This window comes from Vibrio sp. 2132-1 (genome assembly GCF_033344315.1).
In genome coordinates this window covers 1-57,671 of sequence record NZ_JAWPON010000006.1, presented here as the reverse complement: position 1 = coordinate 57,671, position 57,671 = coordinate 1, and the positions used below count along the sequence as shown (strand labels likewise).

The 57,671-nt window shown below is 42.6% G+C and carries 48 protein-coding genes (1 of these 48 running past the window's edge); 30 read left to right on the top strand and 18 right to left on the bottom strand.

Annotated elements, in window-relative coordinates:
- From R8N47_RS08000 to R8N47_RS07985, 4 genes are all read right to left on the bottom strand, one after another.
- Positions 1-566, bottom strand: the 5' portion of a protein-coding gene (locus R8N47_RS08000; RefSeq protein WP_017634609.1) for an amino acid ABC transporter ATP-binding protein. Its footprint begins 184 nt before the window's first position; only the first 566 of its 750 coding nucleotides appear in the window; its start codon is at positions 564-566; its stop codon lies off the left edge, out of view.
- A gap of 23 nt (positions 567-589) precedes the next feature.
- The gene (locus R8N47_RS07995) at positions 590-1,687 is read right to left on the bottom strand and encodes an amino acid ABC transporter permease (protein ID WP_005389988.1); all 1,098 of its coding nucleotides are present in this window, start codon (positions 1,685-1,687) and stop codon (positions 590-592) included.
- A gap of 1 nt (position 1,688) precedes the next feature.
- Positions 1,689-2,894: an amino acid ABC transporter permease gene (locus R8N47_RS07990; protein ID WP_005377402.1), complete on the bottom strand. Its 1,206-nt coding sequence runs from the start codon at positions 2,892-2,894 to the stop codon at positions 1,689-1,691.
- 218 nt (positions 2,895-3,112) lie between these two features.
- The gene (locus R8N47_RS07985; protein ID WP_064353946.1) at positions 3,113-4,141 is read right to left on the bottom strand and encodes an amino acid ABC transporter substrate-binding protein; all 1,029 of its coding nucleotides are present in this window, start codon (positions 4,139-4,141) and stop codon (positions 3,113-3,115) included.
- Positions 4,142-4,601: 460 nt separating this feature from the next.
- Here R8N47_RS07985 and R8N47_RS07980 point away from each other — a divergent pair, with 460 nt between their 5' ends.
- Entirely contained in the window at positions 4,602-5,522 is a 921-nt protein-coding gene (locus R8N47_RS07980) for a bifunctional precorrin-2 dehydrogenase/sirohydrochlorin ferrochelatase (protein ID WP_064353945.1), read from the top strand.
- A gap of 101 nt (positions 5,523-5,623) precedes the next feature.
- Here R8N47_RS07980 and R8N47_RS07975 read toward each other — a convergent pair whose 3' ends face one another.
- Complete coding sequence (locus tag R8N47_RS07975; RefSeq protein WP_053307109.1) at positions 5,624-6,106, bottom strand: YajQ family cyclic di-GMP-binding protein; 483 nt, start codon at positions 6,104-6,106, stop codon at positions 5,624-5,626.
- Positions 6,107-6,127: 21 nt separating this feature from the next.
- Entirely contained in the window at positions 6,128-7,186 is a 1,059-nt protein-coding gene (locus tag R8N47_RS07970; protein WP_005377417.1) for a 3-deoxy-7-phosphoheptulonate synthase, read from the bottom strand.
- 372 nt (positions 7,187-7,558) lie between these two features.
- Between R8N47_RS07970 and R8N47_RS07965 the strand changes: the two genes are divergently transcribed.
- Positions 7,559-8,056, top strand: coding sequence for a DUF4442 domain-containing protein (locus R8N47_RS07965; protein WP_213913939.1), 498 nt, complete (start codon positions 7,559-7,561; stop codon positions 8,054-8,056).
- 33 nt (positions 8,057-8,089) lie between these two features.
- On the opposite strand, the gene R8N47_RS07960 is transcribed toward R8N47_RS07965, so the two are convergent.
- Positions 8,090-9,442 (bottom strand): hypothetical protein, encoded by a 1,353-nt coding sequence (locus tag R8N47_RS07960; RefSeq protein WP_005377421.1) that lies wholly within the window; start codon positions 9,440-9,442, stop codon positions 8,090-8,092.
- A 192-nt stretch (positions 9,443-9,634) separates the two neighbouring features.
- On the opposite strand from R8N47_RS07960, the gene R8N47_RS07955 reads away from it, so the two are divergent.
- The gene (locus R8N47_RS07955; protein ID WP_213913937.1) at positions 9,635-10,468 is read left to right on the top strand and encodes a S1 RNA-binding domain-containing protein; all 834 of its coding nucleotides are present in this window, start codon (positions 9,635-9,637) and stop codon (positions 10,466-10,468) included.
- A 283-nt stretch (positions 10,469-10,751) separates the two neighbouring features.
- On the opposite strand, the gene rsmF is transcribed toward R8N47_RS07955, so the two are convergent.
- The 4 genes from rsmF to R8N47_RS07935 form a co-directional block, all read right to left on the bottom strand.
- A complete protein-coding gene (gene rsmF, locus R8N47_RS07950; RefSeq protein WP_213913935.1) occupies positions 10,752-12,188 on the bottom strand; it encodes a 16S rRNA (cytosine(1407)-C(5))-methyltransferase RsmF in 1,437 nt (478 codons plus the stop codon).
- Between the two features lie 150 nt (positions 12,189-12,338).
- Positions 12,339-14,987 carry an MlaD family protein gene (locus R8N47_RS07945; RefSeq protein WP_213913934.1) on the bottom strand — a complete coding sequence of 883 codons (2,649 nt, stop codon included), beginning with the start codon at positions 14,985-14,987 and terminating at the stop codon, positions 12,339-12,341.
- Positions 14,980-16,230 (bottom strand): paraquat-inducible protein A, encoded by a 1,251-nt coding sequence (locus R8N47_RS07940; RefSeq protein ID WP_213913933.1) that lies wholly within the window; start codon positions 16,228-16,230, stop codon positions 14,980-14,982. The genes R8N47_RS07945 and R8N47_RS07940 overlap by 8 nt, the downstream gene beginning before the upstream one ends.
- 24 nt (positions 16,231-16,254) lie before the next feature.
- Positions 16,255-18,051, bottom strand: a complete 1,797-nt coding sequence (locus tag R8N47_RS07935) for an ABC transporter ATP-binding protein (protein WP_005377431.1) — start codon at positions 18,049-18,051, stop codon at positions 16,255-16,257.
- A gap of 92 nt (positions 18,052-18,143) precedes the next feature.
- Between R8N47_RS07935 and R8N47_RS07930 the strand changes: the two genes are divergently transcribed.
- The 14 genes from R8N47_RS07930 to rmf all read left to right on the top strand — a co-directional run bounded on the left by R8N47_RS07930 (position 18,144) and on the right by rmf (position 39,283).
- A complete protein-coding gene (locus R8N47_RS07930) occupies positions 18,144-18,617 on the top strand; it encodes a GAF domain-containing protein (protein WP_005377433.1) in 474 nt (157 codons plus the stop codon).
- A 97-nt stretch (positions 18,618-18,714) separates the two neighbouring features.
- Positions 18,715-19,341 (top strand): RNA chaperone ProQ, encoded by a 627-nt coding sequence (proQ, locus tag R8N47_RS07925; protein ID WP_005377435.1) that lies wholly within the window; start codon positions 18,715-18,717, stop codon positions 19,339-19,341.
- 17 nt (positions 19,342-19,358) lie between these two features.
- The gene (prc, locus tag R8N47_RS07920) at positions 19,359-21,365 is read left to right on the top strand and encodes a carboxy terminal-processing peptidase (RefSeq protein WP_017634279.1); all 2,007 of its coding nucleotides are present in this window, start codon (positions 19,359-19,361) and stop codon (positions 21,363-21,365) included.
- Between the two features lie 194 nt (positions 21,366-21,559).
- Positions 21,560-22,225 (top strand): hypothetical protein, encoded by a 666-nt coding sequence (locus R8N47_RS07915; RefSeq protein ID WP_005377438.1) that lies wholly within the window; start codon positions 21,560-21,562, stop codon positions 22,223-22,225.
- 226 nt (positions 22,226-22,451) lie between these two features.
- The gene (gene pepN, locus R8N47_RS07910) at positions 22,452-25,058 is read left to right on the top strand and encodes an aminopeptidase N (RefSeq protein ID WP_064353942.1); all 2,607 of its coding nucleotides are present in this window, start codon (positions 22,452-22,454) and stop codon (positions 25,056-25,058) included.
- Positions 25,059-25,124: 66 nt separating this feature from the next.
- Positions 25,125-25,343: a DUF2835 domain-containing protein gene (locus R8N47_RS07905; protein WP_005377440.1), complete on the top strand. Its 219-nt coding sequence runs from the start codon at positions 25,125-25,127 to the stop codon at positions 25,341-25,343.
- A 201-nt stretch (positions 25,344-25,544) separates the two neighbouring features.
- Complete coding sequence (locus R8N47_RS07900; RefSeq protein WP_064353941.1) at positions 25,545-30,386, top strand: NAD-glutamate dehydrogenase; 4,842 nt, start codon at positions 25,545-25,547, stop codon at positions 30,384-30,386.
- A 311-nt stretch (positions 30,387-30,697) separates the two neighbouring features.
- The gene (gene pyrD, locus R8N47_RS07895; RefSeq protein WP_017634281.1) at positions 30,698-31,708 is read left to right on the top strand and encodes a quinone-dependent dihydroorotate dehydrogenase; all 1,011 of its coding nucleotides are present in this window, start codon (positions 30,698-30,700) and stop codon (positions 31,706-31,708) included.
- A 168-nt stretch (positions 31,709-31,876) separates the two neighbouring features.
- Positions 31,877-32,419, top strand: a complete 543-nt coding sequence (locus R8N47_RS07890; protein ID WP_005377444.1) for a cell division protein ZapC — start codon at positions 31,877-31,879, stop codon at positions 32,417-32,419.
- 486 nt (positions 32,420-32,905) lie between these two features.
- Positions 32,906-35,026, top strand: coding sequence for a bifunctional 23S rRNA (guanine(2069)-N(7))-methyltransferase RlmK/23S rRNA (guanine(2445)-N(2))-methyltransferase RlmL (rlmKL, locus tag R8N47_RS07885; RefSeq protein ID WP_062730585.1), 2,121 nt, complete (start codon positions 32,906-32,908; stop codon positions 35,024-35,026).
- Between the two features lie 21 nt (positions 35,027-35,047).
- The gene (locus R8N47_RS07880; RefSeq protein WP_017821808.1) at positions 35,048-35,290 is read left to right on the top strand and encodes a glutaredoxin family protein; all 243 of its coding nucleotides are present in this window, start codon (positions 35,048-35,050) and stop codon (positions 35,288-35,290) included.
- Entirely contained in the window at positions 35,268-37,187 is a 1,920-nt protein-coding gene (locus tag R8N47_RS07875) for an ABC transporter ATP-binding protein (RefSeq protein WP_005377449.1), read from the top strand. The genes R8N47_RS07880 and R8N47_RS07875 overlap by 23 nt, the downstream gene beginning before the upstream one ends.
- Before the next feature lie 7 nt (positions 37,188-37,194).
- Positions 37,195-38,928 (top strand): DUF3466 family protein, encoded by a 1,734-nt coding sequence (locus tag R8N47_RS07870; RefSeq protein WP_064353940.1) that lies wholly within the window; start codon positions 37,195-37,197, stop codon positions 38,926-38,928.
- 181 nt (positions 38,929-39,109) lie between these two features.
- Complete coding sequence (gene rmf / locus R8N47_RS07865) at positions 39,110-39,283, top strand: ribosome modulation factor (protein WP_005377453.1); 174 nt, start codon at positions 39,110-39,112, stop codon at positions 39,281-39,283.
- Between the two features lie 140 nt (positions 39,284-39,423).
- Here rmf and fabA read toward each other — a convergent pair whose 3' ends face one another.
- Together fabA and R8N47_RS07855 are read right to left on the bottom strand one after the other, a co-directional pair.
- Positions 39,424-39,942: a bifunctional 3-hydroxydecanoyl-ACP dehydratase/trans-2-decenoyl-ACP isomerase gene (gene fabA / locus R8N47_RS07860; RefSeq protein ID WP_005390081.1), complete on the bottom strand. Its 519-nt coding sequence runs from the start codon at positions 39,940-39,942 to the stop codon at positions 39,424-39,426.
- A gap of 70 nt (positions 39,943-40,012) precedes the next feature.
- A complete protein-coding gene (locus R8N47_RS07855; RefSeq protein WP_064353939.1) occupies positions 40,013-41,653 on the bottom strand; it encodes an AAA family ATPase in 1,641 nt (546 codons plus the stop codon).
- A gap of 210 nt (positions 41,654-41,863) precedes the next feature.
- On the opposite strand from R8N47_RS07855, the gene matP reads away from it, so the two are divergent.
- The 3 genes from matP to R8N47_RS07840 all read left to right on the top strand — a co-directional run bounded on the left by matP (position 41,864) and on the right by R8N47_RS07840 (position 43,078).
- Entirely contained in the window at positions 41,864-42,313 is a 450-nt protein-coding gene (gene matP, locus R8N47_RS07850; RefSeq protein ID WP_005396497.1) for a macrodomain Ter protein MatP, read from the top strand.
- Positions 42,314-42,328: 15 nt separating this feature from the next.
- The gene (locus R8N47_RS07845) at positions 42,329-42,640 is read left to right on the top strand and encodes a DUF3634 family protein (RefSeq protein WP_005377468.1); all 312 of its coding nucleotides are present in this window, start codon (positions 42,329-42,331) and stop codon (positions 42,638-42,640) included.
- 114 nt (positions 42,641-42,754) lie between these two features.
- Positions 42,755-43,078 carry a hypothetical protein gene (locus tag R8N47_RS07840; protein WP_025766620.1) on the top strand — a complete coding sequence of 108 codons (324 nt, stop codon included), beginning with the start codon at positions 42,755-42,757 and terminating at the stop codon, positions 43,076-43,078.
- Positions 43,079-43,498: 420 nt separating this feature from the next.
- Here the strand turns inward: R8N47_RS07840 and R8N47_RS07835 are convergent, their stop codons facing one another.
- From R8N47_RS07835 to R8N47_RS07815, 5 genes are all read right to left on the bottom strand, one after another.
- On the bottom strand, positions 43,499-44,074 hold the full coding sequence (locus R8N47_RS07835; protein ID WP_064353938.1) for a hypothetical protein: 576 nt from the start codon (positions 44,072-44,074) through the stop codon (positions 43,499-43,501).
- Positions 44,075-44,154: 80 nt separating this feature from the next.
- On the bottom strand, positions 44,155-44,586 hold the full coding sequence (locus R8N47_RS07830; RefSeq protein WP_064353937.1) for an AHH domain-containing protein: 432 nt from the start codon (positions 44,584-44,586) through the stop codon (positions 44,155-44,157).
- A 288-nt stretch (positions 44,587-44,874) separates the two neighbouring features.
- Complete coding sequence (locus tag R8N47_RS07825) at positions 44,875-46,596, bottom strand: ATP-binding protein (RefSeq protein ID WP_025766635.1); 1,722 nt, start codon at positions 46,594-46,596, stop codon at positions 44,875-44,877.
- The gene (locus R8N47_RS07820) at positions 46,586-47,767 is read right to left on the bottom strand and encodes an FIST signal transduction protein (protein ID WP_025766636.1); all 1,182 of its coding nucleotides are present in this window, start codon (positions 47,765-47,767) and stop codon (positions 46,586-46,588) included. The genes R8N47_RS07825 and R8N47_RS07820 overlap by 11 nt, the downstream gene beginning before the upstream one ends.
- Before the next feature lie 113 nt (positions 47,768-47,880).
- The gene (locus R8N47_RS07815) at positions 47,881-48,237 is read right to left on the bottom strand and encodes a hypothetical protein (RefSeq protein WP_064353935.1); all 357 of its coding nucleotides are present in this window, start codon (positions 48,235-48,237) and stop codon (positions 47,881-47,883) included.
- Positions 48,238-48,494: 257 nt separating this feature from the next.
- Here R8N47_RS07815 and ccoN point away from each other — a divergent pair, with 257 nt between their 5' ends.
- The 10 genes from ccoN (at position 48,495) to uspE (ending at position 57,496) form a co-directional block, all read left to right on the top strand.
- Complete coding sequence (gene ccoN, locus R8N47_RS07810; protein WP_005396488.1) at positions 48,495-49,922, top strand: cytochrome-c oxidase, cbb3-type subunit I; 1,428 nt, start codon at positions 48,495-48,497, stop codon at positions 49,920-49,922.
- Between the two features lie 12 nt (positions 49,923-49,934).
- Positions 49,935-50,555 (top strand): cytochrome-c oxidase, cbb3-type subunit II, encoded by a 621-nt coding sequence (gene ccoO / locus R8N47_RS07805; protein WP_005377475.1) that lies wholly within the window; start codon positions 49,935-49,937, stop codon positions 50,553-50,555.
- Between the two features lie 9 nt (positions 50,556-50,564).
- On the top strand, positions 50,565-50,738 hold the full coding sequence (locus R8N47_RS07800; protein WP_005377485.1) for a cbb3-type cytochrome oxidase subunit 3: 174 nt from the start codon (positions 50,565-50,567) through the stop codon (positions 50,736-50,738).
- Positions 50,738-51,712, top strand: a complete 975-nt coding sequence (gene ccoP, locus R8N47_RS07795; RefSeq protein ID WP_005377487.1) for a cytochrome-c oxidase, cbb3-type subunit III — start codon at positions 50,738-50,740, stop codon at positions 51,710-51,712. Before R8N47_RS07800 ends, ccoP begins: the two co-directional genes overlap by 1 nt.
- 105 nt (positions 51,713-51,817) lie before the next feature.
- Positions 51,818-52,294, top strand: coding sequence for a FixH family protein (locus R8N47_RS07790; RefSeq protein ID WP_005377489.1), 477 nt, complete (start codon positions 51,818-51,820; stop codon positions 52,292-52,294).
- 4 nt (positions 52,295-52,298) lie between these two features.
- Positions 52,299-54,662 (top strand): heavy metal translocating P-type ATPase, encoded by a 2,364-nt coding sequence (locus tag R8N47_RS07785; RefSeq protein ID WP_064353934.1) that lies wholly within the window; start codon positions 52,299-52,301, stop codon positions 54,660-54,662.
- A gap of 15 nt (positions 54,663-54,677) precedes the next feature.
- Complete coding sequence (gene ccoS / locus R8N47_RS07780; RefSeq protein ID WP_005377493.1) at positions 54,678-54,842, top strand: cbb3-type cytochrome oxidase assembly protein CcoS; 165 nt, start codon at positions 54,678-54,680, stop codon at positions 54,840-54,842.
- An 8-nt stretch (positions 54,843-54,850) separates the two neighbouring features.
- Entirely contained in the window at positions 54,851-55,531 is a 681-nt protein-coding gene (locus R8N47_RS07775; protein WP_064353933.1) for a sulfite exporter TauE/SafE family protein, read from the top strand.
- Between the two features lie 90 nt (positions 55,532-55,621).
- Complete coding sequence (locus R8N47_RS07770; protein ID WP_005377497.1) at positions 55,622-56,368, top strand: FNR family transcription factor; 747 nt, start codon at positions 55,622-55,624, stop codon at positions 56,366-56,368.
- 180 nt (positions 56,369-56,548) lie between these two features.
- Entirely contained in the window at positions 56,549-57,496 is a 948-nt protein-coding gene (gene uspE, locus R8N47_RS07765; protein ID WP_064353932.1) for a universal stress protein UspE, read from the top strand.
- The last annotated feature ends 175 nt before the right edge of the window (positions 57,497-57,671 follow it).

Sequence of the window (57,671 nt, the reverse complement as noted above, 5' to 3'; positions counted from 1 at the left end):
AGTTCGACCATTACATCCAGTACTTCGCGAACCATTTCCGGGTCGAGTGCAGATGTTGGCTCATCAAAAAGCATGACTTTAGGGTTCATACACAAAGAGCGAGCAATCGCCACGCGTTGTTGCTGACCACCAGACAACTGACCGGGATACTTCTCCGCTTGGTCTGGAATTTTTACACGTTCCAGATATTTCATTGCAACTGCTTCTGCCTCATCTTTTGGCATCTTCTTCACCCAGATAGGCGCGAGCGTACAGTTTTCCAGTACGGTTAAATGAGGGAAGAGATTAAAGTGTTGAAAGCACATGCCCACTTCTCGGCGTACTGCTTCAATGTTCTTTAAGTCTTCAGTTAATTCCGTACCAGAGACGTAAATGCTGCCTGTTTGGTGCTCTTCAAGACGGTTAATACAGCGAATCATCGTTGATTTTCCCGACCCTGATGGACCACAGATAACGATTTTCTCGCCGCGCTTAACGTCGAGGTTAATATTTTTTAGTACGTGAAACTCACCATACCATTTATTCATGTCCTTCAATTGGATCATGTAGTCTTGTTGTTGCGTCATAATACGTCCTTGATCTTGATGAGTTATCGTTTGTGACCGGTATGAAGTTTGTTTTCAAGCCATATCGAATAGCGCGACATGCCAAAACAAAATACCCAAAACACTAACGCGACAAATACATAACTTTCTGTAGCAAAACCTAACCATTCAGGGTCGGTATTTGCTGCTTGTCCTATACCGAGTACGTCAAACATGCCAATGATGAGTACCAAACTGGTGTCTTTAAACAAACCGATGAAGGTGTTCACGATAGAAGGAATAGTAATCTTTAGCGCCTGTGGCAAGATAATCAGCCCAGTCTTTTTCCAGTAACTTAACCCAAGCGCATCAGCGGCTTCATATTGACCTTTCGGAATGGCTTGTAGACCACCGCGTACCACTTCTGCCATGTAAGCGGAGGCAAACATAACCACACCTATAAGGGCGCGAATCAGTTTATCTGTCTCTGAGCCTTCAGACATAAACAATGGAAGCATAACCGAAGCCATGAACAAAACCGTAATCAGAGGAACGCCACGCCAAACTTCAATGTAGACGGTACAAATGCTGCGAATGATCGGCATCTCTGAACGTCTACCAAGCGCAAGCACCACACCAATTGGCAATGAAACTACGATACCAACTAGCGCAATAATGAGTGTAACGAGTAGTCCACCCCACTTGTGTGTATCGACCACTTCTAGTCCAAAGACACCACCGTATAACAGCCCAGCGATGATGAATGGGTAGATGTTTACGAAGAAAAGCCAAATCCACATCCGTTTCGGTGTCTTCTCATACGCGAGTAAAACAGTAAATATGGCCAATGTGATATAGAAAAGGCGAGGGCGCCATAGTTCGGACTCTGGATAAAAACCATACATGAACTGCTCCCAGCGCACGCTGATAAATACCCAGCAAGCACCATCTCGGCTACAGTCGTCACGCGTTGAGCCAATCCAGTCTGCGTTAATAAACGCCCAATCCACGATATACCATATTGCAGTTACGACAATATACGCAAGAATGACAGTAACAATGGAATTGATAGGGCCATTAAATAGATTTTTCCGCATCCAACCAACGAAGCCTACAGTATTGGCGGGTGGTGGGAGATCCGGTTGAAATTGATGAGTACTCATATTATCTCTCCACCAGCGCGACTTTACGGTTATACAAGTTCATTAATGCAGACGTAATCAGACTTAATGTCAAGTACACGCCCATCGTCATCGCAATGATCTCAATCGCTTGTCCCGTTTGGTTCAGGGTAGTACCAGCAAACACAGAGACAAGATCTGGGTAACCAATCGCCATCGCTAACGATGAGTTTTTGGTGAGGTTGAGATATTGACTGGTTAAAGGTGGAATAATAATTCGTAACGCTTGAGGAATGACAACAAGCTTTAAAGTTTTCGAGCGTGGTAAGCCTAGCGACATCGCTGCTTCGGTTTGACCATGGCTAACCGCATTAATACCAGAGCGCACAATCTCAGCAATGAAAGAAGCTGTATAAACACTCAATGCCAAAAGTAGCGCAGCCAATTCAGGAATAATGCTAATACCACCTCGGAAGTTAAACCCTTTTAGTTCAGGATAATTCAGTGAAATTGGCATACCAGCAAGGAAGTACACAACCAATGGAAGGCCAACAACTAAACCCAAAACTATTCTTCCCATTGGGGTTTGTTGCCCGGTGAGACGTTGCTTATTATTCGCCCATACATTAATTAATAAGCTTGCGATTACCCCGAAGATTAACGCGGCAATAACGTAGCTACTGCCAGGTTCCATAGTCGGTGCAGGGAAATATAAGCCACGAACGTTCAGGAAAATAGCTTCACCAAGACTTAAGCTTTGGCGTGGTGAGGGTAATGCTTGAAGAACAGCGAAATACCAGAAGAATATTTGCAGAAGAAGGGGGATATTTCGGAAAGTTTCGATATAAACTGCCGCTAAACGACTAACTAACCAGTTAGAAGAAAGGCGGGCAACCCCCATGGTAAAGCCAATCACAGTAGCCAGAATAATACCTAATACGGAGACTAACGCCGTATTAAGAAGGCCGATGATAAATGTTCTACCGTAAGAGTACGTTTCATCGTATTCAATTAATGTTAACCCAATACCAAACCCGGCTTCTTGATTCAGAAAACCGAAGCCCGTTGCAATACCACGAGCATCTAAGTTATTGAGAGCGTTGTTTACAATCGTGTAAAAGAAAAATACCAGTGCAGCAATGGCAATGATCTGGAAAATAGCAGAACGAAAGGCAGGATTATAAATCAGGCTCTTGCTTCCGCTTGGTTTGGACATCGTACTTGGCGATGCATCTTGTGTCGGTTTCATACAGCGATAACCTCAAACCTTAGTTATAGATATCGGCCTGTATAACGAAGTTTCGTCCTTGCTGGCTAAAGAATAACTCTCTCATGTCTAGTGGCTTACGAACCTTTAAAGCCGTTCCACAAAGCGAGCGCTTTTCGCCATCCAATGAGCGATCCTTACTCATACAGTGAGATATAATCAAGAAAAAGGGCGGCATGAACCGCCCTGATTAACTCTTTCTATCGGATTGGTGGCGCGTACATAAAGCCGCCTGCATTCCATAGTGCATTAACGCCACGAGAGATTTCTAACGGCGAACCAGTACCGACTGTACGTTCGAAGCTTTCACCATAGTTACCAACTTGTTTGATAACTTGGTAGCCCCAATCGTCGCGGATACCCAACCCTTTGCCTTTAGGGCCATCAATACCAAGGATACGCTTGATGTTTGGATCTGTTGACTTCAGCATTTCATCCGCATTCTTCGAACTAATACCGTATTCTTCAGCGTTAATCATCGCAGACAATGTCCACTTAGCGATGTTAAACCATTGATCATCGCCTTGACGAACGACTGGACCTAGTGGCTCTTTAGAGATGATTTCTGGAAGAACGGCCGCAGAGGACGGATCTTTCAAATTCAAACGTAGTGCATAAAGGCCAGATTGGTCAGTTGTTAATACGTCACAGCGTCCCGCATCAAAACCTTTCGAAGTTTGCGCCGCTGTGTCGAATACCACAGGTTTGTACGCCATGCCTTGGTTGCGGAAATAATCTGCAAGGTTTAGCTCGGTTGTTGTACCTGATTGAACACATACCGACGCACCATCAAGCTCTTTAGCACTTGATATACCAAGTTCCTTCTTCACCATAAAGCCTTGACCGTCGTAGTAGTTCACACCTACGAAGTTTAGGCCCAGTGCAGTGTCACGGTGGAGAGTCCAGGTCGTGTTACGGGAAAGCACATCAATCTCACCAGATTGAAGCGCAGTGAAACGTTCTTTTGCGGTTAGGGGTACATATTTAACTTTCGTTTTATCCCCAAGAACGGCTGCAGCCAGTGCTTGGCAATATTCTACGTCGATACCTTCCCATTCGCCTTTTGAGTTAGGGTTAGAGAAACCAGGTAGACCGGTACTTACGCCACAAGTAAGAAAGCCTTGTTTTGTGACTTTGTCCAGAGTAGTGTCTGCTGCTTGAGCTGATGTTGCCATCATCGCAGTAGAAGCCGCTACGACGGAAGCAAGAACTGTGAGTTTATTTGCCATTTGTATCCTTCCTGTATGATCCATGTTTAATCAGGAGTGACCTGAAATAACGTGTCCAATTCGTTAGAGTTATCGTCCTACGTGATTGATTTTCGAAGAAACGGCATTCGATAGATCAACCAGTTATAAGCGTAGGAAAGGATCTGTTAATTCTCAAATATATAATTTAAATGAAGTTTTGAGAGAACTTACAAAGTGCCTTGAGATTTAGAATGACGAAATGTTAATTGTTTGTAAATAGTGCAATTCATGGACAATTTGGTGCATCAGAACAATCAATAGAAGAGTGAACAATACAAAAGAATAAAAAGTTGTTATTAAAACTGTCATTAGCTGAGCAAGGTGAAGTTCAGTAAAAATTCAAACAAAAATTATTTGTGATACCGAAACAGGGTGATGAGCTTGCCCCATTTTTGGTAGCATGGTCTACAACAGCTAATTAGAGTAATCATGGATTGAAATGCGATATTTTCCTCTGTTCTTAGATTTAATTAATAAACCCGTTCTCGTCGTGGGTGGCGGTGAGGTGGCAAGCCGAAAGGTGGAAGCGTTGCTAAAGGCTGGGGCGGATGTGACTATCGTTTCTCCGACGTTGGTTGATTTTCTGTCTAAACTTGCTTCTGAGCATCAACTGCGCTGGGTACAACGTTTCTATTCGAGTGACATTGTCACTAAAAGCTTTGTTCAAGTGTGGGCGACGACAGACAATCCTGAGCTAAATCACCAAGTGTACAAAGATGCTAAAGAGCTAGGCATCTTGGTTAACGTTGTGGATGATAAGCCTTACTGTGATTTCATCACGCCGTCTATGATTAATCGTGGCCGCATCCAAATCGCTATCTCTAGTGGTGGAGCTTCGCCAGTTTTAATTCGAAACATCCGTGAAAAACTTGAATCGATACTGCCACAAAACATGGGGTTGATGGCGGATTTTGCTAACTCAAAGCGAAACTCAATTAAAGAGGCGCTGCCTAGTGTCGATTTACGCCGCAAGTTTTGGGAGCAATTCTTCTCGAATCCCGAGGTGGAAAACGCGCGAGATAATCGTGAGTTAGAAGCAATTTACCAAGCGACCATGGCAACACCCTTAGATGAAAAGGGAAGTTGTACTTGGGTTCATGTTGGGAAAGATGTTGAGATGTTGCCAATAAAAGCCGTACGCTATATGCAACAAGCGGAGCTGGCTCTGTACGCAACTCGATGTGAAGCGAATGTGTTAGAACTAATACGAAGAGATGCAGAAAGAGAAGCTTTCTCGAGCGCTGCTGAGCTTTCGGATATGCTGGCCAAGGCTAAAGCTGAAAAGCTTCGAATTTGCGTGTTCATACCACAAGGAACGAGCGAATTCGTATTGCTGCAAGGACAGGACTTAGTTATCTAGCAATGCCAAATGCTAAAGTGGATACGTAGTTCGTTACACTAAAGCCAATAAAAAACGCCAGCGGATTATGCGCTGGCGTTTTTATTTACTTCTCAGATTGATTAATCACGGAAGTTGTTAAACTGGAATGGGATACCCATCTCTGCTTCACGAATCGCTGCCATTGTCGCTTGCAGGTCGTCGCGTTTCTTACCAGTAACACGTACTTTTTCGCCTTGAATAGAAGCTTGTACTTTTAACTTTGCGTCTTTGATAAGTTTCACTACTTTTTTCGCCGTTGGAGTATCAATACCTTGGCGGAAAAGCAGAGTTTGGTGCCAGTTTTTACCAGTAACGTCTGGGTCTTGTGCATCCATTGCGTTCGCGTCAATGTTACGCTTCGCTAAGTGGCCGCGTAAAATGTCGCGCATTTGCTTAAGTTGGAAGTCACCTTCCGCAGACATTTTTACGTTTTCTTCTACTAGCTCAAAGCTCGCATTTACGTTGCGGAAATCGAAACGAGTAGACAATTCACGGTTAGCGTTATCAACGGCGTTACGTAGTTCAACCGTATCGATTTCAGAAACAATATCAAACGATGGCATGAAGATTCCTTGATTATTTTGTTATAGGGACTTTCGGGACTTAACAGCGCTTGCCAGCATATCTAGCATTGTAGCAGTGTCTTCCCAACCTAGGCATGGATCTGTAATAGACTGACCATACGTTAGGTTATTGATGTCAGTCATTGGCTGATTGCCTTCAAGAATAAAGCTTTCAGCCATGATACCCGCTATACGAGTGCTGCCTGACTTAATTTGGTTACAAATGTCCTGAGCTACGTCGATTTGTTTTCTGTGTTGCTTCTGACAGTTTGCATGGCTGAAATCCACAACCAAACGTTGTGGCAATCCAAACTCAGCTAAAGCATCACATGCTTGTTTGACTGATGCTTCATCAAAGTTAGGGCCTTTTTCTCCACCGCGCAGAATAATATGACCGTAAGGGTTGCCACTTGTGCGGTAAACCGTCATTCGACCGTTCTTATCTGGCGAGTAGAAGTAATGCGATGCTTTCGATGCGCGAATTGCATCAATTGCAATTTTTACGTTGCCATTTGTGCCATTTTTGAAACCAACTGGGCAAGATAGTGCCGACGCCATTTCACGGTGAATTTGTGATTCCGTTGTGCGAGCACCAATCGCGCCCCAAGTGATCAAATCTGCGATGTATTGACCAGTGATCATATCAAGAAACTCAGTAGCAGTCGCAAGACCAAGCTTGTTGATATCCAGTAGTAGTTTACGAGCTTTATGAAGACCAGCTTCAAGTGCGTAAGAACCATCTAGGTTAGGGTCCGTAATCAAACCTTTCCAACCAACTACTGTACGAGGCTTTTCAAAGTAAGTACGCATCACGATAAATAGCTCGTCTTTGTACTTGTCTTGGATTTCACTCAGACGAGTGGCGTAATCAATGGCAGCTTCAGTGTCGTGAACAGAACACGGACCTACAATCGCAAGAAGGCGATTGTCTTCACCCGATAAAATGTTTTCAATCTGACGACGAGATTGAGCGATACGGTCTGCAACGTCATCCGTAATAGGATGTACACTACCTAGCTCTGCTGGGGTAGGCATTGGACCCAAAGGTTGGGTTCTCAATTCATCTGTTTTTATAGGCATGTTATAGCTTTATTCTCTATTGCGAAGGGGTAAAGATAACGGAATTACAGGCAGGAATAAACCGTTTCACGGGAATCTTCGCCAGGAAATACCGAATTGTATACAAAGGTGTAGGTATTCATTTAAATGACTTATGTATAAATGACAAAACTTGATCATTAAATCAATATATATACATTTGAATTTATAACCATTTTATCTATCTCGCTGTAAGGTAATCTAAGTAACTGCGATAAACTTCATACCTCACGTGTGACGCCGTCACTTCCTGAAGGTTAAATAACTCGTGAGATCGAGCTTTTGTTAACATTTCTTTGACATCTATTTCTTTCGTTGATTAACTGGTCTGACTAGATTGGTAAGGAGACCAAAATGTTATCAGCTCTACGTCGTGCGAATTTGTATCTAAATCTGTTTGGCTTTTCAAAAGTGCCGCTGATTTGGCTTTGCCACCCTAAAATCATTGCGATAGATAGCAAGCATGTTGAGGTTCGTATCCCATTGCGCAGAAGGACGAAGAACCACCTGAATAGCATGTATTTCGGCGCTTTAGCCGTTGGCGCTGATGTTGCTGGTGGTTTTCTTGCTATGAGTAAAGCGCAAGAAAAGGGAGAAGCGATCTCGCTGGCATTTAAAGGGGTGAAAGCCGAGTTTTTAAAGCGCCCGGAAGCCGATGTGCACTTTGTTTGTAACGATGGTCATGTCATTGATGAGATGCTCGAGCACACCTTGGCAACGGGTGAACGAGTAAATCGTGACGTAAAAATTGTCGCGCTGTGTCCTAACTTACATGGTGACGAGCCAATGGCTGAATTCTCGCTTACTCTTTCGATAAAAAAAGCAGCCCAACAAAGAAAAGATGCTGCCTAGTGGTTTGTGGCTCGTTTGTTTAAAGGCGTTGGCTTAATTGAGTTCAATCTTCTCGATAGAGACGATTTTGGAGCGATTTAAGACCACTTTCCAGCGGTAATAAACAGGCTCATCGGTGTGGTTGTCCTCTTTGACAATCACATTGAGCAAATGACGTTTCTCTACTGACTCTTTGGTTACTTGACCTTCATTTAAACGGTAAACTCGGTTTGAGCTTTTATCCATCAAGCGGATGATAGGGCGTAAACTGATGTTCAATGTTTCTCTCGTTTGTTCGTAACCACTCAAGAAAAGAGAGGTCGCCATTTCGGTTTTCTCGTGATAATGAAGAATCTGCTCTTCACGTTGAACGACGCGTTTTTTACGTATTCTTTGAATCTTATCCGGCAAGCTACTTAAGGTACGATAATCGAGCCACTCCAATTTTTTGCCAACCACTTTTTTCGTCGTTGGATCAACATACTTCTTACGCCATTTTGGCTTGCCTTTACGGATCCATCGCCACATAGCATCGCGTAAATCATCTTTAAAGATTTCTCGTAAAGCGTAAATAAAAGACATCGCGATAATGAATGAGGCAGAAATTTCCCCCAGATAATCGCGAGCGAGAATCACTGTCGAGGTCACGACAACCATCACTAAACCGGTTGCAATACCTTTGATAGCGCGCTTAATGTTATTACCCATCGATATGGTTTCTTCACGAAGCACGATAGGGTGTTCAATCAATCGCCTTAGCAAGCGCATTTTGTTAGATAGGCGAGTAACGTCTTCAACGACTCTTGATGAGTTGTATTTGTTGAGTTTACGATGGGCTTGCTCTTTCTCACATAGCGTGATCAGGCGCTTCTTGATCGTGCCATAGTCGCCTTCACGTGGGAGATGAGCCACCAGTGACAGGAACTTTTGCTCGGTATACCAAGACAGATAGTTATCGATGTTAACGTAGTAGCGTTTTAAGTTCTCTTCATAAGGAATAGAACGCCGCAAGCGCTTTAAGATCTCAAGCGTGAGCTCGATAACTTCGTCCACTTCATCTTCCGTTACGGAGTTGTTCTCATGCTTGTTTAAACTTGCTACCGCTTTGTCTAGCGCGATAACGTATTGGTAAGCGAACAAACTCAAACTTACTCGGTATTGCTGATTCGACAGGCGTCCACGCTTGGCAAGTCGACTGTGTACTAGCGGAAGAAGGATTTCAGTACTGTAATAAGATCGTTGCTGTGTGATTGAGGTGTAATAAAATTCGGATTCACTGATGATATCGGCGTTTAAACCAAGCTCACCAGGTATAAAAAAGTAAATATCTAGGTCGACACTTTTGCTCTTTGCGAGTGCATGACTGATTTTTAATGTTATTGAGTCTTGTTTATCGACGGTGACCAAAGAAAGCTCCTGACTTTGCTAAAGCATTCTTAACTTATGCGTTCCGTTGAGCAGGTAAGTATAAGAGTGCTAAAAGAGTGACTGGGGCATATAGCTGAACGACAACAGCATAACAGAGCACTATGCTTTTCTCTCTGATTTTCTTGTTAGTTTAGGTATAATTCTACGTAAATTTAAAAAGAGACAAAATCAATGATTAAAATTGGTCAAATTAACAGCTTAGAAGTCATTAAAAAGGCTGATTTTGGCGTATTTCTGGATGGCGATGATTACGGTTCTGTTCTACTACCTAGTAAGTATGTACCAGGGGGTACTGAAATTGGTGAGCATGTAGACGTATTTCTGTACTTCGATTCAGAAAGCCAACTTGCTGCGACCATTGAAAGACCAATTGCCCAAGTGGGTGAATGGGGTTTAATGAAGATTGAGGGTGTGAACGCGACAGGTGCTTTTGTAAATTGGGGCATCAAAGAAAAGGACTTACTGATTCCTTTTAGTGAGCAACGCACTCGCTTCTCTGCCGGACAAACCATTTTAGTGTATGTTTATACCGACAAAGCGTCAGGTCGCATTGTTGGTACGACTAAGTTCAATAAATGGTTAGATAAAACTCCAGCGAATTATGAAGTTAACGAACAAGTTGATTTGATCATCGCAGAGCGTAGTCAACTTGGTTATAAAGCTATCGTTAACGGTAAGCATTGGGGCATGATTTTCCCATCGGATGTTTTTGGTAAGCTTTACATCGGTAAAAAGCTGAAAGGCTTTATTAAGCACATTCGTGAAGATGGTAAAATCGACCTTGCTCTACAAAAAGTAGGTGTGGCGAAAATGGACGATCTTTCTAGTAAGATCCTTGACCTGCTAGAGAAGAAAGGCGGATTTTTGCCTTTGAATGACAAGTCGTCTCCTGAAGCGATTTTTGATGCTTTCCGCACAAGTAAAGGGACTTATAAAAAGACCATCGGTGGCTTATACAAGCAGGGTAAAATTGTCATTGAGAAAGACGGTATTCGTATAGCGTAGTCCAAACTCACGTATAGTGGAACTACAGCCAAAAAAACGGCCCAAACTTTTCCTTTTTTTGGGCCTAGGGGAAACGGCTCCGCAGAGCCTGCGCTAAACTTGTCCAACAATAATTTTGTTGGTGAACATAGAGAGAAATGCCACATCAAAGCATTACTTTGATACAACTAGTTTAGTACAGCGTGTCCGGATCGCTAGCGAGCCCACTTGCTTTCATACTTACGAATTAAAAAGCCATCGCAAATACGATGGCTTTTCATTTATTTATGGTTCGTTACGTCTTTTAAAATAAGTTCTTATCTCGTACTAATTCGCGAGGGAGACCATTCTTTATTCGGTTGCTTACCCACTTGCCAAGGCCAATAACTGCGCCTTGATAGGTGACAAGCACTTCGCCTTTACCTGTTTTCATTCCCTCAGGAATGGTTTGTGGGCGAACATCACGCCCCATGTACCATTCGCGCGCTTCTTCAATACTGAGTTCAATGGCGTTGCTTTCAGAACCTGTCGCCAGGGCAGTCGCGACTTGGTGTTGCCAACGGTAGCCATTTTTATGGGCTTCCGCGATCTTTATACCCATACGGGAGAAGCGTAATTCGCCGATCATCGCTTCTAAAGCATTAGGGAATAACCAGACATCTTTATCGCGAAGCCATACAGAACTGTCATTTGGAAGTTTAATACCTAACGCGCTTTGGAGTTGTTGAGCAATTTCTGTCGATTCTTTTTTTGAAGTTTTAGCAAAGGGGAATTTCCCCATGCGCTTTTTGACTTCTGGCGCCTCAACAGCAGCCTGTTTGCGAATTCTTGCAACAAAGAACCCTTCACTGTCGTAGACCTGCGGGAAAATATGCAAAAAGCCTTCTTCAGTTAGAGCTGCCTCTGCGTTTTCAAACAAGTTCTCAAGGCTTTCAAACTCTACAGCATCCCCAAAGGTTTCTTTCAAGTGTTGACAAACTTGTTGGTTTTCTTCTGTACTGAGCGTACATGTTGAGTAAACCATCACACCACCGGGCTTTAATGCATGGAAGGCGCTTTCAATAAGATCTTTCTGTGTGTCAGCGATGTCGAGTACGGAAGCTTGCGTCCAGTTTTTCATCGCATCTTCGTCTTTGCGAACGGTGCCTTCTCCAGAGCAAGGCGCGTCGAGCAAAACCGCATCAAATTGTTCTGGTAGCCAACCGCCAAAAACGCGTCCATCGAAGTTACTTAGTGCGGCGTTACGTACCCCACAACGTTCCACATTAGCGTGCAGTACTTTTACACGACTTGCGGCGTATTCATTGGCCACAAGTACACCTTCGTTGTTCATTAAAGCTGCAATTTGAGTGGTTTTTGAGCCTGGAGCGGCTGCGGTATCTAACACGGCATCGTAAGATTCATCATTCATAAACAGAGCAGATACCGGCATCATCGAACTGGCTTCTTGAATGTAGAATAAGCCAGACATGTGTTCTGCTGTGTTGCCTAATGGTACAACTGACTCATCCGCTTCAATCCAAAAACCTGTGTCACACCAAGGCACAGGAGAAAGCTTCCAGCCTTTTGTTTCTGCTCGTTCTAGAAACGCTTCAACACTGATCTTCAACGTATTAACTCGAATACTTTTGCGCAGTGGCTTTTGGCACGAAGCGATAAAGTCTTCCATGTTGAGGTGAGCAGGAAGGATGGTTTGGATTTTTTCCAGAAACGCGTCTGGGATGTAAACATTAGGATGCAATGTGGGATCTCGTTTGCAGAATTTGTGGCAAATAATATACGAAAGCGAAGCAGAAACGAATAGTGACAAGGGCCGAGCAATAAAAAAGAGCAGCGATTGCTGCTCTTTTAAAGTGATCAAACTTCAATTGTACGTGAATTGAGCTTTATTCTACGGCTTAGGAATCGCTGTACGCCATTGAGTCCAACCTTCTTCAGCTTGTGGATACAAAAAGAAAGATTGCCCACTCTTTGCCGCTGGTGGAATAGTCGATTGCTCTGGCGTTGAAAACGCAATTCCTCCGCGAACTAAACTATCAAAGGTTCCCGCTTTGATGTTAGCGCCGGTAAGCCCGATGGAAACATCTACTCCTGAAACATTCCAGAACACACTGTTTTGACGAACGAGGTAAGCATATTCAGGCTGTATTTTGATAGTCGTGACGATGCGATCAGCAAATTCTCCTAGGCTTACGTCGGTCACTTGGCCAACTTCCATCTGGCGGTAAAGGATAGGGGTACCGACTTGTACTGAGCCTCTTTGTTCACTTTGTAACGTAAACATGATTCCATGCACGCGTTCTGAACTATTTTCTAACTGAAAATCAAATTTGGCTTTACCTTTACCTGGTTCAACACTGATGGATTTCGACACCAACGCTCCGAGGTTTTTAACGCCACCTAAACCAATTTCTGGTTCAGTTAGCCAAAAATGTGAACCTTCAACCGCAATGTTTTCTACGTATTCAGGTAGGATCCTTGCAGTGACTTCAACCATGTTACGACGAAAATTCGGTACAACCAGAGTGATTTCACCAACTTTAACACCTTGATATTCAATCGGCATTCCTTTAGCAATCTCTTGCGAACCGTCGGTTTCTAAAGCAATGACGCGCCCAAACTTGCGAGCGGTTTTTTGATCAGAATACAGCTTCCAGTTTTCTCCGATTTTGTTTTCAACGCCTGGCACGGAGTCAAAAGCGATGCCACCTTCGATTAACGACTTCAAAGGGTGTGCTTTCACACTGACGCCAGCTAATGATGCATCTATCTCAATCCCTGAACGATTCCAAAAAACGGTTTTTGGCGTTACAAGATAAGCGAAGCGGTTTTCGATAGTAGCCTTAATTAGTACTCCGCCATCAACTAGTTGGAAATCGGAGACGTTACCAACTGGAAGATTACGATAGAGTAGAGGACTGCCTTTGGAAATCGGCGGCAATTCAGAAGCAAATAGTGTTAGCGCCCTAGAGCCACTTTGATTGTACTGCGCCAATTCAGCCAATGATTCATTTTGGAACAGTTGATACTCTTTTTGAATATCTTGCTTGCCTTCGCTCACAAAACTAATTGACCCAGTTAACAACTGCTTTGCTGGAGGAACGGTAACGCTGAGCCCGGATTCAGTTAACTCTGCTGATGCACTGCCGGTTACATAAAAACGATTGTTTGATTTGATCAGATGTTTGTATTCATGGTCAATCAATACATCCATAAATACTTCGTGTTGTGATTTTTTATCTTCCTTAACTAGGCCCACTTTGATGATTGAACCAACAACGATGCCTTTATAAAGTACATTGGCACCGCTATCTAGGCCAAACGAATTGTCGGACACCAACCGAATCGCGATGGACTTTTCTTGCTGTTGGTTAAACACGTTTTTACGAATGGCAGTAAAGCGGCGAGAGCGTTCACCCGCGCCCGGCACGATCGTTAAGAAGTTTCCTCGCACTAAATTAGCAATGTTTTCAACACCAGAAAGGGACACTTTTGCTTCTTCTAAGACAAATCGAGTACCTGTCGTCAGCATGTCACTAAAAGCGGGTTGAATTGCCGCTGACGCCAATATCACTTCTCGGCCTTCGGAAAGGCTCAAGTCCGTAACTTGGCCAATTTCGATTCCGCGATACATAATTGGAGCGCCTTCTCCGCTGATCTTGCTGTCATCAGGTAGGACGATTTTAACCGCGATGCCTCGACCAGCAGTTTTCAAATCTTTATACAAACGGAACTCGGTGTTCTCTTCTACAGGTTCACCATCATCCGGAGAGTCGACGGCGATGGCGCCACCTAGTAAGGCACTCATGCTTTCTAGTCTTACATCGACACCTTCAAAACCGATGCTGGCACCAATTCCACTGACGTTCCAGAATCGACTGCGGTTGTTAATGATATGTCGGTATTGATCCTGAATGTTGGCTTGAATAGTGATAGATTTTGCATCTTCATCTAGCTGGTAACTGTACACTTCACCGATTGGGATTTTCTTATAAACAATTTGAGAGCCAACCGATACACCACCTAAATCACGGCTTTTGAGCTTAATATTCAAACCTTGAGAAACGCGTAAATCTGTTGGGGCAGAGTCTAACGCATGGAATGTTGTCTCAAACTCTTGACCATCTCCGGGTTGAATCGAGATGTAGTTACCTGAGACGAGCGCATCCAGTCCGGAAACTCCCGTTAGGCTAGCTGTTGGTTTTACTAACCAAAAGCGTGTTTTATCGTTCAGTAACTTTGCAGCTTCAGGATAGATATCAGCATCGACATAAATACTGCCGAGATCTTCGGTGAGGTTAATGTCTCTTACCATGCCGACTTCTAATCCTTGGTAACGGATAGTGGTTCGGCCGGCGACCAGACCAGCGGCATCAGAAAAATAGATTTGCACTCGTTGTCCTGCATCGTGTATCGACTTCACCACAAGCCAGCCAGCTAAGACCATGGTCAAAATTGGCAACAGCCAAAGAGGAGATATGCCTTTACTCCGCTTTACATCTGGTACGTATGACGTTTGAGAACTGTTCTGATCACTCATTCATTGACTCTTTTTCTGATTGTTTTGGGCTTGTTTGGTCCCAGATTAGCCTTGGATCAATACTTTCTGCTGCAAGCATGGTCAACACTACGACAACACCAAATGCTACGGCGCCATATCCTGGTGTGAAATCCAGTATCTGACCACGATCGACTAAAGTCATCATGATAGAAATAACAAACAAATCCATCACAGACCATTTACCGATCCATTTAACAACAAAGTAAACCATCATTCGTTGTCTCTTAAACACCGAACGTTTGAATTGGATGCAAAGCATGATGTAGGCGAGCCCAAGTATTTTAATCACCGGGACAACGATACTGGCAACAAAAATGATCGCAGCGATTCCATACATGCCGCTTTTTACCAAACCAGCCACGCCTGAAAAAATAGTGTCCTCCAAACGCTTACCATTGGTAAGCAAGATGGAAATAGGGATCAGGTTAGCAGGGAAGATGGCGACCGTTGCTGCGATGAGGTAAGCCCATGTTTTCTGAATGGAGTTTGGCTTACGATGATATAACTCGTGATGACAACGCTGGCAATGGTCACCTTCAGGTTGGGACAAGTGGCATTCATGGCAATGCACATCTTTATGCTCAAAAGCATATAAACTTTCTGGCTTCCAAGCTTCCCAATAACGACGCACGCTGATTCTTGAAACTAACAAAACGGTAAATATCTGCAAAAGAGCCAGACCAATTAACCCTGGACCGACGAAAATGTCGGAATAATCTTGGAGTTTAAAACAGGAAATGGCGATGCTAACTAAGAACACATCCAACATAACCCAATGCTTCAAATGTTGAATTAGCCACAGTGAGATACGAAGCCCACGGAACCATCGTTGATGTAAAGAAATATGCGCCGTTACCACTGAAACACAAACCGTCAGTGGCGCTAGAGAGCTACAAAATAGAATGAGCAATGAAAGAAGAACAAATCCTTCTTCCATCAATGTGATCATCCCTGAAGGCAGGGTTGCCGGAATCATCACACCAAAGAGTCGGATGCTAATAAAGTTAAAAAAGTGCGATGGAATAAATAGTAGGATACAGGTTATCGCGACGGCTAGATTACCAGAGAGGCTAGGGCTACCTCCGCGATATAATTGTGTACCACAACGAGGGCAGTGTGCATTTTTGCCATGGGGTAAGTCGACGATGTCGACAGGCAATTCACAACCTTGGCACAAACGTACGTTATTGGGTTGCATGGCGTGCTTAGACAGAGAGGTCATAACGACCTCTCTAGCTTGAACGATTTAAGCGTGGGACTGTATGCCCCCATATAAGGTTTGATATAAGCCTTCTTGCTCAACTAACTCACCATGAGTACCTGTTTGCGTCACTTTCCCATCTTCAAGCACGTAGATCAAATCGGCTTGTTTCACAGCGGATAGTCGGTGCGCAACGATTAATGTTGTTCTACCACGTAAGAACTCGGTCAGTGCTTTGTGTAAAGCCGCTTCAGTAGCGGTATCTAGCGCAGACGTGGCTTCGTCTAAAATAACAAATTGAGGATTACTCAGCACCATTCTAGCAATGGCAAGCCGTTGTCGTTGACCTCCTGACAAACGAATGCCATTACGACCAACTTGAGTATCCAAGCCGTGGTTAAGTTGAGAAATTACATCATGCAGCTGAGCCACTTCAAGCGCACGCCAAAGTGACATTTCGTCAAAATTCCCACCAAGCGTTAGATTATGCCTCAAGGTATCGTTAAATAGTATAGGTTGCTGTAATACCACGGCAATTTTGTCGCGAATTACTTCAAAACCAATATCTTCTGTTAATTCATCATTAAAGCGAATGCTACCGGAGTTTTGACGGTAAACCCCAATAAGTAATTGTATCAAGGTTGACTTACCACCGCCGCTTGCACCAACCAACGCCACTTTCTTTCCTGCCGGCATATGTAAAGAAAGATTATCTAGGACTTTGTTTTCATTATTGTAAGAGAAATTAATGTTTTCTACTTTAACATCAACTTCTCTACCTTCTTTGAAAGGATTTACCTTAGGAACCGGTCTCTGCTCTTCTTCTAACTCTAATAAGTCGTTGATGCGTTTTAATGCGGCTTTAGCGCTGTACCAAGAAAACTGAATCCCAAGCAACTCTTGAACAGGAGAAAGCATGAACCATAGGTAACCAAAAACGGCAAATATTTGGCCAATAGTAAGATCACTGAACATGACCATTAACATTGCGACAGCTCTGAATAATTCAAAGCCGATCAAAAAGAGAAGAAAAGAAACGCGACCAGCCGCTTCAGATTGCCAAGCATACTTGTCTGCATCAACGCGAACTTGGTTCGCACTGTCTTTGAGTTGCTGGAGAAATTCTCGCTCTTTATTGGCCGCGCGTAGTTGGTAGATTCCATCTAATGTTTCAACTAAACGGTTTTGGAAAATTTCAAAAGAATGATTTTCCTTCCGTTTCAGATGTTTAACCATACTGCCTAGTTTACGTGAGAAGTAAATGACAATAGGGTTAACTAACAGGATAAACAGACCAAGTCGCCAATCGAGCCAAAGTAGAACGATAGCAGTACCAATAACAGTCAGAAAACTGATAACGAATTTTGCTAACGTAGAACCAATAAATTTATCAATGGTCTCAATGTCAGTGATAAGGTGTGCGTTGATTCCTCCGCTACCTTTGGTCTCGTATTGTCGGATGCTGATACGGCCGAGTTTGTCGATCATTTTACTGCGCATCTCAAACGTGATGGTTTTTGAAACAAGCGTAAATTGTCGGCTTTGAAGGATATTTAATCCTTGGCTCGCAGCTCGCATAAGAACAACCAAGAACAGGGTGAAGAAAATATAGCCTGTCGGAGTGTGCCACGCTTCAGGGAGAATGGCATTCATGGCATCTAAGCCTTTTGCAGGTTGGTCCAATAAGACCTCATCAACCATCAAAGGCATGAGGAGGGGAATTGGAACACTAATCAAGGTTGCAAGCACCGCTATCAAGTTCGCTATGATCAGCTTGGACTTGTGCTTTTTTACTTGTGTTATCAACCAAGAACGGCTAATAGTGTCATTTTTCAGAAGCATTGTAATTGAGAATAAGTCCTATTATAAAGTAGGGCTGCATTTTAGCGCCATACATTGAGAATGGAAGCTTTTATAGTAAGTAGGAAGTTAATATGAACTTAGAACAATACCAAAGACTAACCAAACAAGCTGTTGCTCTAATTGAGTCTGAACCAGACTTTATTGCGAACCTAGCAAACTTGAGCTCATTGCTTTTCATGGAACTTGACGATCTTAACTGGGCAGGCTTTTACCTAACAAAAGGTGAAGAGCTTGTTCTTGGTCCGTTCCAAGGAAAACCAGCTTGTGTTCGTATCCCAATGGGTCGAGGCGTCTGCGGTACTGCTGCACAAACTAATACTATACAAAGAGTATACGACGTTCACGAATTTGAGGGGCATATTGCGTGCGATGCAGCGAGCAATTCAGAAATTGTGATTCCATTTTCTATTAATGGAAAGGTGGTTGGTGTACTTGATATTGATAGTCCAAGTATTGGCCGATTTAATGAAACAGACGAAGAAGGTCTCACTCATTTCATGGTTGAAGTAGAAAAGCTGCTTAATTCACACGCGAACGACGCATAAATTAGCCTTCGAGTGTGGTTTTTCCTTGGCATGTCACTATAATACGAGAATATTTTTTCTTAATGCTCGCGGAAATCCGCTCAAATCAGGACCCCTCATGACTGAAAAGTTAAAAAACAGCAAAGAAGTTATTGCATATATTGCTGAATGTTTCCCTAAGTGCTTTACTTTAGAAGGTGAAGCAAAACCTCTGAAAATTGGTATTTTTCAAGATCTTGCGGAACGTCTAAATGAAGACGAAAAAGTAAGCAAAACACAGCTTCGTGCAGCGTTAAGACAGTACACTTCATCATGGCGTTACCTACACGGTGTAAAACCAGGTGCAGTACGTGTAGACCTAGATGGCAACCCTTGTGGTGAGCTAGAAGAAGAGCACGTTGAACACGCGAAAGCGACACTTGCAGAAAGCAAGGCGAAAGTTCAGGCTCGTCGTAAAGAACAAGCACAAAAAGCTCGTGAAGAGGGTAAGGCGAAAGCGAAACCTGCGGCTAAAAAGCCTCAACAGCCTCGTCGTACTAATAAACCAAAAGTACAAAAACCAACTAAGCCTGTAGAAACGCGCGCTCTAAATGCTGATGAAATCACAGTAGGTAACGCAGTTAACGTGAACATGGGCAAAGGAAACATGGCAGCGACCATTGTTGAAATCAATAAGGATGATGTACGTGTTCAACTTGCTAACGGCCTACAAATGGTTGTGAAAGCGGAGCACTTGCGCGCATAAAGGAGATACTCCTACGCATGAATTGCCGTTCAAAAGTGACCCTGATTGCTGCTAGCTTATGGCTAGCAGCATCAGCTCAGGCTCTTGAAGCCAAACTACATAAAGATGACCTGCCGGTTCTTTCTCCTGAAGTTCAGCATGAAACAGCTAGCAAACGAGTCACCTCGCGATTTACCCGCTCTCATTATAAGCACTTCAGCCTCAATGATGATTTCTCTAAAGCGATCTTTGAACGCTATGTAGAGTTGCTTGATTACAATAGAAATATTTTCACTCAAGCAGACATCGATTCATTTAAAAATTGGTCAGTCGAGCTTGATGATCAGCTTAAATCGGGCAACAACCAAATTGCTTTTGATGTTTACAACCTCTCAATGCAGAAGCGTTTCGATCGTTTTGCTTATGCGTTAACTCTACTCGATGAAGAGATCAAGTTTGATACCGATGACGAGATAGAGTTAGACCGCTCTGAGGCCGCATGGCCAAAAGACGAAGCAGAGCTCAACGAGTTGTGGCGCAAGCGTGTGAAATATGACGCGTTAAATCTGAAACTGACTGGCAAAGAGTGGCCAGAGATTAAAGAAGTTTTAGAGAAGCGTTATAACAACGCGATGAAGCGCATCACACAGACCAACAATGAAGACGCATTTCAGTTGTATATGAATGCCTTCGCGCGACAGGTTGACCCTCATACAAGCTACCTTTCTCCACGTAATGCCGAGCAATTCCAATCGGAAATGAACCTTTCTCTAGAAGGCATCGGCGCCGTTTTGCAAATGACAGACGATTACACAGTAATTCGTTCACTTGTTGTTGGCGGTCCGGCCTCAAAGAGTAAGCAACTTGGTGAAGGGGACCGAATCACTGGTGTTGGACAAGACGGTGAAGAAATTGTCGACGTGATCGGTTGGCGTCTGGATGATGTTGTTCAGTTAATCAAAGGCCCTAAAGGCACAAAGGTTAATCTACAGATCTTGCCAGAAGGTAACGATGCGAAGAGTTACATTGTCACAATTGTTCGTGACAAAGTTCGCTTAGAAGATCGTGCAGTTAAGTCAGAAATCATCGAAAAAGACGGTAAGAAGATTGGTATTTTAGAAGTACCAAGTTTCTACGTCGGCTTATCGAAAGACACCGATAAATTACTAGCTGAGTTGAAAACCAAAAACGTTGACGGCGTAATCGTTGATCTACGCAACAATGGCGGTGGTGCGCTAACAGAAGCAACGGCATTGACAGGTTTATTCATTAAAGAAGGTCCTGTAGTTCAAGTTCGTGACAGCTATGGCCGCATCAAGGTGAATGCCGATACCGATGGAAAAGTGAGTTATGATGGCCCATTGACGGTATTGATTAACCGCTACAGTGCTTCAGCATCTGAAATTTTTGCAGCGGCAATGCAAGATTATAATCGTGCAATCATCTTAGGTGAAAACTCTTTCGGTAAAGGTACAGTTCAGCAACATCGTTCACTGAATCATATTTATGATCTGTTCGATAAAGAGCTAGGTTATGTTCAGTACACGATTCAGAAATTTTATCGTATTGACGGTGGAAGTACGCAAAATCGTGGTGTTGCACCAGATATTTCGTACCCAACGCCAATTGAGGCTTCTGAAACAGGTGAAAGTGTTGAAGACAATGCTTTACCTTGGGATCAGATTGATAAGGCACAATATCAAACGTTTCCAAGTAACGACGCCTTAGTTGAAAAACTTACTGCTCTTCATAACAAGCGTATTTCTGATGAGATGGAGTTCCGCTTTATCAATGAAGACATCGAGAAATATCGTAAAGAAAAAGACGATAATACTTTGTCTTTGAACGAAAAAGTTCGTAAAGCTGAATCGGATAAAGCGGAAGCCCTTCGATTACAACGCATAAATGAACGTCAAGTTGCTTTGGGTAAAAAAGCATTCAAAACATTGGATGACATACCAAAAGACTACGAGGCTCCTGATGTTTATTTAGATGAGTCTGTCGCGATTATGGTCGATCTACTTAAGCAGGAAAATCAGTCATAATAACTGGCAATTTAGAATAAAAAGAGTGAGTCTTTCAGATTCACTCTTTTTTTATGCCTTTTTGCCTTCCGCTGTCTCGATATCGAGCAAGATATTCGCTTATTTTCCCCCAATAATTTACGTGATCTACATCTAAAATTTCGCGAAAGTGAGGACTACTGGCTAAGCTAAAAGAAAACGATAAGGATGCCGATATGAAGTGGTTCTTTATTTTACTTAGCTTTTGCTGCTTTAGTGTGTTTGGTGGAGAAAACACCAGAGAAGATGAATTAAGTCACTTTGACACGCCGTTTCTCATCGGAGACTGGTATTTGATGAACCCAAACCCCGAAGAGTCGGCTGAAAACTTTCGTGCGATCAAACTCTCATTAGGTTCTGACTACAGCTTTTCTATTGATATTCAAAAGAAAGACTATTCCGTTGACCATTGGGAAGGGCTGTATAACGCAAATGAAGACACCATCGTTCTTGGTTTAAACACCGACGAGCCTCAAATTTATGCCTATCGCAACAACCATAATACGCTTGATCTTAATGGTGTAACATTCACTAAGGGATTATCCAATTCACTTGCAGGTATTTGGTCTAGCTCTCACGTATCTGGCGACGGTCTAGTGGCCAACAACATTAATCAGATGGATTTGATACTTCAACCTGATTTCGTGTTCATGTTTAGGGTTTCGAACGAAGAAGGGGATGAGTCCATCAAACAAGGTGTGTTTTACACAGAAGATGAGTTTTTGGTTCTGTTGTATGAAAATGGCGAGCATGGAACAACGTATAAGCTCAACAAGAATGAGCTAACGATCGAAGATTCCAATGGTGATATGTACGCCGTACTCAATAGAGTTACGCCATGATGCCTTTAACATGCGCCAAATTACGCGTGCGTACGGTAAGTCATTAATGTTGTTTAAATGTTAATCAAAAAACGGAGCTAGAGCACTAAAAGCTCCGTTTTTTGATGGAAAGACTTGTATTCTGATACCACAACCCCTACAAATAGCTTATATAGTGATACCAGAACTGCATTTTTGATCATGCAGTCTGGTATTTTTGTTGTTCGACATACAAGGATTTATGCTCATGTCTCAAGCTCCCCAGGCCAAATATCGTAAAGATTATAAAGAGCCATCTCATGCGATTACTGATATCGATCTTACTTTTGATCTATATGACAATGACACAATCGTTACGGCGGTATCAAAAGTTGCTCAAAAAGGCGATACAACAACGCTAGAACTCGATGGCGAAGGACTTGAGCTACACGCTGTAAAAGTAAATGGTGAGGATTGGGCTCATCACGAGGTGAAGGAGTCGTCGCTGGTACTGACCGATCTTCCATCCGAGTTTGAACTTGAAATCGTCACCAAAATTGATCCTGAAGCGAATACAGCACTCGAAGGTTTGTACAAATCAGGCGGCGCATTTTGTACTCAGTGTGAGGCTGAGGGCTTCCGCCGTATCACGTACTATCTAGACCGTCCGGATGTTCTAGCAAAATACACAACAAAAGTGATCGCAGATAAAGCGGTTTATCCATATTTGCTGAGCAATGGTAACCGAATTGCAGAAGGCGATGCAGAGAACGGTCGTCACTGGGTTCAATGGCAGGATCCGCATCCAAAACCAGCTTACTTGTTCGCCCTTGTTGCAGGCGACTTTGATGTATTGCGTGACAAATATACAACGATGTCAGGTCGCAGTGTTGATTTAGAAATCTTTGTTGATAAAGGTAACTTAGATCGTGCAGGTCATGCGATGACATCGCTGATCAACTCGATGAAGTGGGATGAGGAACGCTTTGGCCTGGAATACGATCTGGATATTTACATGATCGTTGCTGTTGATTTCTTCAACATGGGTGCAATGGAAAACAAAGGCTTGAACATTTTTAACTCAAAATATGTGCTGGCGAACGATCAAACTGCGACAGATCGTGATTATTTAGGCATCGAAGCTGTGATCGGTCATGAGTACTTCCACAACTGGACTGGCAACCGTGTCACTTGTCGTGACTGGTTCCAACTAAGTCTAAAAGAAGGCTTAACCGTATTCCGTGACCAAGAATTCTCTTCTGACTTAGGCTCTCGTGCTGATAACCGTATTGATAACGTACGTATTATTCGTGGTCCTCAATTTGCGGAAGATGCAAGCCCAATGTCTCACCCGATTCGTCCTGACAAAGTCATTGAGATGAATAACTTCTACACGCTAACGGTGTATGAAAAGGGCAGCGAAGTTATTCGCATGTACCATACACTCCTTGGCGAAGAGGGCTTCCAAAAAGGAATGAAACTTTATTTTGAACGTCACGATGGTACCGCCGCGACGTGTGAAGACTTTGTTTCTGCAATGGAAGATGCCACCGGTGTTGATTTAAAACAGTTCCGTTTGTGGTACAGCCAATCGGGTACACCAACGCTACGCGTAAATAGCGAATACAACGCTGATGCAAAAACTTACGCACTAACGGTAGAGCAATTTACGGAGCCGACGCAAGACCAAGCAGAAAAACAAGCGCTGCATATCCCGTTCGATATCGAGTTGTATGATTCGAAAGGTCAAGTTATCCCATTGATGAGTAACGGTGAATCTGTTCATAACGTGCTGGATATTAAACAAGATAAGCAAACGTTCGTATTTGAAAATGTCGAAGAACAGCCAGTGCCATCTTTGTTGCGTGAATTCTCGGCACCAGTCAAATTAGAATACGATTACAGCGATGACGAGTTAGTCTTCTTGATGAAGCACGCAACGAACGATTTTGCTCGATGGGACGCTAGCCAAATGCTATTGGCTAAATACATTCGTCAGAATGTGAAAAACGTTCAAGCGGGACAAGAAGTATCGCTTTCTGAAGGTGTGATAGATGCTTTCCGCGGTGTGCTGTTGGATGAAACGCTTGAGCCAGCTTTCATTGCTCAAGTTTTCTCTATGCCTTCAATCAATGAGATTACTGGTTGGTACCAGCAAATTGATATCGATGCCGTAGATAAAGTGCTAAACAGCATTACAGTGTCACTTTCTAAGGAATTAGAAGATGAGCTAAGTGCGACTTATCACACGCTTAAGCAAGCAGAGTATACGATCGACCATGCTGCTATTGGCAAGCGTGCTTTACGTAACCGTTGCCTACAGTACCTAGCACATACGGCAAAAGGTAATGATTTAGTCAACGCGCAATACGCATCTGCAAATAACATGACAGATACGATTGCTGCGATGAGTGCTGCAAATAACGCTCAGCTCGAGTGTCGTGAAGCACTTATGGCTGATTACAGCGATAAATGGAAGCACGACGGTTTGGTTATGGATAAGTGGTTTGCACTTCAAGGTAGCAATCCTGCAGAGGATGCTCTTGAAAAAGTAAAAGCAACCATGAACCACGAAGCATTTAGTTTGAAAAATCCGAACCGTACGCGTAGCTTAATTGGCTCGTTCTTAAGTGCGAACCCTGTACGTTTCCATGATAAATCCGGTGTAGGTTACCAGTTTGCCGGTGAAATTCTTCGCCAACTAAATGATTCGAACCCACAAGTAGCTTCTCGAATGATTGATCCTTTGCTTAAGTTCCGTAAATACGATGAAGCTCGCCAAGCAATGATTCGTGCAGAACTTGAAAAGCTCAAAGCAATGGATAATCTTGCTAAAGATCTATTCGAAAAAGTGACTAAAGCACTAGACGAATAGTAAACAACACAATAGGGTGGTCATTTAGACCACCCTATTGTGTTTATGTCACTTAGTTTTCACTTCATGAACTATTACTACTTCAATCTCAACATTTCATATCAAACGTTTTTATCTCATTATTCTGGTGCGGCAAGTGTTGTTCAAGTTGTCACACACAACGGTTTGCGTTTGCAGTTACCCGCCGCGAGATTTAGACCATTTCTTAGTCAATTGGGCGTTAGAGGCCAGTTTAGACTAACAACTGACCAAAATAATAAGTTTCTTAAGTTAGAAACTCTGTGATGTATTGTATTTGCAGAGAGTTAAATAGGAATCTTAGTCACAGAATCGGACATTTCACCTCTTACCACTACGATTAGTTGTTAAACATTTGTAATTATGCTTTTACAATGGGCACATGCATTACCTATGCTTAGTTTCTAAGGTAACAACCTAGCTACTAAGTCCCCCTACAAAACAACAATTCTAATGTGGAGTGTGAATATGACCGCGCGTGAAAATGTAGTGCCGGTTCTGCTTGAAAAGGTTTACCAACTGATTCAAGACAAACTCGAGCTTTCTCACCAAACGCTTGTAACTAAACTTGCTCAACACTTATTCAGTAACATTGCTGATGATGATCTAATTCAGCGAAACGAATCCGACCTTTATGGTGCTGTCGTTAGTCTTTGGCACCATATCAATGAAAAAAAACCAGAAGAGATTTCGGTTCGAGTATTTAACCCGACCGTAAGTCGTCAAGGCTGGCAATCCACACACACAATCGTAGAAATTGTTGTTCCAGATAGTCCATTCTTAGTGGACTCAGTCAAAATGGCTTTAGCGCGTTTGGATCTTGTTTGTCACCTAATGTTGAATAACCCAACACAGATTCAGCGTGATAAAAAAGGCCAAGTTACAGACGTAAACGGTGAGGGTGGTGTTCTTCAATCACTTTTCCACATAGAGGTAGACCGCCTTACTAGTAAAGACGAGATGCAAGCGCTTAAAGAAGAGCTGTTAAGAATTCTATCTGATACTCGCTTAGTCGTTGATGACTGGAAGCAGATGGTTGATAAGCTTAAGTTTGTTACTGATGAACTTGAGAAAAATAAAGATCGTGTTTCTATCCAAACTGATCGTATGGATGAAACGATCGCATTTCTTCGTTGGCTAGAAGATCATAACTTTACCTTTATGGGTTATAAAGATTATGACTTAAAAGAGGTCAATGGTGATACCGAACTTGTTCCTGCTAAAGAAAAAGGACTAGGTCTGTTTGCTGATGACAAGCGCGTGCGTAGCGTCAAGCTCTCTGAATTATCAGATTCAGCGCGATTAGAAGCGAAAAAACCATACGCTCTGATCATCACCAAAGGTAACAAAGCATCTCGTATCCACCGTCCGGCTTATACTGATTACATCGGTATTAAGAAGTTTGATGAAAACGGTAAAGTAATAGGTGAGCATCGCTTTACTGGTTTATATACCTCCGCCGTTTACAACCAAGCGGTACAAAGTATTCCTTTGATCCGCGAAAAAGTTGACCGTATCCTTGAAGCAAGTGGATACCGTCACGGATCATACTCATACAAAGCATTGCACAATATCTTAGAAAACTACCCACGCGACGAGTTGCTTCAAGCTAATGAAGAAGAGCTGCTTGAGGTGGGAATGGGTGTTGTACAAATGCAAGATCGTGACTTGCTGCGTTTGTTTGTTCGTAAAGACCCATTTGGTCGTTTCTTCAGTTGCATGGTTTATGTCACTAAAGATCGTTACAACACAGAATTGCGTCGTCAAACTCAACGCATTCTTAAGCAGTACTTTGGTTGCGAGCAAGAGGTTGAATTTACAACGTACTTCTCAGAAAGCCCACTAGCGAGAACACATTACATTGTTCGTGTAGACAATAACAACATTGACGTAGACGTGAAAAAGATCGAGCAAAATCTAATGGAAGTTTCTACCTCTTGGGATGACAGACTAAAAGAATCCATCATTGCTAACTTTGGTGAAAGTAAAGGCCTTCCTCTTTCAAAAGAATATATGAGTGCGTTCCCTCGCTCATACAAAGAGGACATGATGCCAGGTTCTGCGGTTGCAGATATCGAGCGCTTAGAAGCGTTAAGTGATGATAATAAACTTGGTATGTTGTTCTACCGACCTCAAGAAGAGGGAGCAGATTCCAAAGCTGTCCGCTTAAAGTTATATCATCGCGATGAACCAATTCACCTTTCTGACGTAATGCCGATGTTGGAAAACCTTGGTTTGCGTGTGATTGGCGAATCGCCATATGAGATCGAGAAAAACAACGGTCAGACTTTCTGGATCCTTGACTTCTCTATGCTGCATAAGAGCGAGAAAACCGTTGACCTTCGTGAAGCTCGTGATCGTTTCCAACAAGCATTTGCTGCCATTTGGGCGGGTAATCTTGAAAGTGATGGTTTCAACCGATTGTTATTAGGTGCGTCTTTATCTGGCCGTGAGATTTCCATTCTTCGCGCTTACGCACGATACATGCGCCAAGTCGGCTTCCCATTCAGTCAGCAGTACATCGAAGACACGCTAAGCCACTACCCAGACTTAGCGACAGGTCTAGTCAAGCTGTTCACCAAGCGATTTGATCCGAAACACAAAGGCAGCGAGAAAGGCCAAAACGATCTAATTAAAAAGCTAACAGAGCAGTTGGATCGTGTAGAGAGCTTGGATGATGATCGTATTATTCGTCGTTATATCGAAATGATCATGGCGACGCTTCGTACCAACTACTACCAAGTAGACGAGAATAAGCAGCCTAAGCCTTGGTTATCTTTGAAAATGAAGCCAAGTGATATTCCTGAGATTCCGCAGCCTGTACCTGCATTCGAGATCTTTGTTTACGCACCAGATATTGAAGGTGTTCACCTTCGTGGTGGAAAAGTGGCTCGTGGTGGTTTGCGTTGGTCAGATCGTCAAGAAGACTTCCGTACGGAGATTCTTGGCTTAGTAAAAGCGCAACAGGTTAAGAACACTGTAATTGTACCAGTGGGTGCAAAAGGCGGCTTCGTTTGTAAACGCCAGCCATCTCTCACCACTCGTGATGAAATTTTTGCGGAAGGTCAGCGTTGTTACAAACGCTTTATCCGTGCACTGCTAGATGTGTCAGATAACATCATTGAAGGAGAGGTGGTACCACCACAAAACGTTGTTCGTCACGATGAAGATGACCCATATCTAGTAGTGGCTGCCGATAAAGGCACAGCAACCTTCTCAGATTTGGCAAACTCTGTTTCTGCAGAATACAACTTCTGGCTAGGTGACGCATTCGCTTCAGGTGGTTCAAACGGTTACGATCACAAAGCAATGGGAATCACCGCAAAAGGTGGTTGGGAATCTGTTAAACGTCACTTCCGTGAAATGGGCATCAACTGTCAGACCACTGATTTTACTGCAATCGGTGTAGGTGATATGGCAGGTGACGTGTTCGGTAACGGTATGCTGTTATCGAAGCATATTCGATTGCAAGCTGCGTTTAACCACATGCACATCTTTATTGATCCAAATCCAGATTCAGCCAGCAGCTGGGAAGAGCGTAACCGCTTGTTTAATTTGCCAAGATCAAGCTGGGAAGATTACAACAAAGACTTGATCTCTCAAGGTGGTGGCATCTTCTCTCGTCGATCAAAATCGATCCAGTTGACGCCAGAAATTCAGAAAATGTTAGGTACTAAGAAAGCATCTTTAGCGCCTAACGATCTGATAAAGATGATCTTGAAAATGAAAGTCGATCTGCTTTGGAATGGTGGTATCGGCACTTACGTTAAATCATTGACAGAAACTCATACAGATGTTGGCGACCGTGCTAACGACATGCTGCGCATTGACGGCCGTGACTTAAGAGCCAAAGTGGTTGGCGAAGGTGGTAACTTGGGTATGACTCAGCTTGGTCGTATCGAATACGCACTAACTGGCGGTCGAGTGAACACGGACTTCGTTGATAACGTAGGTGGCGTTGACTGTTCGGATAATGAAGTCAACATCAAGATCTTCCTCAATGGACTGGTTTCAAATGGCGATCTTACGGTTAAGCAACGTAACCAAATTCTAGAGTCTATGGAAGACGAAGTGGGTGAAATTGTCTTGGATGATGCTTACCGTCAGTCGGAGTCGATCTCTGTTACTGAACAGCAAGGTGTTGGCATTGTTAAGGAGCAAATTCGATTCATCCACACTATGGAGAAAGCAGGGTACTTGGACCGTGCTCTCGAATACATTCCTGATGATGAAACGCTAATCGAGCGTGAAAAACAGGGACTAGGTCTGACTCGCCCTGAGCTATCAGTGTTAGTTGCCTACGGTAAAATGGTACTTAAACAGCAACTTGTTACGGATGAAATCGCAAATGATGAATTCCATGCAAAACAACTTGTTGAATATTTCCCAAGTGCGTTACGACGTAACTATAAAGATCAAATGGTTAATCACCCACTGCGAGCTGAAATTATCGCTACAGCATTGGCTAACCAGATGGTTAATGAAATGGGCTGTAACTTCGTTACTCGTTTGCAAGAAGAAACTGGTGCAAGTGTTGTCGATATTGCCAACGCTTACAGTGCGGCTAGAGAAATCTTTGATTTAGAAGAAATCCTCAAGCAAACTCGCAAACTTGATAACGTTGCGACAGCGCAAGCTCAATACGAAATTATGTTTTACGTGCGCCGAGCACTGCGTCGAATTGCACGCTGGTTGCTTCGTAACCGTAGCGGCAAATGCACGGTCGGTGAGTTGATTGCTATCTACAAGCAAGATGTCAATGTTATCACTGAAACCCTAGACACTATGTTAGTTGAGTCTGAAGTTGAAGAACACAATGAGTTGGCTCAAGGTTGGATAGAGAAAGGGGTTGAAGAGAAACTCGCTCACCAAGTTGCCCGCTTATCAAGCTTACAATCTGCACTGGATATTTCATCAGTAGCAAGTGAAACAGGTAAAACGGTTGAGCAAGCATCGAAACTCTACTTTAACTTGGGTGACCGTTTATCGTTGCATTGGTTCTTGAAGCAAATTAATAGCCAAGCCGTTGATAACAACTGGCAAGCACTTGCAAGAGCGGCATTCCGTGAAGATCTGGACTGGCAACAACGTCAACTTACCGCTCAGGTACTGACTTGTGGCTGCTCAACCGAAGAGCTTGACGTGATGGCTGCGTTAGAAGATTGGATTGAAACTAACGAGCAATCGTTGCACCGCTGGGAGAGTATCTTAAACGAGTTCAAAGTTGGCTCAGTACACGAATTTGCTAAGTTCTCTGTAGCACTTCGAGAGCTAGTACTTTTAAACCTCAACTGCTCATCGAAAGAGTAGTGGAATAATCAAGTCATAAGTAAAAGCCTCGTTATTTAACGGGGCTTTTTATTATCTATTATTCACATTTGGAACGAAAATAGTTACATTGTCACATTGAGTTGAAATTAAAACAGAGTGAAATCGATTGCTTTTAAGCGGTTAGTTACGATTTTTATAGCAGAAACTTGATTGTAATTGTTTGTTTTATATTTGAAAATCTTATAAAGATATAGGTTTTTACTTATTACGTTCATTTTCATTGAATTACGATGAAAAACGGTAAATAATATTGTCCCGTTTATACGGGGCTTTTTTCTTTCGGAGGCACAATGCTTTACCGTCTAGCCAGAACTGGCTTTTTCCAACTCGATGCCGAGAAGGCACATGATCTTGCAATCAAGAACTTCCAACGCTTTAACGGCACACCACTTGATCTCTTTTACCGCCAACAGTTACCAACTCGTCCAGTTGAGTGTATGGGTCTAACATTCCGTAACCCTGTTGGTCTTGCGGCTGGTTTAGATAAAAACGGCGAATGTATTGAAGCATTTGATGCCATGGGCTTTGGCTTTGTCGAAGTCGGCACTGTAACGCCACGACCACAACCAGGTAATGATAAACCACGCTTATTCCGTTTAGTGGAAGCAGAAGGGATCATCAACCGCATGGGCTTTAATAACCTAGGCGTTGATAATTTGATCGAGAATGTTAAACGAGCAAAATTCAATTGTGTTCTCGGAATTAATATCGGTAAAAATAAAGATACGCCAATTGAGAAAGGGGCAGAGGACTACCTGATTTGTATGGAAAAAGTGTATGAGTATGCTGGCTATATTGCAGTAAACATCTCATCGCCAAACACTCCAGGCCTTCGTTCACTTCAATATGGTGAAGCGCTTGATGAACTGCTTTCCGAATTAAAGGCGAAACAAGCGGAGTTATCAGAGAAGTACAACAAGTACGTCCCGTTAGCATTAAAGATTGCGCCAGATTTAAGTGACGATGAAATCTGCCAAATTTGCGATTCTTTATTGAAAAACAATATAGATGGTGTGATCGCGACTAACACAACTTTGGATCGCACGATCGTAGAAGGGATGAAACACGCCAATGAGGCAGGTGGCTTGAGTGGTCGCCCTGTGCAATCACGCTCTACGGAGGTCGTACGTAAGCTTCATGAAGAGCTTGGAGACAAACTTCCAATTATCGGTGTTGGTGGTGTAGATTCCTATGTTGCAGCCAAAGAAAAGATCATGGCAGGCGCTAAACTTGTTCAAGTCTACACTGGCTTTATTTACCACGGCCCAGGTCTCGTACGTGATATTGTTAAAAATCTTTAACATATACATCAAAAACTACTGAAAAATCAGTACCTGTTACATAAAAAAGAGGACTTTGTTTCCTCTTTTTTTTTATCCGTTCGTTTGTAGAATTTAAAAATCACGAGTAGGTAATTAAGCGTCTTACCTCTTTACCACTGATTTAACTAGTCAAGAGAGAACGGAATAATGCTTAAACCCAGCGACAAATGGAATTGGTATTTTGACGAGCAAAAAGCTTGCTTAATGCTGGATCTGGGGGAGGAAATGATTTTCCAAACCAATCTATCCCGAAAATTGTTGGTTAACTGTGCCTTCTCAAACAGTGAATTTACCGTTGATGACGCCAGCGCATTTCAAACGTTTAATGAGCGCATTCGCTGTCTCGATATCAGTGAATATCGCCAAGCTGAATTAACACTGTATTGTGTTGCTGCAAAGCGTTTTCATAAACCTGTACAGCCTAAGAGCTGGTTCTTCGATGCACAGTCCTCTGATTATGAACCTCAAGAAGGGGACATGGTCTTTCTCACAAATCAATATTCTGATGGTATGTTCATCGTTCTAGAACCAGGCGAAACATCGAGCTTATGTGCTTATGTTAACCAAGAAGCCTTTGTTCTTGATGGCAATAAGGCGCTTCAATTTGGGCAGCCGATTAAAGTAATGCATGATCGCATGGCTTGTGCAAACCACCTCTTTGCAATGACCCCTATGGCAATGGTGGGTTAAAGCTGTTTAATTTTTCTTTATTTCGTTCCTTTGTTTGCCTTAATCGACCTTATTGGGTCGATTTTTTTTGTCCTTTCCTCTGACACTCCAATCCGAAAGACCATGAAACTGTTTGTTTTCTATGCATGCAAACATGAAGCTGGTCACTTTTATTTTACTTATTTCAATTTGATTACTCCTTTAATTAGGCAACCTAGCGCCTAAAACAACCCTATTTATTCCCCTATAAAGGGTATTTGTAAGTAATTTACATCAATCAATCTCGACTGGTATATACCAAAATGCATGTAAATAAGTATTCACTTCTTCTAAAGGAAACAAAATACGTTCATGAATGAAAAACATTCAAACTAAAGATGTTGAAAGTTTTAGATCATTTGAGTGGTGATGATTTGAACTAACGGGTGGGAAAATACCTTTAAAAACGAGGCATTGATCGTAAAGTCAGGTATAATTGAAGCCATTTTTTATCAGCGAAAGAACACTATGAATCAATATCTCGCGGTAACTTCAAATGGCATGGAAAATTTGCTTGTTGAAGAACTGACTAAACTAGGCATTGAAAATGCGAAACCAGTACAGGCAGGCGTAAAATTTAAAGCGACAAACGAACAGGTTTATCGCTGTTGTTTGTGGAGCCGTTTAGCGTCTCGATTTGTACGTGTTTTATCTGAGTTCACGTGTAACAACGACATGGACTTGTATCTATCCACTTCCACTATTAACTGGGTTAACCAATTTCATAGCTCTAAACGCTTTGTTGTGGACTTTAACGGCACAAACCGTGAGATTAGAAATAGCCAATACGGAGCTATGAAGGTTAAAGATGGCATCGTAGATTGCTTTGAGAATAAAGGCTTGCCACGTCCTAATATCAGCAAAGAACGCCCAGATATTCGTATTCACGTTCGTTTGCATAAAGATAAAGCGTTGCTTGGGGTAGACATGGTAGGTAGTGGTCTTCATCAGCGTGGTTATCGACCAGAATCGGGTCGTGCGCCATTACGTGAAACGCTTGCTTCTGCGATTATCATGCGTTGTGGCTGGGATGGGCATCAACCATTACTCGATCCAATGTGTGGTTCTGGTACTTTGCTTATTGAAGCGGCGATGATGGCAGCCAACATGGCACCTGGCGTTAAGCGCAAACAATGGGGCTTCGAAGTTTTGGAAGACTTTGAACCGGAGACCTGGGCTGAGATTAAATCAGAGGCTAATGTTCAAGCTAGACGAGGTGTCAAGAAAGTTGACGCTAAGTTTTTTGGATTCGATAACGACCCCAAAGTATTAAAAGTCGCTCAAGAAAACGCCCGCAGAGCAGGTGTTGAAGAGTTGATTGAGTTTGCGCAAGGTGATGCTGCAACTATTACTCGTCCCGCAGGATTTGAACACGGTGTTATCGTTTCAAACCCACCTTACGGTGAGCGTCTAGGAACTGAGCCGGGGCTGATTGCGCTCTATACCGCATTCGGTGGACAGCTAAAATCTGAGTTTGGCGGATGTAAAGCATCTATCTTCTCTAGCTCAGACGAGCTCTTGAGTTGCCTTCGTATGCGCGCTGATAAACAGTTTAAATTGAACAATGGTGCGTTACCGTGTCACCAAAAGAACTACAGCATTGCCGAGCGCAGCGCTGATGAAGTTAAAGGTGCAGATACTAACGTTCAAATCGCACCAGACTTCTCAAACCGTTTGAAGAAAAACATTGGCAAGATTGGCAAGTGGGCTCGTAAAGAGAAACTAGACTGCTATCGTATCTACGATGCAGACCTTCCAGAATATAACGTAGCGATCGACGTGTACGGCGATCAAATTGTGATTCAAGAGTACGCAGCACCTAAGAACATCCCTGAAGAAAAAGCCAAGCGTCGTCTAACGGACATTATCCGTGCAACGATTCAGGTGACCGGTGTCGAAGCGAACAAAGTTGTACTGAAAGTTCGTGAGAAGCAGAAAGGTCGAAGCCAGTACCAAAAATTAGGTCAGGTATCAGAGACGCTCGAAGTAAACGAGTACGGTGTGAAGCTGATCGTGAACCTTCATGACTACCTAGACACAGGCCTGTTCTTGGATCATAAGATCACTCGTCGTCGTCTTGGCGAAATGGCACAGGGTAAAGATTTCCTTAACTTGTTTGCTTACACTGGTAGTGCAACAGTGCACGCTGCAGTTGGTGGTGCGCGTTCCACTACAACTGTCGATATGTCAAACACCTACTTGAACTGGGCGAAAGACAATATGCAGCTTAATGGCTGTGTAGGGCGCCAACATAAATATGAACAAGCGGACTGTTTGCAATGGCTAGAAAACGCAAAAAGTGAGTACGACTTGATCTTTATTGACCCACCTACGTTCTCTAACTCTAAGCGTATGGAAACATCATTCGATGTACAACGTGACCACATTAAGCTAATGAAGAACCTCAAACGTTTACTGAGAAGTGAAGGCACAATCGTATTTTCAAATAACAAACGTCACTTCAAGATGGATGAAGAATCACTCGCTGAATTGGGTTTGAAGGCTCAGAATATTTCTTCTCAAACGTTACCATTAGATTTTGCGCGTAATAAACAGATTCATAACTGTTGGCTAGTAACGCACGCGTAGTATAAACAAAAGGATTAATACGTGCTGATATTGTATAGCACGGAGGGATGCCATCTTTGTGAGATGGCATTTGCTCTAGTAGACCAAGTCGGTTTGGCCGAGCAAACAGATATCATTGATATTGCGTTCGATGATGTACTATTTTCTCGTTACGGCGTCACAATACCCGTATTAAAATATCAAGATTCTGAGTTGAACTGGCCGTTTGACTTAGAACAACTCACACATTGGTTGGATAATAATGGCATTACTTACCATTCATAACGCACAACTTGCATTTGGTGACCACCCATTGCTAGACAAAGCGGAGTTCGCTCTTCAAGAAAACGAACGCGTTTGTTTAGTTGGTCGTAACGGAGCAGGTAAGTCTACGTTAATGAAAGTGCTTGCCGGCGACATTTTGTTGGATGATGGCAAGATTCAAATAACTCAAGACGTAGTAGTTTCTCGGCTTGAACAAGATCCACCGCGCAATCAAGAGGGTACGGTTTACGAATACGTATCTGGCGGTTTGGCTGAAATCGGCGAACAATTGAAGATCTATCACGATCTTCTCGATCTTGTTGCTCAAGACCCAAGTGAGAAGAACATTAACCGTTTGGCGAAAGTTCAAGAGCAACTTGATCATTCTAACGCTTGGCGCTTTGATGACCGTGTTAAGAACGTACTTGGCGCTTTAAAACTAAGCCCAGAAACCAAACTGACCGATCTATCCGGTGGCTGGCAACGTAAAGCTGCTTTAGCTCGTGCGCTGGTTTGTGATCCTGATGTATTGCTTCTTGATGAACCAACAAACCATCTCGATGTGACAACGATCGAATGGTTAGAGAACTTCTTAAAAGACTTCAAAGGCTCGATCATCTTTATTTCTCACGACCGTGCATTCATCAAGTCGATGGCGACACGCATCGTTGACTTAGATCGCGGTCAATTAGCTTCTTTCCCTGGTAATTACGAACAGTATTTGAATGACAAAGAAGAAATGCTTCGCGTCGAAGAAATGCAAAATGCTGAGTTCGATAAGAAACTAGCGCAGGAAGAAGTGTGGATTCGTCAAGGCATTAAAGCACGTCGTACTCGTAATGAAGGCCGTGTTCGAGCCCTTAAAAAACTTCGTGAAGAGCGTCGTGACCGTCGTGAAGTTCAAGGTAAAGTTAACCTAAACATCGATGATGCTTCTCGTTCAGGTAAGATTGTATTTGAAGCAGAAAATGTATCTTTTGCTTACGAAGGCAAGACAATTGTCGACGACTTTAGCTTTAACATCATGCGTGGTGACCGTATTGCACTTATCGGACCAAATGGCTGCGGTAAGAGTACGGTACTTAAATTGCTATTAGGGCAATTGGAAGCGCAGTCTGGTCGTTTACACTGCGGAACAAAATTAGAAGTCGCGTACTTTGATCAGTACCGAGAGATTTTGGATCCAGAAAAGACAGTGATCGATAACTTAGCGGATGGGAAACAAGAAGTAATGGTTGGGGGGCGTCAGCGTCATGCGCTGAGTTACCTTCAAGACTTCTTATTTGCACCTAAGCGCGCCAGAACCCCGGTTAAGGCACTTTCTGGTGGTGAGAAAAACCGATTATTGCTAGCCCGTATCTTGTTGAAACCAAACAACTTACTTATTCTTGATGAACCAACTAACGATTTGGATATCGAAACGTTGGAACTTTTAGAAGAAATGCTTGCCAATTATCAGGGTACATTATTGTTAGTGAGTCACGACCGTGAGTTCGTAGACAACACAGTAACAACCAGCTGGATTTTTGAGGGTAACGGTATAATCGAAGAGTTCGTTGGTGGTTATCATGATGCTAAACAGCAGCGTGACCAAGTTCTTGCTTCGCGCAGTCAGGTTGAAAAACCAACGAAGAAAGAGAAAGTGGTTGAGGAAACTCCCAAAACTACGCAACCTAAGAACAATTCGAAGAAGTTATCGTATAAGCTGCAAAGAGAATTAGAGGCTCTACCAGCTAAACTTGAACAATTAGAGTCGGATATCGAGAGCCTTCAGGAGCAAGTGAACGATCCAGAGTTCTTTGCTAAACCTGTAGAGCAAACTCAGCCGGTATTGGAACAGCTTGCTGCACTAGAGCAGGAGTTGGAAATCGCATTCGAGAGATGGGAAGAACTCGAAGCAATGCAACAGGATAGTTAAGAATTCAATGAATTGTAGTAATAAATTCAAATTGACCGCCATTGCAATGATGGTTGGTACCACAATGAACGCACAGGCGGCATTGTATCAAGTTGTTGAGGTTTCACCTCAGGATCATGGTTCAAACGGTGACTACCAAACGGCTTACGGGGTTGCAATTCAACAGGGCGACGCAGGTACAGATCCTTCAACAGGTTCACCTTTCGCTTTAGGCTGCTTTGATGCAGCAGCAAACTGCACGCCAGAGCAGTTTAAACTTGCAATGGAAACTCGCACTACACCGATTTCAGCGACACAAGCCGTGGATGGGAACAGCTATCGTGAAGAAATCCCATTCGGATTAGACGCTGGCTTTTATTACATCCAAGAACTCAAAGACTTTGAGCGTTACTGTTACAACCAGCTTCGCTATTCCACCTGTGACTCTTGGGCTTCAGTAAACTGGACGCCGTGGAATAAAGAACGTAGTAAAGACTTTACTTCTAATGCGTTAGCGTTCATAGAAGAAGATTCTGCTGCTTATAAAAATGAATATAACAATGTTATCAACCAGCTTACCGAGGATGGTGCAGCTGTCGGTAATCAGAGTAAAGTTAGCACAGAAAATACTTCTACATTAGAAACACGAAATACCGTAGTTGCACCAGTAGAGCCAAATATTCTTACTGGCGATGGTGACGCAAGTGTTGTGCAAAGCCATGCTTGGAGCACAGACGGCAATTTTACTGTTGGCAGTGTTTCTCGAACAGCAAGCAATACCAATGGATCTCACCACACATCAAAAGCAGCGATTTGGGATCAAAGCGGAACCGTCAGTGAATTGGCTTGGCCAAGTGGCACATCTAAAGATGGAGAAAGGTTAGCTCAAGGGAGCATGCGTGACCTTGTCACTGATGGAACTACGGTCTATGGCGTAGGTTACAACACTTACAGTGATGATAACTACCTGAATGCGACTGTTTTTGTCGGAACTCTAGAAGCCGAAGGTAGCGTTGAAAACGCAACTTGGAAAAACAAAGTTGTTGTAGGAGCTAGACAGCGCGAGGGTGATGATACGGTTCATACAAACTCACGATTAACCGACGTTAACTCTAATTTTGTTGCTATTGGTGAAGCAAAACGTTCGGGCGGATACTTAATGCCAACGGGCTCTGCTCCGAATCGTCTCTTTATCGTAGATGATGTTCGTAAGGATTCTATTAGCGCTTTTTACCCAACTACTGGCATTTTCTTTAGCGGTGCGGGCGGTAAGATGGGCGGTATCAACTCTTACAATGAAATCGTCGGGCAACTTGATGCAGAAACGACTCGTGAAGACGATGGCAAGCCACGTCGTAAGCGCGGTTTTATCTATCCATATAGCGTAGGTGGCGAGACTAGTGAACGTGCTGCAACATTATTCAATGGAAAAGCTTGGTTCCTAGACAGTTTGACTAACGGCGGTGATTACTCTGAACAAAACAATCAGTTCCGTATTATCGACGCAACTGATATCAATGATGCAGGTGTGATCTCTGGTACTGCTATGAAATGTGCAGGTGGTTATAGTACAACAGCAAACAATGCGACATGTAGCTCTGAAGAGCAAATTGTAGCAGTCAAACTAGTACCTATTGCTGACGCAACTAAGGACGACATCGTATCTCGAAGCATTGACTCAACGACGACAGAGCGTCAAGGTGCAGGCCTTGGTTGGTTAGCTTTGACCATGCTTGGATTGTTTGGGTTCCGTAGAAAATAGTTAAAAATCGTCAGTAATTTTTAAATCAAGCAGAGGCTCACACATTTGAGTCTCTGCTTTTTTTATGCCTTGAGAAATTGCCTACTTTGATCGATTCTTATAAGTGGAGTCATAAAAACTCCATCAAAGTTTCACAATAACAGCTGTACGTTAGTAAATGGACCTGTATGAGGAATTAACTATGAAGAGACAAAAGCGTGATCGCCTAGAACGAGCTCAATCTCAAGGCTACAAAGCTGGATTGAATGGAAGGTCTCAAGAGGCTTGCCCATATCAACAAGTTGATGCTCGGTCGTATTGGTTAGGTGGTTGGCGTGATGCCAGAGATGAAAGACAATCTGGTCTCTACAAATAAACTCTCCACATACAAAAAGAAGGATTCGAAAGGGCTCTACGGAGCCTTTTCTACATTATAGGGACATAGGGAAGTAGGTTAACACTCGATAACAAAAAGGCTCTTAAATAGGAGCCTTAATAAATCGATTAAAATCGTGATTAGAAGCTTGAAGTGTCTTGGAACAAGCCAACTTTCAAATCTTTTGCTACGTAGATTTCTTTGCCGTCCACACATACACGACCGTCAGCCAAACCCATCACAAGCTTACGGTTTACAACGCGTTTCATGTGGATTTCGTACGTCACTTTTTTCGCTGTTGGCAGGATCTGACCTGTAAACTTCACTTCGCCAACACCCAGAGCACGACCTTTTCCTTTGCCACCAACCCAGCCAAGGAAGAAACCAACAAGTTGCCACATCGCATCAAGGCCAAGACAACCCGGCATTACAGGGTCGCCAGGGAAGTGGCAGTCAAAGAACCACAAATCTGGAGTAATATCCAATTCCGCCAAGATCAAACCTTTACCAAAATCGCCTTCAGTCTCAGACATTTTAGTAACACGATCCATCATTAGCATGTTTGGCGCAGGAAGCTGAGGGTAACCAGGCCCAAACAGTTCGCCTTGGCTAGAAGCAAGTAGATCGTCACGGTTATAAGAATCACGTTTGTTTTGCATTATCAATTACTCCAATTTTTGATAGCTGCATCTTAGTGAACACGTGTACGCTAAACAACTCCGATCAGTACTAGACAAACCAGTTTTTGATGCGCTGCACAATTCCTTCTGGATGCTCATGTCTTTCAAAGTTTTCAATACGTTCCGCTATTTTGCCAATAATGCTATCGTCTTCACCTCTAAAAGGTTTATTCATTACAATCGGAATAGCTTCATCTACGGTAGAAACGGACCAAATATGGAACTCACCATTTTTAATGCTTTCTATTACATCTTTATGTAATGCAAGGTGTTTAAGGTTTGATTTTGGCATCACAACACCTTGATTTCCTGTAAAACCTTGATGTTTACAAACCTGATAAAAGCCTTCAATTTTTTCGTTCAAGCCACCGACGGCTTGCACTCGACCAAACTGATCAACAGCTCCTGTAACCGCAACTTGTTGATTAATTGGAGATTCAGATAAAGCACTCACCAAGCAACAAAGTTCTGCAAGAGATGCGCTGTCACCATCAACTTCACTATAAGACTGTTCAAATACGATGGAGGCTGAGTAAGGCAGTGGTTCATCCAGTTTCAGAGCAGAGCTCAAGAAAGCTTGCATAATCATCATGCCTTTTGCATGTAGATTGCCTCCAAGCTCAGCTTTGCGCTCAACATCGGAAACATCGCCATCACCAAAATGAATTACACAAGATATTCGTGCAGGCTCACCATAGCTGACAGGGTGCCCAGCCATATCAATAACGGTTAGGCCATTGATTTGACCAACTTGTTCCCCAGTTGTCTCAATGATGACTTGGCCATCTAAAATATCGTACACGGCACGCTGAGGAAGGTAAGATTCTCGGTAATACTTATCGTCAATCGCTTTATCTAACGACTTGTAATCTAATGCGTGGCCATCACTGAACTGGCTAGCAAGCGTTAGAAGTTGAGAGTGCCACATTACTCCTAAAGGCAGATAATGTTGATCTTCAGTAAATCTCATACCGGCTAGCAACAATCTTCTAAAACCACATTCAGTTAAGTGAGGCAGCTGATATTGAGAACATATCCAGTTCACTAAACCAAAGTAATCTGTCAAATTCTGCTCTGACAGATGAATATCTTCTTCAACTTCCGTATACATGGCAAAGCCAGAACAGAAGTCTTCATCGATGTATTCTAGCTCTGCTAACTGACTTCTTTCTCCTGTTACAATCAGTTTTACATCATAAGCTTTAGCTTGCGGTACTGAAGTAGGTAAACGAGTAGGGCTTAGGTTCAGTGGCTCGATAAGGTTTTGTTGAATTGCAGACTTTATATTTGGCCAAAGCCCTGGGTTAGCCAAAATTAGATTAGCCGGTACTATTAAGTAACCGTTATCTGCCTGTGAAATTAAACCAGGTTGGAAGGCAATATCACCACTTACATCAACACTGTAACGGTCAAATAAACGTTTGGCATCAAGTGATTCCGACAAAACTATCGCAGCGTTAGACTGGCTCTGAAGAGCTTTACTGATGAACTCTCTATATACAGAATTATCTACGCAGTTAATGAGTAGTACTCGCGTCAATCCGGAAATTTTTGAAAAACGAGATATCGTTGCCGACATTCTCGGTTGGAGATCAGTAAAAGACTTCTTTGGTAACGAAGGTGCAGACTTTAAAAGTGCTTCGTACTGCTCAAGTGAAGGTGTTACGTCTTGCCAATTAAGTTGGTTCATTAAAATTCATCGTAATTCAATCTTGCCGACATTATAACGAAACGGACTATAACACCCTAGCACCAATTTGGTTTGCTCTCGGCATTCAACTCTCAATGAACAATACTTAGACAAATGAGTGATCAACATCGATACTTCTAAGAGTTTTATTTGCCCAAGTAAACCATCTGGGTTACGCTGTCACTAGGTTATGTTTATGGGTCGGAACAAATGAAATATCAACAGCTTGAGAATCTAGAATGTGGGTGGAAATGGAAGTATCTCATCAAAAAATGGAAAGATGGTGAAGCGATTACCCGACATATTGATACAAGCGAAGCAGATGCAGCGGTCGCAGAACTAAAACGCCTTGAACACGAGCCTACACTTGTCTTAGCTTGGATAGAAAACCACATGTCAGAAGAGTTAGATAATAAACTCAAGCAGGCTATCCGAGCGAAACGGAAACGTCACTTCAATGCAGAGCAAGTCCATACAAAGAAGAAATCCATTGATTTAGATTACCGAGTTTGGGAAAAGCTTTCTAGTAGAGCGAATGAACTTGGTTGTACGTTATCTGACGCAATTGAATATTTGCTTTCCGAAGCGTCGAGAAGTGAAAAAGCGAGTCAAAAAGTTACCTCAATTAAAGAGGATTTGAGTAAATTGCTATCTAGCTAGGATAGGAAGTGCCAAATGTTATATGTAATCTTAATTGCAGCCATCGTGATCTTTTGGTTGATCGCAGTCGATAGGCCGGTGTTAAAAGTAAAGTTCGATAATGGCCATATTAGTAACGTAAAAGGGCATCTACCTCCTTCTTTCAAACACAACTTACAGGATATTAGTGAGCATAACCCGTTTACTGGTGAAATGAAGGTGTATAGCCAACGAACAGGAATGCGCTTAAGCTTTTCCAAAGGCATTCCCAAAAAAGTTCAACAGAGGATTCGTAACGTTTTTCCGCACCAGGGCTTCAAAGCAAACAAAGGCAAGAAGCGCGCTTAATTACATATCAGTTACTTCATCATGTTAAATGGGACGCAATGTGGCGTCCCATTTTCGTATCTACAGAAAAATTACTTATCATCGAACAATCAACAACATAAACGGACCAAAACGATGAGATACGTTGTAACTTTAATGGTATTGATCTTTGCAAGTAATTCAGTTTTTGCTGACGATTCAGAAACGAACCTGTTGGCTAAAAAGATTAAGACTAAGCTTCAAAAGAAAGTAGACAATAAGTTTGATGGCTATCAAGGTTATTGTGACGTCATGATAGAAATGGAGCACAAAAGTAAAAACGCAGTAATAAAAAGAGTAACCAGCAGTGGTGACCAAAAAGTGTGTAGGTACGTTAAGTCCAACTTGAAGAAAGGAAAACGCTATCGTTACAAATACCCCGAAAAGTACATTCGCCTCCATATAACCACAGGCTTATAAATGTTTCAGAACGCCTTGATTAAGAGCGAGTGAACTGAGCTCGTGATTTTTGGCAGATTTCGTTGCGGAGCGATTAGAGCGTTTAGCTGATTTTTGCTGTTGTACGAGGCGAGTATGAAAGGCTTTTTAGTTTGGTAGCGCTTAAGTTAGTAACAGTTATGCCGTTGAATGGCAAATTCAGTGAGTTGGCCATCATCACCATACATAGATTGATTCAGGTGCTTACAGAAGAACACGCCAGTAAGTCGAGGACTAAGCGCGCATCAATTTTCAATAAGAGATTTGATTTGCTTCGTAAGCATAACCACAAATTATTGTCTTTGATTAGTGATTAAGCACCTTTAATCAAAGTGGGTAACTCTCTTCTTTTCAAATTGGAGTCTCAGATCTAGTCTGAACTAATACAAAAATTCTGATGAATTAATCTTCAAATACATCGAGTAGATTTGTATCGAACGAAAGTCCCTTTAAATTGTGCTCTTCACATAACGATATGAGTTTGTCATCACAATAAATTGACGTACAACCTTCACCTTTTGATTTAAAGACATATTTATTTGAAAGATCGCTTTCTATAAATGCCAGTTTCTCTAATAATCCTTGTTCTCCGTCAATGTCTTCAAATTTGATTTTCTGCTTGTCTTCTTCTCCAAAGGACATCACGTTGAACACGGTAAAACTTTCATCATCGATTGTAATCGGTAAGAACTCACCGTCAGAATCAATTACATCTCGTACTACCTGATATGCATTTTCTCTCAAGACAAGAAATGTTCTCCATTTAGATATGTCTGGGATTGCTTCAGCAGATTTAAAGTGTTGAGTAAATGTTGCATATTCATTTACCCAAACATCTCTCAAGCTGGTTGAATCAACAGGGGCTCTTCGAAGTCGTCTTAACAACTTAAAGTCATCTGAATCGAGAGCTCGCTTATAAGGGTCATGCTCTAAGACCTTAAATTCTCGAGGTTTACTTTTTAATTTGTATACAGTCATACAGTAGGTTTCCAGTTAGCATCTTTCTTCTCCAGAATTTTCTCAGGATGAGAACCATCTTGTATTTGCTTTTTCAGCAGTTAAGCAGTTAAGCAGTTCAGCAGTGTGGACTTAAATACATTCTCACTATGCCTAATTCTTCCAAGCGTGCCAATCCAGTTCTGATAATTTGTACCATGTATTCGTGAATGAGGTGGAGCTTTTGGAGTAGTGTAGTGATCTTTATAAGCACTGGATCTAGGTAACCAAACACCATTAATTGCATCATTAATCCCTATACCAAATTCTAACATTTGTAATTTTGCATCAATCATCGCAGTTACCTTACCGTTTCTCATCACAATCTGATGTGCTGCGTGATTTGGGCTAGGATGAGGTTCTGCTACGGCATAAAGTATGCGAGACAAGTGCCGGTAGCTTATTCCAAGAATGGATGTGGCTTCTCGGCACTTTAACTTATTGTTTAACACACCTTGGATACTGGAGAAACGTTGCAATTCATGGTAGTTCATCGTAACTAACTTCCTAGATACCTCCAAGCAAACATAGGACAGATTCACTTGGAAATACTAGGACATTATCGCTTTGGGCTTACACTATTAGTGCGCATTATGTATATTATGTTAAATTAAATATTGCTGTACGCTAAATGCTGTCTGAGTATGCTCCTATTCCCCTGCAGATTTTAAATTTAAGGGCCTTACTGTAAGTATTAAACATAATGGTTATTTACCATAAAATACTTAATATAGATCTTAATAATCTATCGATTGTTAAGATCTATATTAACGCCTTTTTGCTTATTGAAATGACTGTATAGCTTCAAAGATATCTTGTCTTCTAACTGGCTTGGAAATGAATCCGTCCATACCGGCATCCAGGCATTTATCTCTATCGCTTTCTAGCGCATGTGCAGTTAACGCTATAATTGGGGTCCTGAGACCTTTATCTCGAATAAGTCTTGTTGCGGTAATTCCATCCATCACTGGCATCGAGACATCCATGAGAATCAAATCGATTAAATCCTCATTCTCTTCTAAAAATGTTAATGCCTCTGCTCCATGGCTTGCGATATGAACATTATGGCCAAGCTTATTTAAGATAAGCTTTATTACGAACTGATTCGACTCGGTATCTTCTACGACGAGAAGTTCCATTGCTTTTGTCGGTTGATTGGTTTCGATTCTAACTGGACGATTTTGATTACAACGAGTCAAAACTGGAATCGAAATCGTAAAGGTTGAACCAACATGCTCATCACTTTTAACGGCAATCTTGCCACGCATCATTTCAACTAAATGCTTGGTTATTGCGAGTCCCAGTCCTGTACCACCAAAGCGTCTCGTGATGGAACGGTCTCCTTGATGAAATGCCGTAAACAAGTGCTCTTGCTTTGCTTTAGATATACCAATTCCAGTGTCAGATATTGAGATCACAAGTTCAGCATCTTGCTCAGATACAGAAACTTTTACTTCACCTTCGTCTGTAAACTTTATTGCATTCCCTATTAGATTAAACAGGATTTGAGATAACCGCGTGGAGTCAATCCAAAATTGTTTGTCATTAGTGACAGTACAGTTGAGTTTAAATTGGAGATTTTTCTTCTTAGCTATTTGTTTTTGCTGAGAAATAACAAAAGTGACAGTGTCTCTTAAATTAATCCATTGTTCATTGAGCTGAAAGCGACCAGACTCGATTTTAGAGAGATCAAGAATGTCACTGATTATCGCGAGAAGTAACTCTGCAGAGCACTCCATTTGGCTCAACGCATCAATTTGTTCTTCTGACAAGGTTGATTGCTTCAGTATATCTAGCATTCCAAGAACGGAATTTAAAGGGGTTCTTATTTCATGGCTCATCATCGCTAAGAACTCCGACTTAGAGCGGTTCGCAAGCTCTGCTTCTTCTCTTGCTTTAGCGAGCTGAGTTGTTCTTACCTCAACGATACGTTGTAACTTCTCTTTGGTCTCGATATCAATGACCGCCCTTTCAATTAAGGGACGAAACCGCCTCAAGGTTTCCTTATTCTCTATGCTAAAGTGCCCTTTCTGAGCTCCAATAAGTAGGATTACGGTTTGCGTTACTTCTGAACGTATACCAGTTAAAACGACCGAGTTTACATGGCTTTTTATAAAGCTGTTTAAGTTAACAAACTCAGCGAGTTTATCTGGCTCGAACAGTAGAATGCATTCACCATTGAGAGCTCTTTGATAGGTGTTACCGTGTAACCAGGATACATTGTCAAATACGCTATTAGTTGATATCAATGTCCTGAAGGGATATCGCTCACCATCGCGAGTCAGTACAATAAAATCATCGAAGTTGATGTACTTTTTGAGGACATTGTTTAATCCCGTAAATATCTCATGCCGATTCTTTGCCTCACTCATCGCAGATATCGCGGAAAGAATGGCCTTGTTTTCATCAGCGAGTAGTCGTTCTCTTTGTCTAGCCTGCTTTAGCTCAACTAACGCTTCTTGAAGCGCTTCCTGTTGATATATGTCTAAGTATTTATCTTTCATAAGGTTTATGGAATATAGCCGATGAAATCATCAGGTTTCCATGTCCATTCTCACCACCAATAAATCTACCTTGCTCGCCGAAAGTAAAAGGGCAAATAAAAGGCAAATGTTCTAGTTCTTGGTTAATTTGTTCACAAACGCTATTCATGTCTTGCATTAAGTGCAACATGGGACCTGCGCAAAAGATATTTATCACTCCAATTTTTCGAGACTCTTCTAATTTTTGGTTAAAAGCGGCATTGACGACTTTTGCAGCGCGCGCAACGAGATGCTCACGACTTCCTTTCATTAATGTGAGCTCGTCACCCTCTTCTATTCGTGTAAACAACTCGATTCCACCATCTGGCGTCTCACGGATCGGATGGGATAACTTGTAATATGGGCGATCATAGAGATGACCTGCGATCCGCCCTAATGGATAAGCACTCGAGTTTGTAAACAGCATATTATCTTTACCTACTTGGTTATCCTGGTGATTTGTCCACCTTCTATAAACATTGAGCGCAGGTTCATTATCAATTTCAAGTAAGCATCTATCGTTGGTCTTGGTTGCAACACCTTTGATATTAGTTGGTGTATGCCCAGCGCTAAAAGCGATATCAACAGGTTGAGAGGAGTAAAAGAGAGTTAAGCTTAAACCTGAAGTTTGAGAGCCTTGGGCGGTTATCACAGACCATTTCCCAGCGATGTTATTATCAGCGGCCGAACCACCAATAATTGGAATTAGAGTTCCAAATCTTTCATCTATAGACGCAATGATTGATTCCTCTTGCCCTGGTGTAGCATGAAGTAGAATTAAGTTTGGTACCTCTCCTACACGGTTTGCGTTCTCAAGGGCCATATCCAAAGCCTTGGTGACGCTGTCACCTGAGTTGTGATTAGAAATACCAGTACCATAAGCATGAGGACCTGTATCATAAACAGCAAGTGCCGCAATTACTGGGCCTGTATGAAAGCCCTGATCTGTCATTACGGCTTGACATGAACTGGCGCCATGAAAAGGCACACCAGGAAAATGCGCAAGAAACGCTTCTCGAATCAACTCAAAATTGTATTCTTCCGTGTAGTAACACATCACGTAAGACAAGCTCTGTTGTGTCAATTCGGACCTGAGCGTTTTTATCGCTGAGTCTTCATCTTTAATATGAGTAAAAACTGATTGGCAATGCATACGATTTTATAATTGGATATCACTCTGCTGTTATACCATTCCAACCAATTTTCTCTAGGTAAGAAGGTGTTAATTTCATTAATAAGTTACGATTATCTCGTGATAGATCGTATTTATAATTGAACTACAACAATGTTTTCACCTTTTTTAAAGGTGATTTTTTTCGATTCAGGCATGATGTCCCATTCTACTGACTTATGCTTCTCGTTGAGATTGATAAAATTACCAGATTGATTTAGATCAATTTTTAGAGTGCTACTTTCTGTCGTTTCGAGCGAAATTCCCATTGAGTCACGATTAATCGTGATTATTTCTCCTTCAATTGTTACATCGCATCGTTCTTTTTGTGAACAGTCAACGCTATTAATACTCTCGTGTGTAAAGGTACGCCAGAAAAATGCGCCTATTAAAACACTGAGCATGATTAAGATTTGTGCAAGTCGCGCCTTTGTTAACTTTTGTGCAGGCATAATTACTAATATCCTTGTTACAAACTTCAAACTTTTTAAATAAAAAATGATTTCCAGAGGTCCAGTAAGGTTACTACCCTGTCATTGAATTGTTAATTCAAGTATAGTGTCACGCTGAAAATGCCACTTTTTATTAAAGTCAGCAATGGAAATAAGGTGATGATAACACTTGAATTCTAGAGTTTACTTGGGTGGTGTTACGACGCAAGTCGTGTTGGAAGTAAAAGTGTAGTTAATTAGAAATTGGAAGCATGCAAATGAGCCAAGTAAAGCAGCTTGAACAAAACTACAACTATACAGTCGTTCGCCAATTTACCCTTGTGACCATTTTATGGGGCATAGTTGGTATGGCTGTTGGTGTTTTGATTGCCGCTCAATTAGTTTGGCCACAGCTAAACTTTGATACGCCGTGGTTGACGTACAGTCGCTTACGTCCACTGCATACTAATGCGGTAATTTTTGCGTTTGGTACCAGTGCTCTGTTCGCAACGTCTTATTATGTTGTACAGCGCACATGTCAAACACGTCTTTTTGGTGGCCCACTCGTTGCCTTCACCTTTTGGGGTTGGCAAGCAATCATCCTGGCAGCAGCCATTACTTTGCCTCTCGGTTTAACATCGGGTAAAGAGTATGCTGAGCTAGAATGGCCTATTGATATCGCAATTGCGCTAGTATGGGTATCATATGCGGTGGTGTTCTTCGGCACACTAGTGAAGCGAAACACGTCACATATTTATGTGGCAAACTGGTTCTTCGGTGCCTTTATTATCACAGTAGCAGTACTTCACATCGTGAACAGCATGGCTATTCCTGTGTCACTTGGTAAATCTTACTCGATTTACTCGGGCGCAGTAGATGCGATGGTTCAGTGGTGGTATGGACACAATGCGGTAGGTTTCCTACTGACCGCTGGTTTCCTAGGTATGATGTACTACTTCGTTCCTAAACAAGCTGAACGTCCTGTTTATTCTTACCGTCTATCTATCGTTCACTTCTGGGCACTTATTTCTCTATATATTTGGGCAGGCCCTCACCACCTTCATTATACAGCGCTACCAGACTGGACTCAGTCTCTAGGTATGGTTATGTCGCTGGTTCTATTTGCTCCTTCTTGGGGTGGTATGATCAACGGTATTATGACGTTATCTGGTGCATGGCATAAGCTTCGTTATGACCCTATCCTACGTTTCCTAATCGTTTCACTGTCGTTCTACGGTATGTCTACCTTTGAAGGCCCGATGATGTCGATTAAGACGGTTAACGCACTTTCTCACTACACAGACTGGACCATTGGTCACGTTCACTCTGGTGCGTTAGGTTGGGTTGCGATGGTTTCTATCGGCTCTGTATATCACTTGGTACCTCGCCTATTTGGCCAAGAGCGTATGTACTCTGTTGGTCTAGTTAATGTGCATTTCTGGCTAGCAACAATCGGTACCGTTCTTTACATCGTTGCGATGTGGATCTCTGGTGTAATGCAAGGTCTTATGTGGCGCGCGGTTAACTCTGACGGTACGCTAACTTACAGTTTTGTTGAATCTGTAGAAGCGTCTTATCCGTTCTACTTTGTACGTTTCCTAGGCGGATTTATCTTCCTATCTGGTATGTTCCTAATGGCATACAACACGTACAAAACGGTAAGTGCACCTAAAGAAAGCCTAAAAGCTATCCCACATCCGGCATAAGGAGATTTAAGAATGAGTAATAATTCTAATAATCGCCATGAAATCTTAGAACGTAATGTCGGTTTGTTGGCTATTTTTATCGTGTTTGCTATCAGTTGGGGTGCTCTTGTAGAGATCACTCCTCTGATTTTCCAAAAGCAAACGACTGAACCTGTAGAAAATCTGCGCGCTTACACTCCTTTGGAGATGGAAGGCCGTGATATCTATATCCGTGAAGGTTGTAACGTCTGTCACAGCCAGATGGTTCGTCCTTTCCGCTCAGAGACTGAACGTTACGGTCACTACTCTGTTGCTGGTGAGAGTGTTTGGGAACACCCATTCCTTTGGGGCTCTAAGCGTACAGGCCCGGATTTAGCTCGTGTTGGTGGTCGTTATTCTGACGAATGGCACCGTGTTCACCTGTTAGATCCTCGTGAGCTTGTACCTGAGTCAAACATGCCAGGTTTCCCGTGGCTAGCTGAAAACGTTTTAGACGGTAAGCTAACTCAGAAGAAACTTGAGCTATTTCGTGATCAGTTCGGCGTTCCATACACTGATGAAGAGATCGCGAATTCGGCTAAAGAAGTAGAAGGTAAAACAGAGATGGATGCAATCATCGCTTACCTTCAGTCTCTTGGTCATGCAATGAAGTAAGGGGATCATATGGATTTCGGTACAATTCATAGTATTTATACCGTTGTACTCTTCGCTAGTTTTATTGGCATCGTATGGTGGGCATTTAGTAAAAAGCGTAAAGCACGCTTTGAAGAAGATGCCAACTTGGTGTTTGCTGACGAAGAACAAAAGACCCCTAATAACCAAGGAGTGAAGAAGTAATGACTACATTCTGGAGTCTCTGGATTATCGTGATTACTGTCGGTACGCTAGTAGGCTGTGCGATTCTCCTGACTTGGTGCGCTAAAGATAAAATGGGCGTCGAGGAAGGGGAAGACATGGGCCACGAGTACGATGGTATTCGCGAGCTAAACAACCCTCTACCAAAGTGGTGGACTTACCTGTTTGTAAGCACATTTGTGTTCGCAGCAGTTTACCTTGCCCTATTCCCAGGTCTAGGTAGCTTCAAGGGCTTTTTAAACTGGCAGAGTTCGGCTCAAACCGTTCGCTCACTAGAAGAGTCAAAAGAAGCCATCGCTGCAGCACAAGAGAACAAGCAACTAAACCAATATGCAAAAGAACTGGATGATGCCGACGCTTACTTCGGCGAAGCATTCCGTAAACTTGCGCACAATGACAGTGGTCTACGCCCAATTCCTGAAATTGCGCAAGATCCTGAAGCATTAAAAGTTGGTCAGCGTTTGTTTTTGCAAAACTGTTCTCAATGCCATGGCTCTGATGCACGTGGTCAGAAAGGCTTCCCTAACCTGACTGATGATGCATGGCTATATGGTGGCGAGCCAGCAGCGATCGTTACAACCATCATGCACGGCCGTATTGGTCAAATGCCAGCATGGAAAGATGCCCTTGGTGAGCAAGGTGTTCAAGAAGTTGTAAGTTACACACTTAGTCTATCTGGTCGTAAAGTAAATGCTCGTGAAGCCGCGGCAGGTAAAGCACGCTTCGTAGTGTGTGCTGCTTGTCATGGTACCGATGGTAAGGGTAACCCTGCAGTCGGTGCGCCTGACCTTACAGACCAAGACTGGTTATTTGGTGACTCTCGTGCAGCTGTAACAGAAACCGTAATGAACGGACGCTCAGGCGTAATGCCTGCGTGGAAAGACATTTTGGGTGAAGATAAAGTTCAGCTCGTTGCCTCATATGTCTGGAGTTTAAGTAACTCAGAGAGTAAGTAACTGAGATATTACGTAACATAGCAATAACAGCCCCTTTCATAGGGGCTGTCTTTCCTTTAAATTTAACGCCTTACATTTTTTCATTTAGCTGTTGAGAACTTTTTTATGGTAAAGCCTTGGTATAAACAATTTTGGCCGTGGTTCCTAATCATCCTTCCTCTTACTGTCGTAGTTTGGACTGTGATTACTGTGGTCGTTTTCTCGAACAACTCTGTTTCTTTAGTCGCCGAGGATTACTATAAAAAAGGCAAAGGCATTAATATCGACATTAGTAAAATGAATGTCGCTCGTGACCTAGGTCTTAACGCTGAGATTTCCTCTGAAAATAACAATGTTGTGATTGTTTTCGCTAAAGGGAAGCTACCTCATTACCCTGCTCTAACGGCCACTTTCACTCATCGTACTCTTCCTGATCGTGACTTCACAAAGCTTGTAACAGCGGATGCATCTGGTAATTACCGACTAAAAGCTGAGGAATCTATTCAAGGACCATGGTTTGTTGAACTACAACCACACGACAAGCAATGGATGATCCAAGGTAAAGTTGAGTTTCCTGCCTCTTCAACACCGTTAATGAAGTAAGCATATGTGTAAATCCTGTTATCACTGCGGTGAAGATGTACCAGCCAACACGGATTTCAAAGTAGAAATATTGGGTGAAATTCGCGACATGTGTTGTCCGGGCTGCGAAACTGTGGCGCAGACTATTGTCGATAGTGGTCTTGTATCATATTACCAATACCGCACTGCGCCTGCAGAAAAGGCAGATCTAGTACCAGAGCAACTCCAAGCTTTAATTCATTATGACAATGCGGATGTACAATCTGAATTCGTACGAAATCGCGAAAATGTTTCTGAAGTAACCCTTTCTTTAGAAGGCGTTTCATGTGCTGCTTGTGCGTGGTTAATCGAAAAGCAAGTTTCCAATACAGCCGGGTTGGTATCTATTCGTGTTAATACAACCACCAATCGAGCGTTACTAGCCTGGGATAAAACTCAGGTACGGTTAAGCGAGCTCCTTTCCGTTATTCATAAACTTGGTTACAAAGCTGCACCTTTTGAAGCAGATAAGCAAGAAGCCTCTTACCATCGAATGATGAAGCAATATCTATATCGGCTAGGTATTGCAGGTTTAGCAACCATGCAGGTCATGATGCTCGCCGTTGCACTGTATCTCGAAGTCTTTGGTGATTTAGAGCCAGAGTTTAAAAGTTACTTTCGTTGGGTAAGTTTGATTTTTGCTACTCCTGTTTTGCTTTATTCCGCTCTTCCATTTTACTTAAACGCATGGCGCAGTATCAAAGGCCGAACCCTTGGTATGGATGTCCCGGTTTCTATCGCGTTGATCTTTGCCTATGTTGCAAGTTTAGTTGCAACAGTAACTGAACAAGGCGAAGTCTTCTTTGAATCTATCTCGATGTTTACCTTCTTTTTGTTAGTAGGTCGATTCTTAGAGATGCGCGCTCGTCGCAAAGCTGCTGCAGCGAGTGGTAACCTTCTTAAGTTGATTCCGGCAATTGCTACAACGCTGGACGGTGATCAGATACCCGTGAAGACGCTAAAAGTTGGCGATCGTATTCGCGTTCTACCTGGTGAACATATCCCCGCTGACGGTAAAGTTATTTCAGGCCGTATTCATATTGATGAATCCATGCTAACGGGTGAGTCAGTGCACGTTGTGAAACGAGAAGGCGATATTGTTTATGCGGGAACGCTAAACGGAGACGAATCATTTGAACTTGAGGTAGTAAGCTCAAAGGCCGATTCAATGATTTCTAACATCGTGCGTTTACAAGATGAAGCTCAACACTCCAAACCTAAAATTGCGGAAATTGCAGACATTGTCGCCCGTTACTTTGTTGGTGTGATTCTTATTATCTCTGCTGGTACTTGGTTTTACTGGCATCAAACAAAACCAGATGATGCGTTTTGGATCATGCTGTCTGTGTTAGTCGCTACGTGTCCATGTGCGCTATCTCTGGCCACACCGACCGCACTCACTTGTGCTACCTCTAGAATGGGTAATTTTGGCATTTTACTTCGTAAAGGCCATGTGTTTGAGACATTATGTAAGATCAACCACTTAGTTGTAGATAAAACAGGCACTCTAACGAAAGGTGATATTGAGATCTGTGAAACAAAGGTACTTAGTGATCTCCCACAGAAAGATTGTCTATCACTAGCTGCAGCTTTAGAGGCTCATGCAAACCACCCTATCGCTCGTTCTTTTGCAACTTTCACCAATGATGACTTTATCGTGTCTGATGTGCAAAACGTGATTGGGTCAGGGATTGAAGGGATATGGAATGGCAAAATCGTTAAGATAGGTAGTGCTGCTTTTGTTCAAGGCAAAGAAAGTGGTGAAAGCCAGGCGGTCTATCTGTCGGTTGATGGCAAGCATGTCGCTAGCTTTTACTACCGCGACCCTATCCGAAAAGAAAGCAAAGCCTTTATTCAACGCTTTGCTGACGCTGGAATTAAGACAACCCTGCTAACTGGTGATTCTCTTTCAAACGCCCAACCAGTGGCGAATGAAATTGGTATCGATCACATCGTCGCGTCAGCAAAGCCAGAAGATAAGCTTGCATACCTTAAGAGCTTGGACGAAAACAGTATCACTATGATGGTTGGTGATGGAATCAATGACGCGCCGACTCTCGCCGGAGCTCACCTTTCTGTCGCAATGGGCGGTGGTACAGATGTCGCTAAAGCTTCTGCAGATATGACGTTACTTGGGGATAATCTCGAAAAGCTACTAGAGGCACGTTTGCTTGCACTGCGTACAAGAAAGATTATTCGAGAAAACTTGGCTTGGTCTTTGGGTTACAACCTGTTAATTTTGCCTTTGGCGGTCGCAGGTTTAGTGGCTCCCTACATTGCAGTAGTTGGCATGTCTGCAAGCTCAATTATCGTTGTATCTAACTCTTTGCGCCTGCTCAAAGAGAAATAAGTAGAGAAAGCAAACATGGAAAGTCTTTATATATTGATTCCCATCGCTATCGTTCTCGTTTGTGTTGCTGTCGCCGTTTTTCTTTGGGCGGTAAGAAGCGATCAGTTTGAAGATCTTGAACGGCAAGGGCACAACATTCTTCTCGACGAAGAAGACCAATCTAATAGTGATAAAAAGTAGCGACCTTTATGACTCCTGATTTTATCGGTGCGTTGATGATCGGCTTAGTAGGAGCCGGTCATTGTATGGGTATGTGTGGTGGTATCGCGTCTCTACTTACCATGGGCTCTTCTGCTAAAAATAAAACCACCCCTCTTATCCCCCTCTTCTACAACCTCGGACGATTGTTCAGTTATACCTTAATAGGTGCATTAGTGGGTGGTGCTATATCAGGTTTATCTGAGCTTAGTGGGTTAACGCACTCTCTTGCTTGGTTAAGGCTGATTGCTGCGTTATTCATGATCCTGGTCGCGCTGTATATTGCTAAATGGTGGCAAGGCTTACTTTTAATAGAAAAGCTAGGGCAGTATCTCTGGCGCTTTATCTCGCCGGCAGGGAAGAGTTTGTTACCATTAAAGCATCCTCTTCACGCGTTGCCATTTGGCTTTATTTGGGGTTGGTTACCATGTGGTTTAGTTTATTCAGCGCTTACTTGGTCGGCGGTTTCTGGTAGTGCGATGAACGGCGGCCTAATTATGCTTGCGTTTGGGCTCGGAACGCTACCTGCAATGCTTATTATTGGATACGGTGCCAATCATTTTCAGAAATTACAAAAATCATTAATATTTAGAAATATTTCAGCATTAATCCTTATTGGCTATGGTACGTATACCGCTGTAGGAGCCTTAGCGTTACTCGGTTTCATATAACGTTAAACTCTATTGAGGTGACATTTTTGCTACCCTTTAGGATTAAGCGATGCTAAAATATTGATGTATATCAAATAGTGAAAGGTTGTTATGATTTCTGAAAAACCTGCAACAAAGCGTATCCAATCAGGCGGTTGCGCCATTCATTGCCAAGATTGTAGCATTAGTCAACTGTGTATCCCGTTCACTCTAAATGAGGCAGAACTTGACCAGCTTGACCAAATCATCGAACGTAAGAAGCCTATTCAAAAAGGACAAGAGCTTTTTAAGGCCGGTGATGAGCTAAAATCGCTATACGCTATCCGCTCTGGTACCATCAAGAGCTATACGATCACAGAGCAAGGTGATGAGCAAATCACAGCGTTTCACTTAGCTGGAGACTTAGTCGGTTTCGATGCTATCACTGGTGACTCCCACCCTAGCTTTGCTCAAGCACTCGAAACGTCGATGGTATGTGAAATCCCATACGAAATTTTAGACGATCTATCGGGTAAAATGCCTAAGCTTCGCCAGCAAATCATGCGTTTGATGAGTAACGAAATTAAAGGTGATCAGGAAATGATTTTGCTTCTTTCTAAAAAGAACGCAGAAGAGCGACTAGCTGCTTTCCTTTACAACCTATCAACGCGTTTTTCTCAGCGTGGCTTCAGCCCTAGAGAGTTTCGTTTAACTATGACTCGTGGTGATATTGGCAACTACCTTGGTCTTACAGTCGAAACGATCAGTCGTTTGTTAGGTCGTTTCCAGAAATCTGAGATCCTAAGCGTAAAAGGTAAATATATCACTATCTTAGACCACGATGCATTGATGGAACTTGCTGGTGTAACTAAAGAATAATACACCCTAATTATTGATGTAGCTCGAAAATGAGCTACATCATATTTCTCATAAATTCCTTTCGAAAGTCCTCAAAAAGTTCTCCAAACTAAGCTACAGTAAAAATGTACGGTGAGTACTCCAAAATACTGATTTAATTTACATTCAGTATCTGGTTTTGCAATAGAAGTGGGCTTAGTTATGAGTATATACAGTAAGATCCTTGTTGTAGCTGACATCAATAATGATGAGCAGCCCGCACTTGCAAGAGCTGTTCAATTAGCTCAGAAAAGTGTATCTAGAAGCCGAATCACTTTCTTTTTATCCATTTACGATTTCTCGTATGACATGACGTCAATGCTATCAGTGGATGAAAGAGATGCTATGCGTCGAGGTGTCATTCATCAGCGTGAGCAGTGGATGCGTAAAATTGCTCAACCATACCTAAACGATGGCTTCGACTTTGATGTTTGTGTTGTCTGGCACAACCGCCCTTATGAGGCGATTATTGCTGAAGTCTATGCAGGCGATCATGACCTAGTCATCAAAGGCACACGTAAGCATGATGTTTTAGAGTCTGTCATTTTCACACCGACAGATTGGCACTTGTTGCGAAAATGCCCTATTCCAGTGCTTCTTATCAAGAATGCTGCTTGGCCGGAACAAGCAAGTATCCTTGCCTCAGTACATGTGGGCTCAGAAAACCCGACTCATATTGATCTCAACGATACGATGGTCGAGCGATTAAAAGAAATCACCACTCGGCTTGAGGCCAAGCCATATCTTGTTAACGCCTACCCCGTTACACCGGCGAATATTACGATTGAACTTCCTGAATTTGACCCAACGACTTATACCGATGCAGTGCGAGGTCATCATTTAACGGCTATGAAAGCACTACGCCAAAAACATGGTCTTGATGAAGAACAAACGATAGTTGAGCAAGGTTTACCTGAAGATGTCATTCCGGCAGCTGCAGAGCGCTTGAACGCAGCAATGGTTATTTTAGGTACCACAGGGCGAACAGGGCTTTCTGCTGTCTTTATTGGTAATACAGCGGAGCACGTAATTGATAAAATAAATTGCGACGTGTTGGCTCTAAAACCAAAAGGCTACATTAGCCCTCTCGACCCAAATACAGCAACCTAATCTCTCTTTAGTATTGCTATGTATTGAGCGCTTTCAAATAAGCGCTAATAAATCCCCCCAATACAGGGGGATTTTTGTTTGGGAACAGTTAAAGCGTTTGACCCGTCCTGATATGGGTTGACACTTTTTAACTAAAACGCTCGATGTACTTCATCGGGCGTTTTGTATTTTAAAG

What these genes read in the sequence shown, in the direction of transcription:
- R8N47_RS07915 (WP_005377438.1), top strand. Translation starts at nt 21,560, where the DNA reads ATGAAGTGGTTCTTTATTTTACTTAGCTTTTGCTGCTTTAGTGTGTTT.
- R8N47_RS07940 (WP_213913933.1), bottom strand. Translation starts at nt 16,230, where the DNA reads ATGACCTCTCTGTCTAAGCACGCCATGCAACCCAATAACGTACGTTTG.
- R8N47_RS07980 (WP_064353945.1), top strand. Translation starts at nt 4,602, where the DNA reads ATGCGATATTTTCCTCTGTTCTTAGATTTAATTAATAAACCCGTTCTC.
- proQ (WP_005377435.1), top strand. Translation starts at nt 18,715, where the DNA reads ATGACTGAAAAGTTAAAAAACAGCAAAGAAGTTATTGCATATATTGCT.
- R8N47_RS07985 (WP_064353946.1), bottom strand. Translation starts at nt 4,141, where the DNA reads ATGGCAAATAAACTCACAGTTCTTGCTTCCGTCGTAGCGGCTTCTACT.
- ccoO (WP_005377475.1), top strand. Translation starts at nt 49,935, where the DNA reads ATGAGTAATAATTCTAATAATCGCCATGAAATCTTAGAACGTAATGTC.
- R8N47_RS07935 (WP_005377431.1), bottom strand. Translation starts at nt 18,051, where the DNA reads ATGCTTCTGAAAAATGACACTATTAGCCGTTCTTGGTTGATAACACAA.
- R8N47_RS07945 (WP_213913934.1), bottom strand. Translation starts at nt 14,987, where the DNA reads ATGAGTGATCAGAACAGTTCTCAAACGTCATACGTACCAGATGTAAAG.
- prc (WP_017634279.1), top strand. Translation starts at nt 19,359, where the DNA reads ATGAATTGCCGTTCAAAAGTGACCCTGATTGCTGCTAGCTTATGGCTA.
- R8N47_RS07905 (WP_005377440.1), top strand. Translation starts at nt 25,125, where the DNA reads ATGAACTATTACTACTTCAATCTCAACATTTCATATCAAACGTTTTTA.
- ccoP (WP_005377487.1), top strand. Translation starts at nt 50,738, where the DNA reads ATGACTACATTCTGGAGTCTCTGGATTATCGTGATTACTGTCGGTACG.
- R8N47_RS07840 (WP_025766620.1), top strand. Translation starts at nt 42,755, where the DNA reads ATGAGATACGTTGTAACTTTAATGGTATTGATCTTTGCAAGTAATTCA.
- ccoS (WP_005377493.1), top strand. Translation starts at nt 54,678, where the DNA reads ATGGAAAGTCTTTATATATTGATTCCCATCGCTATCGTTCTCGTTTGT.
- ccoN (WP_005396488.1), top strand. Translation starts at nt 48,495, where the DNA reads ATGAGCCAAGTAAAGCAGCTTGAACAAAACTACAACTATACAGTCGTT.
- rmf (WP_005377453.1), top strand. Translation starts at nt 39,110, where the DNA reads ATGAAGAGACAAAAGCGTGATCGCCTAGAACGAGCTCAATCTCAAGGC.
- rlmKL (WP_062730585.1), top strand. Translation starts at nt 32,906, where the DNA reads ATGAATCAATATCTCGCGGTAACTTCAAATGGCATGGAAAATTTGCTT.
- R8N47_RS07770 (WP_005377497.1), top strand. Translation starts at nt 55,622, where the DNA reads ATGATTTCTGAAAAACCTGCAACAAAGCGTATCCAATCAGGCGGTTGC.
- R8N47_RS07855 (WP_064353939.1), bottom strand. Translation starts at nt 41,653, where the DNA reads ATGAACCAACTTAATTGGCAAGACGTAACACCTTCACTTGAGCAGTAC.
- R8N47_RS07955 (WP_213913937.1), top strand. Translation starts at nt 9,635, where the DNA reads ATGATTAAAATTGGTCAAATTAACAGCTTAGAAGTCATTAAAAAGGCT.
- R8N47_RS07800 (WP_005377485.1), top strand. Translation starts at nt 50,565, where the DNA reads ATGGATTTCGGTACAATTCATAGTATTTATACCGTTGTACTCTTCGCT.
- R8N47_RS07815 (WP_064353935.1), bottom strand. Translation starts at nt 48,237, where the DNA reads ATGCCTGCACAAAAGTTAACAAAGGCGCGACTTGCACAAATCTTAATC.
- R8N47_RS07785 (WP_064353934.1), top strand. Translation starts at nt 52,299, where the DNA reads ATGTGTAAATCCTGTTATCACTGCGGTGAAGATGTACCAGCCAACACG.
- pepN (WP_064353942.1), top strand. Translation starts at nt 22,452, where the DNA reads ATGTCTCAAGCTCCCCAGGCCAAATATCGTAAAGATTATAAAGAGCCA.
- R8N47_RS07875 (WP_005377449.1), top strand. Translation starts at nt 35,268, where the DNA reads ATGGCATTACTTACCATTCATAACGCACAACTTGCATTTGGTGACCAC.
- pyrD (WP_017634281.1), top strand. Translation starts at nt 30,698, where the DNA reads ATGCTTTACCGTCTAGCCAGAACTGGCTTTTTCCAACTCGATGCCGAG.
- fabA (WP_005390081.1), bottom strand. Translation starts at nt 39,942, where the DNA reads ATGCAAAACAAACGTGATTCTTATAACCGTGACGATCTACTTGCTTCT.
- uspE (WP_064353932.1), top strand. Translation starts at nt 56,549, where the DNA reads ATGAGTATATACAGTAAGATCCTTGTTGTAGCTGACATCAATAATGAT.
- R8N47_RS07965 (WP_213913939.1), top strand. Translation starts at nt 7,559, where the DNA reads ATGTTATCAGCTCTACGTCGTGCGAATTTGTATCTAAATCTGTTTGGC.
- R8N47_RS07835 (WP_064353938.1), bottom strand. Translation starts at nt 44,074, where the DNA reads ATGACTGTATACAAATTAAAAAGTAAACCTCGAGAATTTAAGGTCTTA.
- R8N47_RS07870 (WP_064353940.1), top strand. Translation starts at nt 37,195, where the DNA reads ATGAATTGTAGTAATAAATTCAAATTGACCGCCATTGCAATGATGGTT.
- R8N47_RS07775 (WP_064353933.1), top strand. Translation starts at nt 54,851, where the DNA reads ATGACTCCTGATTTTATCGGTGCGTTGATGATCGGCTTAGTAGGAGCC.
- R8N47_RS07930 (WP_005377433.1), top strand. Translation starts at nt 18,144, where the DNA reads ATGAACTTAGAACAATACCAAAGACTAACCAAACAAGCTGTTGCTCTA.
- R8N47_RS07820 (WP_025766636.1), bottom strand. Translation starts at nt 47,767, where the DNA reads ATGCATTGCCAATCAGTTTTTACTCATATTAAAGATGAAGACTCAGCG.
- R8N47_RS07900 (WP_064353941.1), top strand. Translation starts at nt 25,545, where the DNA reads ATGACCGCGCGTGAAAATGTAGTGCCGGTTCTGCTTGAAAAGGTTTAC.
- R8N47_RS07825 (WP_025766635.1), bottom strand. Translation starts at nt 46,596, where the DNA reads ATGAAAGATAAATACTTAGACATATATCAACAGGAAGCGCTTCAAGAA.
- R8N47_RS07845 (WP_005377468.1), top strand. Translation starts at nt 42,329, where the DNA reads ATGTTATATGTAATCTTAATTGCAGCCATCGTGATCTTTTGGTTGATC.
- R8N47_RS07830 (WP_064353937.1), bottom strand. Translation starts at nt 44,586, where the DNA reads ATGAACTACCATGAATTGCAACGTTTCTCCAGTATCCAAGGTGTGTTA.
- R8N47_RS07990 (WP_005377402.1), bottom strand. Translation starts at nt 2,894, where the DNA reads ATGAAACCGACACAAGATGCATCGCCAAGTACGATGTCCAAACCAAGC.
- R8N47_RS07890 (WP_005377444.1), top strand. Translation starts at nt 31,877, where the DNA reads ATGCTTAAACCCAGCGACAAATGGAATTGGTATTTTGACGAGCAAAAA.
- R8N47_RS07995 (WP_005389988.1), bottom strand. Translation starts at nt 1,687, where the DNA reads ATGAGTACTCATCAATTTCAACCGGATCTCCCACCACCCGCCAATACT.
- matP (WP_005396497.1), top strand. Translation starts at nt 41,864, where the DNA reads ATGAAATATCAACAGCTTGAGAATCTAGAATGTGGGTGGAAATGGAAG.
- R8N47_RS07970 (WP_005377417.1), bottom strand. Translation starts at nt 7,186, where the DNA reads ATGCCTATAAAAACAGATGAATTGAGAACCCAACCTTTGGGTCCAATG.
- R8N47_RS07790 (WP_005377489.1), top strand. Translation starts at nt 51,818, where the DNA reads ATGGTAAAGCCTTGGTATAAACAATTTTGGCCGTGGTTCCTAATCATC.
- R8N47_RS07975 (WP_053307109.1), bottom strand. Translation starts at nt 6,106, where the DNA reads ATGCCATCGTTTGATATTGTTTCTGAAATCGATACGGTTGAACTACGT.